45 protein-coding genes, 1 pseudogene and 1 riboswitch are annotated in these 45,045 nt (G+C 77.0%); of the genes and pseudogenes, 23 read left to right on the top strand and 23 right to left on the bottom strand.

Translation table 11 applies throughout. The features are described from left to right. The first annotated feature begins 93 nt into the window (after positions 1-93). Positions 94-1,314 carry a cupin domain-containing protein gene (locus tag ACI8AC_RS19175; RefSeq protein ID WP_456899429.1) on the top strand — a complete coding sequence of 407 codons (1,221 nt, stop codon included), beginning with the start codon at positions 94-96 and terminating at the stop codon, positions 1,312-1,314. After that, complete coding sequence (locus ACI8AC_RS19170; protein WP_456899428.1) at positions 1,311-2,258, top strand: sucrase ferredoxin; 948 nt, start codon at positions 1,311-1,313, stop codon at positions 2,256-2,258. The genes ACI8AC_RS19175 and ACI8AC_RS19170 overlap by 4 nt, the downstream gene beginning before the upstream one ends. A 37-nt stretch (positions 2,259-2,295) precedes the next feature. Here the strand turns inward: ACI8AC_RS19170 and ACI8AC_RS19165 are convergent, their stop codons facing one another. The 7 genes from ACI8AC_RS19165 to ACI8AC_RS19135 all read right to left on the bottom strand — a co-directional run bounded on the left by ACI8AC_RS19165 (position 2,296) and on the right by ACI8AC_RS19135 (position 10,244). Beyond that, positions 2,296-3,465 carry an alkaline phosphatase family protein gene (locus ACI8AC_RS19165; protein ID WP_456899427.1) on the bottom strand — a complete coding sequence of 390 codons (1,170 nt, stop codon included), beginning with the start codon at positions 3,463-3,465 and terminating at the stop codon, positions 2,296-2,298. Then, positions 3,462-4,202, bottom strand: coding sequence for a class I SAM-dependent methyltransferase (locus ACI8AC_RS19160; protein ID WP_456899426.1), 741 nt, complete (start codon positions 4,200-4,202; stop codon positions 3,462-3,464). Before ACI8AC_RS19160 ends, ACI8AC_RS19165 begins: the two co-directional genes overlap by 4 nt. Before the next feature lie 166 nt (positions 4,203-4,368). Then, positions 4,369-4,854, bottom strand: a complete 486-nt coding sequence (locus ACI8AC_RS19155; protein WP_456899425.1) for a VOC family protein — start codon at positions 4,852-4,854, stop codon at positions 4,369-4,371. A 152-nt stretch (positions 4,855-5,006) separates the two neighbouring features. After that, positions 5,007-5,546 carry a DinB family protein gene (locus ACI8AC_RS19150; RefSeq protein WP_456899424.1) on the bottom strand — a complete coding sequence of 180 codons (540 nt, stop codon included), beginning with the start codon at positions 5,544-5,546 and terminating at the stop codon, positions 5,007-5,009. 101 nt (positions 5,547-5,647) lie between these two features. After that, positions 5,648-9,442 (bottom strand): DNA polymerase III subunit alpha, encoded by a 3,795-nt coding sequence (locus ACI8AC_RS19145; RefSeq protein WP_456899423.1) that lies wholly within the window; start codon positions 9,440-9,442, stop codon positions 5,648-5,650. Continuing rightward, complete coding sequence (locus ACI8AC_RS19140) at positions 9,439-9,924, bottom strand: SAV_6107 family HEPN domain-containing protein (RefSeq protein WP_117376246.1); 486 nt, start codon at positions 9,922-9,924, stop codon at positions 9,439-9,441. Before ACI8AC_RS19140 ends, ACI8AC_RS19145 begins: the two co-directional genes overlap by 4 nt. Continuing rightward, complete coding sequence (locus tag ACI8AC_RS19135) at positions 9,924-10,244, bottom strand: DUF6504 family protein (protein ID WP_117376245.1); 321 nt, start codon at positions 10,242-10,244, stop codon at positions 9,924-9,926. Before ACI8AC_RS19135 ends, ACI8AC_RS19140 begins: the two co-directional genes overlap by 1 nt. Before the next feature lie 477 nt (positions 10,245-10,721). Here ACI8AC_RS19135 and ACI8AC_RS19130 point away from each other — a divergent pair, with 477 nt between their 5' ends. The 6 genes from ACI8AC_RS19130 to ACI8AC_RS19105 are packed head-to-tail and all read left to right on the top strand — an operon-like array spanning position 10,722 to position 16,113. Then, complete coding sequence (locus ACI8AC_RS19130; protein ID WP_456899422.1) at positions 10,722-11,267, top strand: YbaK/EbsC family protein; 546 nt, start codon at positions 10,722-10,724, stop codon at positions 11,265-11,267. Next, the gene (locus ACI8AC_RS19125) at positions 11,264-11,851 is read left to right on the top strand and encodes a GNAT family N-acetyltransferase (protein WP_456899421.1); all 588 of its coding nucleotides are present in this window, start codon (positions 11,264-11,266) and stop codon (positions 11,849-11,851) included. The genes ACI8AC_RS19130 and ACI8AC_RS19125 overlap by 4 nt, the downstream gene beginning before the upstream one ends. Further along, complete coding sequence (locus tag ACI8AC_RS19120; protein ID WP_456899420.1) at positions 11,848-13,518, top strand: phytoene desaturase family protein; 1,671 nt, start codon at positions 11,848-11,850, stop codon at positions 13,516-13,518. The genes ACI8AC_RS19125 and ACI8AC_RS19120 overlap by 4 nt, the downstream gene beginning before the upstream one ends. After that, positions 13,515-14,315, top strand: coding sequence for a carotenoid biosynthesis protein (locus ACI8AC_RS19115; RefSeq protein ID WP_456899419.1), 801 nt, complete (start codon positions 13,515-13,517; stop codon positions 14,313-14,315). Before ACI8AC_RS19120 ends, ACI8AC_RS19115 begins: the two co-directional genes overlap by 4 nt. Then, positions 14,312-15,466 (top strand): glycosyltransferase, encoded by a 1,155-nt coding sequence (locus ACI8AC_RS19110; RefSeq protein ID WP_456899418.1) that lies wholly within the window; start codon positions 14,312-14,314, stop codon positions 15,464-15,466. Before ACI8AC_RS19115 ends, ACI8AC_RS19110 begins: the two co-directional genes overlap by 4 nt. After that, a complete protein-coding gene (locus ACI8AC_RS19105) occupies positions 15,463-16,113 on the top strand; it encodes a flavin reductase family protein (protein ID WP_456899417.1) in 651 nt (216 codons plus the stop codon). Before ACI8AC_RS19110 ends, ACI8AC_RS19105 begins: the two co-directional genes overlap by 4 nt. Before the next feature lie 11 nt (positions 16,114-16,124). Here ACI8AC_RS19105 and ACI8AC_RS19100 read toward each other — a convergent pair whose 3' ends face one another. Both ACI8AC_RS19100 and ACI8AC_RS19095 read right to left on the bottom strand, forming a co-directional pair. Then, positions 16,125-17,102 (bottom strand): carbohydrate kinase family protein, encoded by a 978-nt coding sequence (locus tag ACI8AC_RS19100; RefSeq protein WP_456899416.1) that lies wholly within the window; start codon positions 17,100-17,102, stop codon positions 16,125-16,127. 114 nt (positions 17,103-17,216) lie between these two features. Continuing rightward, complete coding sequence (locus ACI8AC_RS19095; protein ID WP_456899415.1) at positions 17,217-17,879, bottom strand: CDP-alcohol phosphatidyltransferase family protein; 663 nt, start codon at positions 17,877-17,879, stop codon at positions 17,217-17,219. 58 nt (positions 17,880-17,937) lie between these two features. On the opposite strand from ACI8AC_RS19095, the gene ACI8AC_RS19090 reads away from it, so the two are divergent. Both ACI8AC_RS19090 and ACI8AC_RS19085 read left to right on the top strand, forming a co-directional pair. Continuing rightward, entirely contained in the window at positions 17,938-18,513 is a 576-nt protein-coding gene (locus ACI8AC_RS19090) for a lipase family alpha/beta hydrolase (RefSeq protein WP_456899414.1), read from the top strand. Positions 18,514-18,579: 66 nt separating this feature from the next. Continuing rightward, the gene (locus tag ACI8AC_RS19085) at positions 18,580-18,723 is read left to right on the top strand and encodes a hypothetical protein (protein WP_456899413.1); all 144 of its coding nucleotides are present in this window, start codon (positions 18,580-18,582) and stop codon (positions 18,721-18,723) included. A gap of 49 nt (positions 18,724-18,772) precedes the next feature. Here ACI8AC_RS19085 and ACI8AC_RS19080 read toward each other — a convergent pair whose 3' ends face one another. Then, a complete protein-coding gene (locus tag ACI8AC_RS19080) occupies positions 18,773-20,263 on the bottom strand; it encodes a carboxylesterase/lipase family protein (protein ID WP_456899412.1) in 1,491 nt (496 codons plus the stop codon). Positions 20,264-20,439: 176 nt separating this feature from the next. Here ACI8AC_RS19080 and ACI8AC_RS19075 point away from each other — a divergent pair, with 176 nt between their 5' ends. Beyond that, positions 20,440-21,102 (top strand): hypothetical protein, encoded by a 663-nt coding sequence (locus ACI8AC_RS19075; protein WP_456899411.1) that lies wholly within the window; start codon positions 20,440-20,442, stop codon positions 21,100-21,102. Here the strand turns inward: ACI8AC_RS19075 and metF are convergent. Then, positions 21,092-22,027, bottom strand: coding sequence for a methylenetetrahydrofolate reductase [NAD(P)H] (gene metF, locus ACI8AC_RS19070; RefSeq protein ID WP_456899410.1), 936 nt, complete (start codon positions 22,025-22,027; stop codon positions 21,092-21,094). The genes ACI8AC_RS19075 and metF overlap by 11 nt on opposite strands. A 104-nt stretch (positions 22,028-22,131) precedes the next feature. On the opposite strand from metF, the gene ACI8AC_RS19065 reads away from it, so the two are divergent. Genes ACI8AC_RS19065 through ACI8AC_RS19055 form a run of 3 tightly spaced genes read left to right on the top strand, consistent with a single transcriptional unit; the run spans position 22,132 to position 25,810 of the window. Then, positions 22,132-23,325, top strand: a complete 1,194-nt coding sequence (locus tag ACI8AC_RS19065) for a polyprenyl synthetase family protein (RefSeq protein ID WP_456899409.1) — start codon at positions 22,132-22,134, stop codon at positions 23,323-23,325. Continuing rightward, the gene (crtI, locus tag ACI8AC_RS19060) at positions 23,325-24,860 is read left to right on the top strand and encodes a phytoene desaturase family protein (protein WP_456899408.1); all 1,536 of its coding nucleotides are present in this window, start codon (positions 23,325-23,327) and stop codon (positions 24,858-24,860) included. Before ACI8AC_RS19065 ends, crtI begins: the two co-directional genes overlap by 1 nt. After that, the gene (locus ACI8AC_RS19055) at positions 24,857-25,810 is read left to right on the top strand and encodes a phytoene/squalene synthase family protein (protein WP_456899407.1); all 954 of its coding nucleotides are present in this window, start codon (positions 24,857-24,859) and stop codon (positions 25,808-25,810) included. The genes crtI and ACI8AC_RS19055 overlap by 4 nt, the downstream gene beginning before the upstream one ends. Here the strand turns inward: ACI8AC_RS19055 and ACI8AC_RS19050 are convergent. The 3 genes and pseudogenes from ACI8AC_RS19050 to ACI8AC_RS19040 form a co-directional block, all read right to left on the bottom strand. Further along, positions 25,807-25,956, bottom strand: a pseudogene (locus ACI8AC_RS19050) (lycopene cyclase domain-containing protein); the annotation flags it as partial. The gene ACI8AC_RS19055 and the pseudogene ACI8AC_RS19050 overlap by 4 nt on opposite strands. A 56-nt stretch (positions 25,957-26,012) precedes the next feature. Next, positions 26,013-26,363, bottom strand: coding sequence for a lycopene cyclase domain-containing protein (locus ACI8AC_RS19045; RefSeq protein ID WP_456899406.1), 351 nt, complete (start codon positions 26,361-26,363; stop codon positions 26,013-26,015). Positions 26,364-26,433: 70 nt separating this feature from the next. Then, entirely contained in the window at positions 26,434-26,757 is a 324-nt protein-coding gene (locus ACI8AC_RS19040; protein ID WP_456899405.1) for an Rv2175c family DNA-binding protein, read from the bottom strand. A gap of 62 nt (positions 26,758-26,819) precedes the next feature. Next, positions 26,820-26,905, top strand: a riboswitch (ZMP/ZTP riboswitch). A 29-nt stretch (positions 26,906-26,934) separates the two neighbouring features. On the opposite strand from ACI8AC_RS19040, the gene ACI8AC_RS19035 reads away from it, so the two are divergent. The 5 genes from ACI8AC_RS19035 (at position 26,935) to bfr (ending at position 32,358) form a co-directional block, all read left to right on the top strand. Next, a complete protein-coding gene (locus ACI8AC_RS19035) occupies positions 26,935-28,398 on the top strand; it encodes a glycine hydroxymethyltransferase (RefSeq protein WP_456899404.1) in 1,464 nt (487 codons plus the stop codon). A 191-nt stretch (positions 28,399-28,589) separates the two neighbouring features. Beyond that, positions 28,590-30,590: a Stk1 family PASTA domain-containing Ser/Thr kinase gene (gene pknB / locus ACI8AC_RS19030; RefSeq protein ID WP_456899403.1), complete on the top strand. Its 2,001-nt coding sequence runs from the start codon at positions 28,590-28,592 to the stop codon at positions 30,588-30,590. Between the two features lie 4 nt (positions 30,591-30,594). After that, positions 30,595-31,497, top strand: coding sequence for a deoxyribonuclease IV (locus tag ACI8AC_RS19025; RefSeq protein WP_456899402.1), 903 nt, complete (start codon positions 30,595-30,597; stop codon positions 31,495-31,497). Positions 31,498-31,572: 75 nt separating this feature from the next. Further along, positions 31,573-31,770: a (2Fe-2S)-binding protein gene (locus ACI8AC_RS19020; RefSeq protein WP_456899401.1), complete on the top strand. Its 198-nt coding sequence runs from the start codon at positions 31,573-31,575 to the stop codon at positions 31,768-31,770. 90 nt (positions 31,771-31,860) lie between these two features. Continuing rightward, on the top strand, positions 31,861-32,358 hold the full coding sequence (bfr, locus tag ACI8AC_RS19015; protein WP_456899400.1) for a bacterioferritin: 498 nt from the start codon (positions 31,861-31,863) through the stop codon (positions 32,356-32,358). A gap of 87 nt (positions 32,359-32,445) precedes the next feature. Here bfr and ACI8AC_RS19010 read toward each other — a convergent pair whose 3' ends face one another. The 3 genes from ACI8AC_RS19010 to ACI8AC_RS19000 are packed head-to-tail and all read right to left on the bottom strand — an operon-like array spanning position 32,446 to position 35,855. Next, the gene (locus tag ACI8AC_RS19010; protein ID WP_456899399.1) at positions 32,446-33,471 is read right to left on the bottom strand and encodes a threonine aldolase family protein; all 1,026 of its coding nucleotides are present in this window, start codon (positions 33,469-33,471) and stop codon (positions 32,446-32,448) included. Further along, entirely contained in the window at positions 33,464-34,801 is a 1,338-nt protein-coding gene (locus tag ACI8AC_RS19005) for a class II 3-deoxy-7-phosphoheptulonate synthase (RefSeq protein ID WP_456899398.1), read from the bottom strand. The genes ACI8AC_RS19010 and ACI8AC_RS19005 overlap by 8 nt, the downstream gene beginning before the upstream one ends. 28 nt (positions 34,802-34,829) lie before the next feature. Next, the gene (locus ACI8AC_RS19000; protein WP_456899397.1) at positions 34,830-35,855 is read right to left on the bottom strand and encodes a 6-phosphofructokinase; all 1,026 of its coding nucleotides are present in this window, start codon (positions 35,853-35,855) and stop codon (positions 34,830-34,832) included. Positions 35,856-35,941: 86 nt separating this feature from the next. Between ACI8AC_RS19000 and ACI8AC_RS18995 the strand changes: the two genes are divergently transcribed. Continuing rightward, complete coding sequence (locus ACI8AC_RS18995; protein ID WP_456899396.1) at positions 35,942-36,823, top strand: NmrA family NAD(P)-binding protein; 882 nt, start codon at positions 35,942-35,944, stop codon at positions 36,821-36,823. Positions 36,824-36,865: 42 nt separating this feature from the next. On the opposite strand, the gene ACI8AC_RS18990 is transcribed toward ACI8AC_RS18995, so the two are convergent. The 6 genes from ACI8AC_RS18990 to ACI8AC_RS18965 all read right to left on the bottom strand — a co-directional run bounded on the left by ACI8AC_RS18990 (position 36,866) and on the right by ACI8AC_RS18965 (position 42,063). Further along, complete coding sequence (locus ACI8AC_RS18990) at positions 36,866-37,471, bottom strand: hypothetical protein (protein ID WP_456899395.1); 606 nt, start codon at positions 37,469-37,471, stop codon at positions 36,866-36,868. A gap of 133 nt (positions 37,472-37,604) precedes the next feature. Next, positions 37,605-38,024, bottom strand: coding sequence for an STAS domain-containing protein (locus ACI8AC_RS18985; protein ID WP_456899394.1), 420 nt, complete (start codon positions 38,022-38,024; stop codon positions 37,605-37,607). Between the two features lie 101 nt (positions 38,025-38,125). Further along, positions 38,126-39,343 carry a PucR family transcriptional regulator gene (locus tag ACI8AC_RS18980; RefSeq protein ID WP_456899393.1) on the bottom strand — a complete coding sequence of 406 codons (1,218 nt, stop codon included), beginning with the start codon at positions 39,341-39,343 and terminating at the stop codon, positions 38,126-38,128. Positions 39,344-39,427: 84 nt separating this feature from the next. Continuing rightward, positions 39,428-39,913: a polyadenylate-specific 3'-exoribonuclease AS gene (locus ACI8AC_RS18975; protein WP_456899392.1), complete on the bottom strand. Its 486-nt coding sequence runs from the start codon at positions 39,911-39,913 to the stop codon at positions 39,428-39,430. A 23-nt stretch (positions 39,914-39,936) separates the two neighbouring features. Further along, on the bottom strand, positions 39,937-41,232 hold the full coding sequence (locus ACI8AC_RS18970; protein ID WP_456899391.1) for a cation:proton antiporter: 1,296 nt from the start codon (positions 41,230-41,232) through the stop codon (positions 39,937-39,939). A 66-nt stretch (positions 41,233-41,298) separates the two neighbouring features. Beyond that, complete coding sequence (locus ACI8AC_RS18965; RefSeq protein WP_456899390.1) at positions 41,299-42,063, bottom strand: lysophospholipid acyltransferase family protein; 765 nt, start codon at positions 42,061-42,063, stop codon at positions 41,299-41,301. 121 nt (positions 42,064-42,184) lie between these two features. On the opposite strand from ACI8AC_RS18965, the gene ACI8AC_RS18960 reads away from it, so the two are divergent. The 3 genes from ACI8AC_RS18960 to ACI8AC_RS18950 are packed head-to-tail and all read left to right on the top strand — an operon-like array spanning position 42,185 to position 44,951. Continuing rightward, positions 42,185-42,970: an alpha/beta hydrolase gene (locus tag ACI8AC_RS18960; protein WP_456899389.1), complete on the top strand. Its 786-nt coding sequence runs from the start codon at positions 42,185-42,187 to the stop codon at positions 42,968-42,970. Next, entirely contained in the window at positions 42,967-43,650 is a 684-nt protein-coding gene (locus tag ACI8AC_RS18955) for a hypothetical protein (RefSeq protein WP_456899388.1), read from the top strand. Before ACI8AC_RS18960 ends, ACI8AC_RS18955 begins: the two co-directional genes overlap by 4 nt. 53 nt (positions 43,651-43,703) lie before the next feature. Continuing rightward, positions 43,704-44,951: an ornithine cyclodeaminase, nickel-pincer nucleotide-dependent gene (locus ACI8AC_RS18950; RefSeq protein ID WP_456899387.1), complete on the top strand. Its 1,248-nt coding sequence runs from the start codon at positions 43,704-43,706 to the stop codon at positions 44,949-44,951. Positions 44,952-45,045 lie beyond the last annotated feature (94 nt).

The following is a 45,045-nucleotide window of genomic DNA, read 5'->3' as shown; positions in this document are numbered from 1 at the left end:
CGGCGCGGGGGGGGCCGCCGCGGCGGCGGTCGGTGCCAGCGCCCCGCCCCCCCCCCCCCCCGGGGGGGGCCGCGCCCCCCCCCCCCCCCGCCCCTGCGTCGGTGCACCGCCCTGGACCCGGAGGTCTTCGCCGCGCAGTACTGGGGTCGCCGTCCCCTGCTGGTCCGCGCCGAGGAGACCGGCGGGTCCTTCGCCGACCTGCTCGACCTGGCCGCCGTCGACGAGCTGCTGTCCCGCCGCGGCCTGCGCACGCCGTTCCTGCGCATCGCGAAGGACGGCGCGGTGGTCGACACCAAGCGCTTCACCACCTCCGGCGGTGCGGGCGCCGAGGTCGCCGACCAGGTGTCCTCCGACGCGGTGCTGCGCCTGTTCGCCGAGGGCAGCACCGTCGTCCTGCAGGGGCTGCACCGCCTCTGGCCGCCGCTGATCGAGTTCGCCGACCAGCTGGCCGCCGACCTCGGGCACCCGACGCAGGTCAACGCCTACGTCACGCCGCCGTCCTCGCGAGGCTTCTCCCCGCACTACGACGTCCACGACGTCTTCGTCCTGCAGGTCGCCGGCGAGAAGCACTGGCGGATCCACGAGCCGGTGCTCGCCGACCCGCTGCGCACCCAGCCGTGGAACGAGCGGGCGGCCGACGTGGCCGCCGCGGCGGAGCGGGCGCCGGTGATCGACGCGGTGCTGCGGCCGGGTGACGCCCTCTACCTGCCCCGCGGCTACCTGCACTCGGCCGAGGCGCTCGGGCGGATCAGCGCCCACCTCACCGTCGGGGTGCACGCGGTGACCCGGTTCGCGGCCGCCGAGTCGGCCCTGGACCTCGTGCGCGCGCTGGCCGCCGACGACCCCGAGCTGCGCCGGTCCCTGCCCCTGGGCGTGGACCTGTCGGACCCGGCCGGGGTGCGCGAGGAGCTCGGCGCCGTCCTCACCGGGCTGCGCGACCGGCTGGCGCGGGTGGACCCCGACGAGGTCGCCGACCGGCTGCGGGCCCGCACCTGGGCCCAGGTGCGCCCGGAGCCGGTCGCCCCGCTGGCGCAGGCGACGGCCGCGGCGGCCCTCGGCCCGGGAACGGTGCTGCGGGTGCGGCGGCGGCTGCGGACGGCGCTGCGGGAGGCCGCCGGGGACCGGGTGACGCTGCTGTTCGGGCGCCGGTCGCTGGAGCTGCCGGCCGGCACCCGCCCGGCGCTGGCCGAGCTGCTGGCCGCCGGCGAGCTCAAGGTCGGCGACCTGCCGGGCCTGGACGCCGAGGACCAGCTGACCCTCGCCCGGCGGCTGGTGACCGAGTCGGTCGTGACCGTGCCGGACGCCACCGCGTGACCGACCCGGACTTCTGCCGGCCGGCCCGGGTCCCGGGCCGGCCGGCCGGCCGCCTGGACGCCGACCGGTGCTCGGTGCGCGCCCTCGCCCGCGGGGACTCCGGGGTGGGCACGGCCTCCCCCGCCCAGCGCTGGCTCCTGATCGAGCAGCCGGGCCCGTGGGGGGTCGACGCGCTCGCGCAGTCCCGGTTCGACCCGTCGGTGGCCCCCCGGCTGGCCCACCGGGCGCGCGAGGAGGGCGTCCGCGTGCTGCTGGTGCGCCGGCCCGGCGACCGGCTGGCCGACACCGGCCGGCGGTGGGCCTACGCCGACGGCCGGCCCGGGCGCGAGGGTCTGTGGTGGTCGGTGCGCGAGGACGACGCCGAGATCGTCGACGCGCCGTGGGACGGGTCGGCCGGCCGGCCGGCCGGGGGTCCGACCTACCTGGTGTGCGCGCACGGCGGGCACGACGCCTGCTGCGCGGTGCGGGGCAGGCCGCTGGCGCAGGCGATGCCCGCCGACGACGTCTGGGAGTGCAGCCACCTCGGCGGGTGCCGCTTCGCGGCCAACGTGCTCGTGCTGCCGCACGGCTTCTACTACGGCCAGGTGCCCGGGGACGGTGCCCCGCTGGTGGCCGCGCACGCCGCCGGCGAGGTCGCGCCGTCCTGGTTGCGCGGCCGGTCGGGTACCGCCCCGCCGGTGCAGGCCGCCCAGCAGGCGGCGCGCGCGGAGCTCGGCCTGCTCGGCGTCGACGACCTGCCGGCGCGCGAGGTGCGCCGGCTGACCCCGGCCGGGGCCGAGGAGGAGCGCTGGGTGGTCACGCTCGCCGGCCCGCACGGCGACGTGGTGGTCGAGGTGGCGAGCCGGCCCGGGCCCGAGGCGGCCCGGCTGACCTGCCGGGCCACGCACGACGCGCACCCCCGCCTGTGGTCGGCCCGGCTCACCGCCGGCCGCCCGGTCGGCTGAGGCGCCCGGTCGGCTGAGGCGCCCGGTCCGCTGAGGCTCAGCCCAGGGCGCGGCCGCGGGCGGTGAGCAGCGGGATCGCCAGCTCGGTCGCCGTGAGGGAGCCGTGGTAGGCGACCAGCCGGCTGGGGCCGGGCTCGCGCTCGGTGGCGGTGAGGGCCCAGGTCCCGCGGGCGAGGGCGACGACGTCGCCGATCCGGTCGGCCAGCGCGTCGTCCACCCGGCCGAAGACGCCGCTGGCGACGGCCTCCTCCCGGCCCACGACCCACGCCCGGTCGCCCAGCACCTGCCGCCAGCGGGCCAGCAGCTCCCCGGCGGCGCCCGGGACGGCGTGCACGTAGCGCGCCCGCGGCTCCCCCGCGAGCAGCCGCACGCCCTCGGTCAGCTCCGGGGTGGCGTCCAGGTCGAGGCGGGTCGTGGCCGGGATGTCGAGCATGCCGTGGTCGGCGGTGACCAGGAGGGCGGCGTCGGCGGGCAGGCCGTCGACCACCTGCTGCACGAGCCGGTCGACGAGGGCGAGCTGGGCCCGCCAGCTCGGCGAGTCGACGCCGCGGACGTGGCCGGTGAGGTCGAGCTCGGCGGTGTAGCCGTAGACGAGGGTGCGCGGGGCGGCGGCGAGGGCCTGGAGCACCAGCGCGCCGAGGTCCCCCGCGCCGACCGTGCCGGCGTAGCGCGCCCCCCGGTAGGCGGCGGCGGTGAGACCGGAGCCGGCGAAGGCGTAGGGCGCGACCGCGGTGACCTCCACGCCGGCGGCGGCGACCTGCTCGAACACGCTGCGCCGGGGCTGCCAGGTGCGCGGGTCGGGGTCGTCGGCCCACTGGATGTGGTTGAGGGTGCGCTCCTCCCCCGGCACGGCCGTGACGAAGCCCAGCACCCCGTGGCTGCCGGGCGGCAGGCCGGTGCCGAGGGTGGTGAGGCTGACCGGGGTGGTGCTCGGGCAGGGGGCGGCGAGGTCACCGGCGGGGGTGGCCAGCGCGGCCAGCGTCGGGGCGAGGTCGGGGTGCGCGCGCACGAGGTCGGCGCCGAGGCCGTCGACGAGCAGAACGGCGACCCTGCGGGCGCCGGCCAGCACGGCGGCCAGCCCGAGCGGGTCGGCGGGCAGGCCGTCGCGCTCGACCGGCACGCCGAGGGTGGCGGCCGCCGAGGGCAGGACGTCGGCCAGCGTCCCGGCGCCGTAGGCGGGGACGGCCAGGTCGGCCGGGAGGGTCACGGGCGGGTGGCGAGGACGTGCAGCCCGCCGGCGACGTCCCGGTAGGGCGAGCTGCCGGCGAGGGTGAGCTCGAGCCGCCGGACCGCGGCTGGGTCGGCGTCGGCGGCCGCGTCGGCGCCGACGATGTCGAGCAGGTCGGCGACGACGGAGACCCCGCGCCAGGAGCCGGGGGTCAGCCCGGCGCCGCTGACCAGGTCCAGCAGGTCCGCGGGGGTGAATCGGCGGCGCGACCGGGTGCCGCCGGGGCCCGGGCCCTCGAACAGGGCCAGGGCGTCGGTCGGGTGGCCGCCCACGGCGCGGGCCAGCACCGCCCCGGCCCGGTTGGCGACCGCGACGCTGGCGGTGCCGCCTGCCGTCAGGCTGCGGGCGATCTCGCCAAGGGTGGTCGCGGGGTCGTCGACCACCTCGAGGACGGAGTGGCACAGCGCCAGGTCGAAGCCGCCGGCGTCCGGGACCACCTCGTGCAGCAGGTCGCCGTCCCCCTGGACGCCGTGCACCCGTTCCCCGACGCCGGCGGTGCCGGCGCGCCGGGCGAGGGTGGCGAGCGCGTCGGCGCTGGGGTCGACGACGGTGACGTCGTGCCCCAGGCGGGCCAGCGGGACGGCGAAGACCCCGCTGCCGCCACCGACGTCGAGCACCCGCAGGGCGCCGCCCGTGCCGACGAGGGGGTCGAGGGCGGCCCAGACGGCGGCGGCGCGGGTGGGCAGCTGCTCGGAGGCGGGGGCGGACGGCGGCACCCGTCGAGCCTAGTGGCGGACGCCGCCGTGCACCGGACGCCGCCGTGCACCGGGCACCGCCGTGCACCGGGCACCGCCTCCACCGGGCACCGCCGGCCACCGGGCACCGCCGGCCACGGGGCACCGCCGGCCAGCGGGCACCGCCGTCCGTGGGGTGTCGTGCGGGTCAGACGGGGACGGAGTCGGCGGCGCGGCGGATGGCGGCGACGTCGATCCGGCGCATCTGCAGCATCGCCTGCGTGGCCCGCTGGGCGCGGCCGGGGTCGGGGTCGTTGAGCAGGGCCATCATCTCGCGGGGGACGACCTGCCAGGAGACGCCGAACCTGTCCTTGAGCCAGCCGCACTGGCTCTCCTCGCCGCCCTCGGTGAGCCGGGTCCAGTAGTGGTCGGCCTCCTCCTGGTCGTCGCACATGATCTGGAAGGAGACCGCCTCGGTGAAGGAGAACTGCGGACCACCGTTGAGGGCGGTGTACTCCTGGCCGTCGAGGGTGAAGGAGACCGTCAGGACGTCGCCCTCCTTCATCGGCGGTGGCATGTCGGGTCCGTAGCGCGTGACCTCGCCGATGCTCGAGTTGGGGAAGATCGAGGTGTAGTGCCGGGCGGCCTGCTCGGCCTGGCCGTCGAACCACAGGCACGGGATCTGCTTCGGCATGGTGGGTGCTCCTCCCTGGGTGTGCGGGTGCGTTCCCGGTGTGGACCGCGGGGAGCCGCAGGACTCATCGGCGCCGGTGGGGTCCGGTCGCGGTCGGCCGGGGGAGGCGGCGGTCCGCTCACCTGCTGCGTGCGGCGGGCCCGGCCCCGGGCTCACTCGCCGGTGAGGCCGTCCACCGCCTCGCGGAGCAGGTCGGCGTGGCCGTTGTGCCGCGCGTACTCCTCGATCATGTGGCAGAGGATCCAGCGCAGGCCGGGTGCGCTGCCGTCGGGCCACGTGCGCCGGGCGAGGCGGTCGAGGCCCCCGTCGGCCAGGGCCTGGCCGACGAGCGCGCGGGACCGCTCGACGGTCCCCCGCCAGGTCGCCAGCAGCTGCTCCGGGGTGTCGTCCGCGGTCAGCCGGAAGTCCCAGTCGGGGTCGGCGTCCCAGTCGACGGCGTCCCACGGGGCGTGGCGGGGCCGGCCGTGCAGCCAGCAGGAGAACCAGCCGTCCTCGGTGACCGCGAGGTGCTTGAGGAGGCTGCCGAGGGTGAGCGGCGAGACCCCGACGGTCACCCGCATACCGGCCGCATCGACCCCGCTGCACTTCCACGCCAGGGTGGCGCGCTGGTGGTCGAGGAAGCCCAGCAGGGTCTGGGCCTCGTCCCCGGTCAGCGGCGGCTCGGGCCGCCCCTGCTCGTCCACCGTGGTCATGCGGGTGGACGCTACCGCCGCCCCCGCCCGGCACGGGTCGGCCGGGACCGGCGACCCGGGTGGGGCCGGTGACCCGTGCACGACCGGCGCCCCGGGCGGGTTCAGTGGCCGGAGCTGCCCGGGCTGGAGTGCCAAAGCTTGCGCGGTGCGGTGGCGGCGCGCCGGGCGGCCGTGGCGGCGTCGTCCCCGGCCGGCCGGATGTCGGCGTAGGGCGACATCCGGAACCCGGTCGGGTGCACGAGCACCGGTTTGACCACCACCGGCCGGGACCCGCGCGAGGCCGCGGCCCCGCTGATCGCCTCCTCGGTGTACCCGCCGGGCGCGGCCATGTGCTCGGCGACCGCCTCCGTCCCGCCGGTCTCCCACGCCTCGTGCAGCGCCGGCAGCTCCCAGGCGCCCGTGGCCCGCAACGACACCCCGCGCGGACCCGTCCGGCGCAGCACCCCCCGGATGACCAGCAGCCACCCGTGGAACACCGTCGCGGCGTAGGGCCCCTGCGCGTCCTCGAAGAACGTCGCGTCGGCGCAGCCGGTGCCGTCGTCCAGGGTCACGAAGACCACCCGACGCCCGGACCGGATCGGCGGGGTCTGCGTGGCCACCTTGACCCCGGCCACCAGCACCTCCGCCCCGCTGCGGCAGCCGAGCAGCTCCCCCGCCGGCACCGCGCCCACCGCGGCGAGGAACGGCCGGTAGAAGTCCACGACGTGCCGGCTGGCGTCCAGGCCGAGCACCTCCAGCTCGGCGCGCACCAGCTCGGCGTCGGTGAACTCGGGCAACCCGCTCCCCTCGGCCCACTCCAGGCCGGGCTCCCCGGCCGCTCCCGCCTCCTCGGGCGCGTCCGCACCCGCATCGAGGCCCATGAGGTCGAGGCTGAGCTGCCCGTGCGAGCTCGCCCGCGCGCCGCTGCGGCTCCACCGGTCGAGCTCGCCGATCTGCAGCAGGAGGTCGCGGCGGGTGACCTCGCGGCGGGAGCGGGTGGGCCGCCCGGTCTCGCGGTCGCGCACGCCGAAGCCGTAGAGGGAGTCGAAGCCGCCGGCCAGCACCAGCCGCTCGACCACCGGCCGGGACACCGACGCCCGGTGCCAGAAGTCGGTGAGCGACCGGTAGGGCCGGCCGGCCACGATCCGGGCCACCTCCTCCTCGGAGATGCCCTTCACGTCGGCCAGCGACAGCCGGATGCCGTACCGCGAGGGGTCGGGCATCGACGCCGGCATCCAGGACGGCCGCGCCCGGCCGGGGACACCCTCGGGGTCGTGGGTGTCCCCGGGGTCGTCGGCGTCCGCCAGCCGCTCCACCCGGTAGGCGCCGGTGGAGGCGTTGACGTCCAGGCCCAGCACCCGCACGCCGAAGTTGCGTGCGTCGTCGAGGATCAGCCGCTTGGGGTACATGCCGGGGTCGTGGGTCAGCACCCCGGCGAGGAAGGCCGCGGTGTGGTGGGCCTTGAGCCAGGCCGACTGGTAGGTGGGCAGGGCGAACGCCGCGGCGTGCGCCTTGCAGAAGCCGAAGGACCCGAAGGCGACCAGCACCTCCCAGACCTGCTCGGCCACCTCCGGCGGGTAGCCCTCGGCCAGCACCCGGGGCATGAACCAGGCGCGTACCTCGGGGTGGGCGTCCTTCTCCCCCAGCGCCCGGCGCACCTCGTCGGCCTCGGCCAGGCTGCAGCCGGTCATCCGCGCGACGATCTGCAGCACCTGCTCGTGGAAGACCACCACCCCGGCGGTCTGCTCGAGGCAGAACGCGAGGTCGGGGTGCGGGTAGACCGGCTCCCGCCAGCCGTTCCGGGCCATGAGGAACGGGGTGACCATGTCGCTCTTCACCGGCCCGGGCCGGAACAGCGAGATGTCGATGACGATGTCCTCGAACGACTCCGGCCCGAACTTGCCGACCAGCTCCCGCTGCCCTGGGGACTCGATCTGGAACATGCCCAGCGTGCGGGTGCTCCGGATGAGCTCGAACGTCGTCGGGTCGTCGCGCGGCACCGCGTCGATGTCCACGATCTGCCCGTCGACCCGGGCCACCTCGTCGAGCGCGTGCGCGATCGCCGACTGCATCCGGATGCCGAGCAGGTCGAGCTTGAGCAGCCCGAGCTCCTCGACGTCGTCCTTGTCGAACTGGCTCATCGGGTAGCCGAGGAAGCTGTTCTCCACCGGGGTGCGGTCGAGCAGCGTGGCGTCGGAGAGCAGCACGCCGCACGGGTGCAGGGCGATGTGCCGGGGCAGCCCGTCGAGCCGGGCCACCAGGTCGAACAGCAGGTCGAGGTCGCCGGTGCCGCCGCCGCGGCGCGACCCGAGCCGGCTGGCCCGCAGCTCCGGGAGGTCCTTGAGCGCGGCGTGCACCTGGCCGGCCCGGATGTGCGGGAAGGCCTTGGCGACCGCGTCGATCTCGGCCGGCGGCAGCCCGAGCGCGGCTCCGACGTCGCGGATGGCGTGCCGCACCCGGTAGGTGTCCATCATCGAGATGCAGCTGACCCGGTGGGCACCGAAGCGCTCGATGACCGCGTCGTAGACCTCCATCCGGCGGGCGGACTCCACGTCGATGTCGACGTCGGGCAGCTGGTGGCGCAGCGGGGAGAGGAAGCGCTCCATCAGCAGCCCGTACCGGATGGGGTCGACGTCGGAGATGCCCAGCAGGTAGGTGACCAGGCTGCCGGCACCGGACCCCCGGGCCGCGGCGCGGACCCGCAGGCCCTTGATCAGGTCCACCACGTCGGCGACGGTGAGGAAGTAGGACGGGTACCCGAGGGCCTCGATGACCGAGAGCTCCTCCTCCAGCCGCACCCGCACCCGTTCGGTCGGCACCATCCCGCGCCGGCCGAGACCGGCCTCGCAGCGGGCCCGCAGGACCTGCGACGGGTCCATCCCCCGCTCGGCGGGGCCGGTGACCACGTCGAGCTCGGGGTAGCGCACGGTGCCGATGCCGAGGTCGGCCCGCACGTCGACGGCGCACTGCTCGGCCAGCCGGGCGGTGCGCTCCAGCAGCCGCAGGACGGCGTCCCGGTCGGGGCCGACGACGTCCTCGGCGACCTCGGCCATCTCCTTGCCCGACTTCAGGTAACCCTCGGCGGTGCGCCGGTCGACGTGCCGCAGGTCGAGCGGGACGAGCCGGCGGGCGGCGTCCAGGACGTCGGCGGTGGGGGCGTCGAGGGCGTCGACGTACCGGACGGCGTTGGTGAGCACCGCGGGCACGCCCTGCTCGGACGCGAAGCGCAGCACGGCCTGCGCCCGGGCCCGGTCGCCCCGGCCCCGGTGGTGCACCAGCTCGAGCACCAGGGACCCCGGCCCGAAGGCCGCCCGCCAGGCGGCCAGCCGCTCGGCGGCCACGTCGGCCCGGCCGGCGGCCAGCGCCCGGCCGACCGGGGACCCCGGGCCGAGCAGGGCGACCAGCCCAGGGGCGTGCTCGGCGGCCAGGGCCAGCGAGCTGACCGGCTCCCCCCGCGTGCCACGCAGGTGCGTCGCGCTGGTGAGGCGGCACAGCGAGCGCCAGCCCGCGCCGTCACGGGCCAGGAAGGTGACCCGGGGCAGGCGCGGGTCGACGCTGCTGCCACCGCGCACCGGCACCCGCCGGCGGCCGGGCGTGCCGGCGGGTGCGCCCGGCCGGCGGGAGCGGGCCAGCCCGGGGGCGTGCTCCTCCCCCAGCAGCGGGGCCAGGGCCGGCGGCACCGTGCCGTCCACCCCCGGGAGCACGGCGAGGTCCACCCCGAACAGCGGCCGGACGTCGGCCGCCCGGCAGGCCAGGGCGAACTTCACCGCGCCGTAGAGCCCGTCGCGGTCGGTGAGCGCCAGCGCCCGCATGCCGTGCTCGGCCGCCCGGGCGACCAGGTCGGCCGGGTGGTTCGCCCCGTACTGCATGGAGTAGCCCGAGGCGACGTGGAGGTGGACGAAGGGGTCGCCGCTCACCTCTGCTTCCGGTGCTCGGTGCCACCGACCACCCGCGGGCGGGCGAGCCGGGGGGACTCGGGCAGGGGCGTGCGCCCCAGGTGCTCCTCGACCACGGCGAGGAAGGCGCGCACGTCGCGGACCAGGTCGTCGGCCTCCCGCTCGGTCACCGCACGGGAGAGACCGGCCTCGGCCGCGGCCCGCTTGGCCGCCCCGGCGGCGAAGAAGGTGGCCCACTCCCCCAGCTCGGGCGCGACCTGGCCCAGCAGGACCCAGGCGCTGCGCGGACGGCGCCGCCCCGACTCCGGTCGGGTGCGGGCCGCCAGCACCGCGGCGGCCGCGCGCAGCGCCCCCAGGTGCGCGGTGGCGTACCGCTCGCGCGCGTCGGTGCTCGCCGCTGCCTCGGCCAGCGCCCGGGTGGCCTGGTCGAGCAACTGCGCGGCCGCCGCGGGCAGCGGCGGGGGCAGGGGCAGCTGATCGGCCATGACGCGGACCGCCCCCATCAGTCGTGCACCCGCACGAGCGACCACCGGTTGCCCCACGAGTCCCAGCTCAGGTCGTAGACCCCGGCGAAGCTCATCCGCGAACGCCCGGCCCGGACCGCCTCCACCCGCCAGACCTCCCGGGTGGCCACCAGCTCCGCGGAGGCGCCGCCCGCCTCCCCCTGCCGCCACCACGGCGCGGTCTCCACCCACGAGTCGAGCAGCTCGCCGACCTCGTAGCGCGACTGCCCGCGCCAGAACTGCACCGGCCCGAGCGGCCCGCGCTCGACCTGCACCTCCTCGCCGACCCGACCGCCGACCCCGCCCAGCACCCGGCTCATGACAGACTCCCCACCGCTCGCGACCACCCGGCCGACCCCGACCCGCCGCACCCGGTGGGGAAGATCCGGGTACGGCGGGGGGCTGGCCACTGCTCGAACAGGTGTTCGAACGAGTCGAGTACACCCGACCCCGCCGACGGCGTCAAGCCGGACGCGCCTGCGCGGGATCTCCCCGTCTGCGGCGGACGGTACGGCCGGGGTCCGACATCTCGACCGGAGCCGCGACGCCCCGTCCAGCGGGACGCACCGGCACGGCACCCACGGCGCCGATCGACGCCCGGCCGGCTCGGCTCGGCTCGTGCGGGCCGCGGAGAACCGGCAGGCCCCCGAACGTGACGGCCTCGGGTCCACGAGGTCGTGGGTGCGCGGCCACGGCCGGCACCGCCAGGCCTCCGACCCACCGGCAGCACACCGGCGGTGGACGGGGTCGCGCCCCGGGACGCGGCGCCGCTCCGGCCCCGATGGGAGGATCAGCCCATGAGCCGGCCCGACCACCCCCGGGTGGCAGCGATCGCCCGACTCCTCGCCGAGGCCGGTGCGACCGGCGAGGTGGTGGAACTCCCCGGCAGCGCCCGCACCGCGGCCGCCGCCGCCGAACAGCTCGGCGTGCCGGTCGGGGCCATCGCCAACAGCCTGGTCTTCGACGTGGCCGGCGCCCCCCTGCTCGTCCTGACCAGCGGCGCGCACCGGGTCGACGTCGGCACCGTCGCCGCGCTGCTCGGTGTCCCGGGCCTGGCGCCGGGCACCCCGGAGTTCGTCCGGCAGCACACCGGCCAGCCGATCGGCGGGGTCGCGCCCGTCGGCCACCCGGAGCCGATCGGCACGCTCGTCGACGTCGAGCTGGCCCGCCACGAGCGGGTCTGGGCCGCGGCCGGGCACCCGCGCGCGGTCTTCCCCACCACCTACGACGAGCTGCTCCGGCTCACCGGCGGCACGGCCGCCGAGGTCGGTCCCGGCCCCGTCGACCCCGCAGCGGTCCGCCCCGCAGCGGTCGACCCGGCACCGGACGCGGTGGCCCGGTGACCGGTACGACGCCCGCAGCGCGGATCACCGAGCTGCCCGCCCGCTGGCTGCGCGAGCACATGCACGAGGCCCTGGCCATCTACGGCGAGGCCATGGGCTACACGCCGTCGGTGGTCGCGGGCCGGTACGGGTACGCCGTCCAGCACACCGAGCGGCCGGGGTTCCGGGCCGTGGGTGCCTTCGTCCCCACCCCGGACGGCGACCGGCTGGTCGGCTTCGGCTACGGCTACCTGGTGGCGCCCGGCCAGTGGTGGCACGACCAGGTGCGGGCGGCCCTCGACCGGCGGACGGCGAAGCGCTGGCTGCCCGGCGCCTTCGAGGTCTGCGAGCTGCACGTGCACCCCGACCACCAGAGCCGCGGCCTGGGCCGCCGGCTGCTGCACGCGCTGCTGGCCGACCTGCCCTACCCGGCGGCCCTGCTCTCCACCCCGGACAACGACACCAAGGCCTTCCGGCTGTACCACGCCGACGGCTTCGTCGACCTGGCCCGCAACCACCACTTCCCCGGCGACGTCCGCCCCTTCGCCATCCTCGGCGCCCGCCTCCCGCTGCCTGCCCCGTCGCCGCGGCCCGACCCCCGGTGAGGCCACCCTCCCCCGCCGCTGTCGACGCCACCGTCGACGCCACCGTCGACGCCGTCGTCGTCGGCTCCGGGCACAACGGGCTGGTCGCCGCCTGCTACCTGGCCCGCGCCGGCCTCCGGGTGGAGGTGCTCGAGCGCGACGAGGTGCTCGGCGGGGCGGTCTCCACCGTCGAGCGCTGGCCCGGTGTGCGGGTCGACCGCGGGTCGAGCGCGCACGTCGTCATCCGGCAGAGCGGGATCGTCGAGGAGCTCGACCTCGCCGCGCACGGGCTCCGCTACGTCGACTGCGACCCGTGGGGGTTCGCCCCCGCCCCCTCCCCGGGAGACCCCGGGCCCGACGGCCGCCCGCTGGTCCTCTCGGTCGACCTGGACGCCACCTGCGCCTCCATCGCGACCGCGTGCGGGCCCGCCGACGCGGCCGCCTACCGGGAGTTCGTCGCGGTGTGGGGCCCGCGCGCCCGTGCCGTCGTCACCTCCTTCCGCAACCGACCCACCGCCGGCGGCCTGGCCCGCGCCTTCTGGCCGCTGGGCGCGCCGGCGGACGGCCGGCCGCGCACCGCCGGCGGCGACCTCGCCGCGGACTTCCTCGGCTCCGGGGACGCCCTCCTGGACCGCTGGTTCACCAGCGAGCGGCTCAAGGCGGCCCTGTCCTGGTTCGGCGCGCAGTCCGGCCCCCCGATGTCCGAACCGGGCACCGCGGCGATGGTCGGCTGGGTGGCGCTGCTGCACGACGTCCCGCCCGGCCACCCGGTCGGCGGCTCCGGCGGGCTGACCGCCGCGCTGCGCCGGCGCCTGGAGTCCGACGGCGGCCGCGTCGTCCTGGGGGACGGCGCGGCCCGGCTGCTGGTCCAGGACGGCCGGGTGACCGGCGTCGAGACGGTGTCGGGACGCCGGGTCGCGGCCCCGGTGGTGGTCGCCGCCTGCCACGTGCTGGCCACCCGCGACCTGGCCGGCGAGCACGCGCCCCCGGCGCTGGCCGGTGCCGCGCCGCCGCTGGGCAACGGGTTCGGCCTGGTGGTGCGGGCGCTGACCGACGCACCGCCGGCCTACCCCGGGGTCGACCCGGCGCTGGCGCAGGGCGGGCTGCAGCTGCTGTGCACCGACCGGGCGCAGCTGGCCGCGGCCCACGGCGACTGGCTGGCCGGCCGGCTGCCGCGCGAGCCGGTCGCGCTCGCGATGTGCTTCTCCGCGACCGACGGCACCCTCGCGCCCGGAGGACAGCACGTGGTCACCGTGTGGGGGCAGTGGTACCCGTACGCCCTCGCCGGCGGCGGCGACTGGGACGCCCTCGCCGAGACCGAGGCGCAGCGGCTCCTCGAGGCCGTCGACCGGTACGCCCCCGGCTTCTCCGCCTCGGTCCGGCAGCGCTACGTGCAGACCCCGCTGCTGCTCGAACGCGAGCTGTCCCTGCTGCGGGGCAACGTGATGCACGTGGAGATGGGGCTGGCCAGCATGTTCAGCCTGCGGCCGACCCCGGCCCTCGCCGGTTACCGGGTGCCGGGCCTCGGCGGGCTCTACCTCGCCGGCGCCTCGACGCACCCCGGCGGCGGGGTGTCGGGCAACTCGGGGCGGACGGCGGCCGGCCTGGTGCTCGCCGACCGCGGTCGGCTGGCCCGCGGCCGTGCCCTCGTGTCGGCGGCGGTCGGCCGCGTCCGGGGCCGGCGGTGACCGACCTCCAGGCACCCCCCGCCCGGCGGGCGCTCGCGCTGCCGTGGGCCCTGGCCGCGCTGGTGGTGCTGACCGCCATCGCCTACCCCCTGGCGGACGGCGGCACCCGGACGGCGATCAGCTGGGTCATCGTGCTGCTCGGCGCGGCGCTGTCGGTGGCCCACGCGACGGTCAGCCGGGACGCCCGCACCGGCGCGGTCGTCCTCGGCCTGGTGGCCGCGACCGCGGTCGTGTTCGAGTCGGTCGGGCTGGCCACCGGGTTCCCCTACGGCGAGTACTCCTACAGCGGCGACCTCGGCCCCACGCTGCTCGGCGTCCCGTTCCTGGTGCCGCTGGCCTGGCTCATGATGGCCTGGCCGAGCTGGCTGCTGGCCGCCCGGCTCACCCGCGACGCCCGCCCGGGGCGGCGGCGCGCGGCCCGGGTCGCCGTGGCGGCCGCGGTTTTCGCCGGCTGGGACGTCGTGCTCGACCCGCAGCTGGTCCAGGCCGGCTTCTGGACCTGGGCCCACCCCGAGCCCGGGCTGCCCGGCATCGACACCGTGCCGCTGACCAACCTGGGCGGCTGGCTGCTGGCGGGCGCGGTGCTCATGTCCCTGCTCGACCTCCTGGTCGCCGGCCGCCCGGTCCGCGCCGGCGACGGCCCGCCGCTGCTCGTGCTGGCCTGGATGACCCTCGGCGGGGCGCTGGCGCACGCCGGCTGGCTGGACCTCCCCGGCTCGGCGGCGTGGGGGGTGGTCCTCGCCGTCCCGGTGCTCGTCGCGCTGGCCGTCCAGCAGCGCCGGGCCGGGCGGCGGTGAGCGGGCGGCCGGTCCGCGTGCTGGCCGGCCTGGCGGTGGCCGGGGCCGTGCACGCGGCGGTCAACGCCGCCCTCGTCCGCCGGCCGCCGGCCCAGCCCCCGCCGGTCCGCCGTCCGGTGACGGTCGTGCTCCCGGTCCGGGACGAGGAGGCCCAGGTCGGCGGCTGCCTGGCCGCGGTGCTCGCCCAGTGCGGCGTGCCGGACCTGCGCGTGGTGGTCGTCGACGACGGCTCCACCGACCGCACCGCCGACGTGGTGCGGTCGGTGGGCGACGACCGGGTCCGCCTGGTGCGCGCCGGCCCGCTGCCGGCCGGCTGGCTGGGCAAGCCGCACGCCTGCGCGGTCGGTGCCGCGCAGGCCGGCAGGGGCGACGGGGCCGCGCCCGACGGCGGGGTCCTGGTCTTCGTCGACGCCGACGTCCGCCTGGAGCCCGACGCGGTGGCCGGCGCCGTCGCCGTCCTGGAGGCGCACGGGCTGGACCTCGTCTCGCCCTGGCCCCGGCCGGTGACCGGTGGCACCGCGGAGCGGCTCGTGCAGCCGCTGGGCCCCTGGCTGTGGGTGACGACGCTGCCGGTGCGGCTGGCCGAGCGGTCGCCCCGGCCCTCGCTGACCGCGGCCAACGGGCAGTTCCTCGTGCTCTCGCGGGCGGCCTACGAGCGGGCCGGTGGGCACGCCGCCGTCCGGGGCGAGGTGATCGAGGACGTCGCCCTCGCCCGCGCCGTCAAGCGCGCCGGCGGCCGCGCGGTGCCGGTCGACGGGTCCCGGTTGGCCTCCTGCCGGATGTACGACGGCTGGCCGGCGCTGCGCGCCGGCTACGCGAAGTCGCTCTGGGCGTCGGTGGGCGGTTCGCCGGTGGCCAGCGCGGCGACCGCGGCGGCGCTGACGGCGGTCTGGGTGCTGCCCCCGCTGGCGGCGCTGCGTGGCTCGCGGGCCGGCCTGGTGGGCTACGCGGCCGGGGTGGCCGGGCGGGCGGTGTCGGCGGCCGCGACCGGGAGCCGGGTGTGGCCGGACGTCCTGGCCCACCCGGTCTCGCTGCTGGCCTTCGACGTGCTCGTCGCCGCGTCGGTGCGGGGCCGCCGGCGCGGCACGCTGAGCTGGCGCGGCCGCCCGGTGGGCACGCCGATCCCGGCGCGGGAGACGATGACCCGGTGACCAGCGGAACCACCCGAGTGCAGTTCGACCCGGCGGAGATGGACAGCGGCGCCTTCTACCGGGTGCTCAACTCCGTCGTCGTCCCCCGACCCATCGCCTGGGTGTGCAGCCGGTCGGCCGAGGGCCGGGTGAACCTGGCCCCGCACTCCTTCTACACGGTGGCCTGCGTGTCGCCGCCGGTCGTGCAGTTCACCTCGGTCGGCCGCAAGGACACCCTGACCAACGTGGAGCAGACCGGCGAGTTCACCGTCAGCCTGACCCCCGAGCCGCTGTTCGAGCAGGTCAACGCCACCGCCACCGACTTCCCGCACGGGGTCAGCGAGGCCGAGGAGTGCGGCGTCGCGCTGGAGCCGTCCGAGCGCGTGGGCGTGCCCCGGGTGGCCGGCTCGCCGGTGACGCTGGAGTGCCGCCTGCACTCGACGCTGCGGCTCGGGGACAGCACGGTCGTCTTCGGCCGGGTGGAGCTGGTCAGCGTGTGGGAGGAGGCCGTGCACGACGGCCGGCCGCGGATCGACCGGCTGCGCCCGCTGGCCCGGCTCGGCGGCAACGAGTGGTCCACCATCGGCGAGGTCAAGGAGATCCGCCGCATCCCGCACCGCCGGTGGGCCGAGGACCCCTCGATCGGCGAACGGCTGCGCGAGAGCTGACCCCGCGTCCCTCAAGCGGGGAGGAAGGGCGCGACCTCGTCGGCGGCCTCGGTGCCGAACGCGTCGGCGAAGCGGGCGAGGAACGGCTCCCGGTGCAGGCTGTACTCCTGGGTGCCGACGACCTCCACGGCCTCGGTGGCCACCGCCGAGCCCAGCTGCGTGGCCCGCTCCAGGGAGAGCCCCCAGGTGCGCCCGGCGATGAACCCGGCGCGCAGCGCGTCCCCGCCCCCGGTGGGCTCCACCGGCTTGGTCTCGGGCACGGCCTTGACCAGGATGTCCTCGGCGCCGGCCTGGCGCACCCGGGCCCCCTCGGCCGCGCGGGTGGTGACCCAGGTGCCCACCCGGGCGAGCACCTCCTCGTCGCTCCACCCGGTCTTCTGCCGGAGCAGCGCCGCCTCGTACTCGTTGGTGAACAGCACGTCCGCGCCGTCCACGAGCGAGCGGATCATCTCCCCGTCGGCCCAGGCCAGCTGCTGGCTCGGGTCCGCGGCGAAGGGGTAGCCCCGCTCCCTGCACTCCTCGGTGTGCCGGACCATCGCGACCGGGTCGTTGGGTCCGACGACCACCAGGTCCAGCCCACCCACCCGCCGGACCACCGGCGCCAGCTCGATCGAGGAGGCCTCCGACATCGCGCCCGAGTAGAACGACGCGATCTGGTTGTTCACCGCGTCGGTGGTGCAGACGAACCGGGCCGTGTGCTTGAGCTCCGACCAGTGCACGCTGCGGGTGTCGACGCCGTGCCGGTTGAGCCAGGCCTCGTAGTCGGCGAAGTCGCTGCCGACGGCGCCCACCAGCACCGGCCGCAGGCCGAGCAGCCCGAGCCCGTAGGCCATGTTGGCGCCGGCGCCGCCCCGGTGCTGCACGAGGTCGTCGACGAGGAAGGACAGGGACACGTTCTCCAGCTGGCCCTCGACGAACTGCTCGGTGAACTTGCCGGGGAACGTCATCAGGTGGTCGGTCGCGATGGAACCGGTGACGGCGACGGGCACGGGGCGCTCCTCGGGTGGGCGGTCGGTGGCACGTCCTGCGGGGTCGGTCCGGTGAACGCGAGGTGACGGGCAAAGCGTAGGGCCCGCGCGCCCGCCGCGCCGCCCGGCCCGGGGTCAGTCGCCGAGGGCCCGGCGCAGCGCGAACCCCAGCTGGACCAGCGCGACCGCGCCCAGCAGCGTCCCCACCGCGGCGCCGGCGGTCACCACGGGGGCGACCAGGCCGGCGTCCGCGAGGCCGACCACCCCGGCCCCGCCGAGGGTGAACCCGGCCATGGCCACCCGGGTCGGCCGCTCCCAGACCGAGATCACGCCGGTCTCGCGCACCCCCGCCGCCCCGGCGCGGGCCCGCAGGTACTCGGGCAGCCAGCACAGCGCGCCGAACGCGGCGGCCAGCCAGCCCGGCGCGCCGGCGGCCCACAGGGCGGCGGCGAAGGCGGCCTCGCTGACCCGGTCGACGGTCGAGTCGAGCACGTAGCCGCGCCGCGACGCCCGGCCGCCGGCGATGGCGAGGACGCCGTCGAGCGAGTCGAGCACGGCCGACAGCCCCACGAGGAGACCGGCCGGCACCAGCCACGAGCCCCCGGCGGCGGCGGGGACGACGGCGGCCACGGCCACCGCCAGCCCGAGCGCGGTGGCGACCACCGGAGGCGTCCCGGCGACCGGCCGCGCCAGCGCGTAGGACATCGACAGCCAGCCGCGCACCAGCCGGCTGCCGTCGGCGCCGGCCCCGCCGTGCCACCGCGACCACTCGGCGAGGTACTCCTCACGGCTGAGCACGGCGGGTCCCCATGCCGGGCAGTCCACCAGGCCGGCCCGCGTCGGGGACAGTGGGGCGGTGCCCGTCGCCCGCCGAGCCCGCACCACCGCCCTCCTCACCGCCCTCCTCACCTCCGTCGTCCTCGTGTCCGGCGGCTGCTCCGGCACCGGCGGCGGGACGGCGGCCGACCCGGTGCGCGAGCCCGGCCCGGTGCTGCTCGTCCCCGGCTACGGGGGGTCCACCGCCGCGCTGAAGCCGCTGGCCGACCGCCTGGGCGCCGAGGGCCGGGACACCACCGTGGTGGCGCTGCCGGGGGACGGCACCGGCGACCTGGCCGCCTCGGCCGCGGCGCTGGCCACCGCCGTCGACGCGGCGCTGGAGCGCACCGGGGCCGCGGCCGCCGACGTCGTCGGCTACTCGGCCGGCGGGGTGGTGGCCCGGCTGTGGGTCGCCGGCGGCGGTGCGGACGTCGCCCGCCGGGTGGTCACCCTCGGCTCGCCGCACCACGGGACGACGCTGGCCGACCTGGCCGCCACCCTGGCCCCGGAGCGCTGCCCGGAGGCCTGCCGGCAGCTGGGCACCGCCAGCCCGGTCCTGGCCGGGCTCAACGCCGGCGACGAGACCCCCGCGGGCCCGGACTGGGTGTCGATCTAGACCACCGGTGACGAGACGGTCAGCCCGCCGGAGTCCGCCCGGCTCGAGGGCGCGCTGGACCTGCCGGTGCAGTCGGTGTGCGGCGACGCCCGCGTGGGCCACACCGACCTGCCCCGCGACCGGCTGGTGCAGGCCATGGTCGTCGCCCAGCTCGGCGCCGGGGACCCCGTCGCCCTCGGCCCGGACGACTGCGCCCGGCTGACCGGCTGACCCGACCGCGCGCCGCCGGGCCGCACCGGCGCGGGACCGGGCACCGCCCCTACCGGACGCCCTCCCACAGCTCCCGCTGCTGCGGCCGCGGGTCGGCGACGACCCCGCCGGGGAGGCCGAACACCTGCACCGGCCGCTGGGCCGTGTCGTACGGCGGCCAGCCCGGGTCGCCGTCCCGCACGAACGCCACCCAGGCGGCGTGCATGGCGTCGGCGAGGTCCTGCGGCGCCGCGGGCCCCGCCATGGGTTCGACGCCCTCGGCGCCCAGGGTGTCGAAGGCGAAGGCGATCTCCAGCGCGTGGCAGGCCCCGAGCCGGCCGCCGAGCTGCGGGCTCGGCCAGGCGAACTCGTAGACGAAGGTCCGCCCGCGGCCCTCCGCCCGCGCCTCGGCCAGCCGCACCGCCGGGATCCGGAAGAACCAGTCCGTGGCGACCCGGACCAGCAGGTCGCCGGGCGAGGCCGTGGGCGCGTCGGCGCGGTAGGCGGCGAGGGCGGCCTCGGCAGGCACCCCGTAGCCGGCGAGCGCCATCCGCAGCGCCTGCTCGGTGACCAGGTCGGCCACCCCGTTGGGGACGAGGAAGAGCGTGTGCTCGTCGGTGTTGCTCCCCACCAGCACGTCGACGTCCGCCCCGGCCCCGGCCGCGACCGCGGTGATCGGCAGGGCGGGGAGCACCTCGCCGTCGACGACCGGCTCGAAGACCATCCCGTTGAGGGTGATCTCGCCCCACCGCGCCGGGTCCGGGACGGTGGCCGCCTCCACGGACAGCGCCCGCTGCGCGGCCACCAGCTCGTCCACCGGCACCCCGGCCAGCGCCTCCCGGGTCGGCGGCACGCCCAGCCGCTCGGCGAGGTACCCGGCCACCCGGCGGGCGGTGGCCGGGGACAGCGCGTGGTGCCCGGCGCCGCTCTGGGCCACCGCCCGGCGGAAGAGCCCGGCCGCCCGCGGCATCGACAGCAGCGACGTCACGCTCATCGCGCCCGCGGACTCGCCGGCGATCGTGACCCGGTCCGGGTCCCCGCCGAAGGCCGCGATGTTGTCCCGGACCCACTCCAGCGCGGCGACCTGGTCCAGCAGCCCGCGGTTGGCCGGCCCGTCGTCGTCGAAGTGCAGGAAACCGTCGACGCCCAGCCGGTAGTTCACGGTCACGAGCACGACGCCGTCGCGCGCGAACGCCGTCCCGTCGTACACCGGCACCGCACCCGAGCCGTTGACGAACGCCCCGCCGTGGATCCAGACCATGACCGGCAGGCCGCCGGCCGACGGGTCCGGGGTCCAGACGTTGAGGTTGAGCACGTCCTCGCCCGGGATCACCGGCTCGGGCAGCAGCGCGTCCACGGGCACCGGGTACGGGGGCTTCGGCACGGTGGGGCCGTACCGCGTGCAGTCCCGGACCCCCTCCCAGCGGGGCGCCGGGGCGGGCGCGGCGAAGCGCAGGTCGCCGAACGGCGACGCGGCGTAGGGGATGCCCTTGAAGGCGACGACGGGACCGCTGGGGGCGCCGCGGACGACCCCGGACGTGGTGAGCACCTCGAGCTGCATGCCGGAGGTCTACCCGACCGGCGCCGGTGCCGCCGCCCGGGCGCCGCGTCGGCGGGAGGGGGTGGCCGGCCCCGCGCCGCGGTCGGGGGTCACGCACCCGCGCGCCGAGGCCGTACCAGCGGGCCCGCGCCCGGGCCGGTGCATGGCGCACCGGCGGCCGCGGGTAGCCCCGGGCCATGGCGCCCCCGATCAGCGACGCGGTCGTCGTCGACGTCCTCCGCCGCGTCGACCGGCTGACCACCCCTCTCGTGCGCCGGCTCGGCCGGCCCCCGGCGCTGCCCCGGGCCGAGCGCGACCGGTGGTGGGGCCACCGCGTCCCCCGGGTCCTCGCCGTGACCGGCGCCGCCCCGCGACTGATCGGCAAGCTCGCCGACCTGCTGCCGTTGCAGAACGCCTTCGGCGCCGCGGCGCAGTCGCTGGTCGTCGGCGGGGTGGCCGGCGAGCACGCCGTGGAGGACCCCGCCGAGCGGGTCGCCCTGCTCGCCCGCGTGCTGCTGGCCCGCGACCTCCCGGCCGACCGGGTCCGCCCGCTGCTCGCCCGCGAGAAGGGGGTCTACGCCGAGGAGGCGCTGGGCCCGCGGGACCGGCGCGCCGGGGTGCGGGGCAACCTGCGCACCCTCTGGCGGGTGGCCCGCCTGCTCGCCCGCATCGACGACGCGCTCGACGCCCGCCCCAAGGGGAAGCTGCGGCACCGGGCGCTGTCCAACCTGCCGGTCGTCGGCGTCCTGGGCGGGTACGCCGCGGAGCGGCAGGCGCTGGTCCGGGCCGCCGCGGCGGCCGCGGCGGCGCTGGAGGACCCGCGGGCGCCGGGCAGCCCCGCGGTGCAGCTCAGGAGGTGACGGGGACGGCGGCGAGGTCGGCACCCCGGGCCGCCGGGCCGGCCGTGAGGTTGGCGTGGACCTCGCGCGTCGCCGTCGACCGGTTCATGGTGATGAAGTGGATGCCGGGCACCCCCTCGGCCAGCAGCGTCCGGCACAGCTCGGTGGCCACCTCCACGCCGTAGGCGCGCACCGCGGCCTTGTCCTCGGGGCGGTCGCCGTCGAGCTCGGCGAACCGGGCCGCCAGGGGCTCCGGGAAGGCCTGGCCGGACAGCTGCACGATGCGGGCGATCTGCCGCGCGTTGGTGACCGGCATGACCCCGGCGATCACCGGGACGTCGCAGCCGCGCCCGGTGACCCGGTCGCGCAGCCGCAGGTAGTCCTCGGCCCGGAAGAACATCTGCGTGATCGCGAAGTCGGCCCCGGCCCGGCACTTGCGCACGAACATCTCGACGTCGGTCTCGAAGTCGGGCGAGCGCGGGTGGCGCTCGGGGAAGGCCGCCACCCCGACGGAGAAGTCGCCCATGGCGCGGATCAGCTCGACCAGCTCGGCGGCGTACCGCAGCCCCTGCGGGTGCGGCACCCACTCGGCCTGCGGGTCGGCGCCCGGCGGGTCGCCGCGCAGCGCGAGCAGGTTGCGGACCCCTGCCGCGGCCAGCCGGCTGACCACGTGCCGCAGCTCGGCGACGCTGTGGTCGACCGCCGTGAGGTGCGCCAGCGGGGTCATCGTCGTCTCGGTGGCGATCCGCTCGGTCACCGAGACGGTGCCCTCCCGGGTCGAGCCGCCGGCGCCGTAGGTGACCGACACGAACGACGGCTGCAGCCGCTCGAGCTGCCGCAGCGCGGTCCACAGCTGCTCGGCGCCCTCGGGCGTCTTCGGCGGGAAGAACTCGAACGACCACGTGGGCCGGCCCTCGGCGAGCAGGTCCCGCACCGTCCGCGTCACGGGTCCCGAGAATACGGAGCCGCCCGCCGCGCGGGTGCATCCGTCCCCGGCTCCCCGGGCGAAGGGAGCGCGTGAACCGCGCACCGTCCGGACCAGGAGGGCCCGTGACCCTGATCGACCACCCCCAGCCGGTCGTGCCCCACCGATCGGTCTCGGGCGATACTCGGACGGTGACGACCGGGGAGCAGCAGCTCGCGCCGAGGCCTCTGCCCCCGGCTCGGCCCGAGGACGCCGCCGAGCTCGCCCGGGTCCGGGCGGCGGTGTCGGACGCGCTGGAGGAGTTCCTCGGCCGCCAGCGCGAGACCCTGGCGGCGATGGACCCGTCGCTCACCCCGGTCATCGACGAGCTGTGCGCCCTGGCCGACGGCGGCAAGCGGCTGCGCCCCCTGTTCGCCTACTGGGGCTGGCGCGGCCTCGCCGGCGAGGGTCCCGGCGAGGACGACGCCGCCGTCCTGCGGGCCGTCGCCGCGCTGGAGTTCGTGCACGCCAGCGCCCTGGTCCACGACGACGTCATGGACGGCGCAGTGACCCGCCGGGGCCGCGCCGCCACGCACGTCGGCTTCGCCCGGCTGCACGGGGACTCCGCGCTGGCCGGGGACGGGGCGGCCTTCGGGGTGGGCGCCGCGATCCTCGTCGGCGACCTCGCCCTGGTCTGGTCCGACGAGCTGCTGCGGCGCTCGGGCATCTCCCCCGCCGCCCTGACCCGCGCCCGGACGGTGTGGGACACGATGCGCACCGAGGTGACCGCCGGCCAGTACCTCGACCTGCTGCGGGCCGCCGGCGGGCTGCCCGGTGCCCAGGGCGCGCTGACCGTGGCCCGCTACAAGAGCGCCGGCTACACCGTGCAGCGGCCGCTGCAGCTGGGGGCGGCCATCGCCGGCGCCGGGGCGCGCGCCGCCGAGGTCTACACGGCGATCGGGCTGCCGCTCGGCGAGGCGTTCCAGCTGCGCGACGACGTCCTCGGGGTGTTCGGCGACCCCTCGGTGACCGGCAAGTCCGCCGACGACGACCTGCGCGAGGGCAAGCGGACGCTGCTCATCGCCCTGGCCGAGGAGGCGGCCGACGCCGCCGGCCGCCGGCTGCTGGCCGACCTCCTGGGCAACGCCGAGGCCGGGCCCGAGGAGTTCGAGGCGCTCCGGCGGCTGATCGAGGCCACGGGCGCCCGGGCCCGGGTCGAGCAGCGGATCACCGAGCGCACCGCCCTGGCCCGCGGCGGCATCGCCGACGCCCCCGTCACCGAGCCCGCCCGCGCCGCCCTCGACGCGCTGGCCGTGGCCGCGACCAGCCGCACCGCCTGATGGTCCGCACCGTCCCCGGGCCCACCGACCGGGTCGTCGTCGTCGGCGCCGGGCTCGCCGGGCTGGCCACCGCACTGCGCCTGCGCGGCGCCGGGCGCGAGGTCACCGTCGTCGAGCGCGGGCCCGGGCCGGGCGGCCGGGCCGGCCGGGTGGAGGACCGCGGCTACGCCCTCGACACCGGGCCCTCGGTGTTCACCGGCCCCGAGGTGCTCGCCGACACCCTGGCCGCGGTGGGCGAGCACCTCCCCGACCGCCTGGAGCTCCTGCCGCTGGGGACCAGCTACCGGGCGCAGTTCGCCGACGGCTCGCACCTGGACGTGCACGCCGACCCCGACGCCTTCGCCGCCGAGGTGGAGGCGCTGTGCGGGCCGGCCGAGGCCGCCGGGCTGCGCCGCTACCTCGCCGACCTCGCCGACCTCTACCGGTTGCAGCGCGACACGTTCATCGACCGCAACCTCGACACCCCGCTGGACCTGCTCGGCCCGGAGCTCGTGCGGCTGGTCCGCCGGGGCGGCTTCGGCCGGCTGTCGCGGCACGTCGAGCGGGCCTTCACCGACGACCGGCTGCGCCGGCTGTTCAGCTTCCAGGCCCTCTACGCCGGGGTCAGCCCGTTCCGGGCGATCGCCGCGTACGCGGTCATCGCCCAGCTCGACATCGGCGCCGGCGTGCACCACCCGGTGGGCGGCATCGCCGCGGTGCCCCGGGCGCTCGCGGCCGCGGCGGCCGACGCCGGCGTCACGCTGCGCTACGACTGCGGCGTGCAGGCGCTGGAGACGCGCGGGTCGCGGGTCACCGCCGTCCGCACCGAGGACGGCGGGCGGCTGCCGGCCGACGCGGTCGTCGTCACCGTGGACGCGCCGCACCGGCTGGTGCCCGGGCTGCGCGGGCCCCGCCGGCCGGTCTACTCCCCCTCCTGCGTGGCCCTGCACGTCGGCGTGCGGGCCGAGCTGCCCGGGCAGGCGCACCACACCATCACCTTCGGCGCGGCCTGGCGCGAGGTCTTCGACGAGCTGACGCGGCTGGGCCGGCCCATGACCGACCCGAGCCTGCTGGTGAGCATGCCGTCGGCCACGGACCGGTCCCTCGCCCCCGAGGGCGGGCAGGTGCTGAGCATCGTCGCGCCGACCCCCAACCTGGACCGGCGCAGCGGCGGCAACCCCGACCTGGACTGGACGGCGCTGGCCCCCCGCTACCGCGACGAGGTGCTCGCGGTGCTGGAGGCGCGGGGCTGGACCGGGATCACCGGCGCGATCGAGGTGGAGCGCATGGACACACCGCTGACGTGGGCCGCGCAGGGCATGGCGGCCGGGACGCCGTTCGCCCTGGCGCACACCTTCGGCCAGACCGGGCCGTTCCGCCCGCCGACGCTGCCGCGCTCGGGCCCGGAGAACGTCGTGCTCGCCGGCTCGTCGGTGCAGCCGGGGGTCGGCGTCCCGATGGTGCTGATCAGCGGCCGGCTGGCCGCCGAGCGCATCACCGGCCCGGTGCAGCGCGCCGGCGCGGCCGCCCCGGCCCGGCTGGAGGGGGCCCGGTGACGCTCACCGGTCGCCCCCCGACGACCGCCGAGCAGCAGGCCCGGCTCGACGCGTCCTACCGGCACTGCGCCCGCATCGCCGCCGCGCACGGCAAGAGCTACCACCTCGCCACCCGGCTGCTCACCCGCGACCGCCGCCCGGCGGTGCACGCGCTCTACGCCGCCGCCCGGACCGCCGACGACCTCGTCGACCACCCCGGGCCCGACCCCGCGGGCGACCTGGCCGACTGGTCCCGGGCCGCCCTGGCCGAACTGGAGGCCGGCTGGTCCGACGACCCGGTGCGCCTGGCCCTGGTGCACACCTACCGCCGGTACGCCATCCCCGTCGAGCACCTCGTCGACTTCCTCGCCGCGATGACCAGCGACCTGGAGGTGACCGGCTACGCCGACATGGCCGCCCTCGACCGCTACATGTGGGGCTCGGCGGCGGTCATCGGCCTGCAGGTCCTCCCGGTGCTCGGCACCGCCCCCGGCGTGGCCCGGGAGGAGGCCGCGCCGCACGCGATCGCCCTGGGCGAGGCCTTCCAGCTCACCAACTTCCTCCGCGACGTCGCCGAGGACGTCGACCGCGGCCGGGTCTACCTGCCCGCCGACGTGATGGCCGCGCACGGCGTGACCCGGGAGCAGCTCGAGGCCAGGCGCCACGACGCCCGCTTCCGGGAGCTCATGCGCGAGATGGTGGCCATCGTGCGCCGCCGCTACGACGACGCGGCCCCGGGGACGCCGATGCTGGCGCCGGAGTCCCGGGACTGCGTGCGGGCGGCCACCGCCCTCTACGGCGGCATCCTCACCGAGATCGAGCGGGCCGACTACCGGGTGCTCGACCGCCGGGTGCGGGTGCCCAAGCCGCGCCGCCTGGCGGTGTTCGCGCGCCGGTTGACCGCCGCCCAGCTGGCCAGGGTCAGGGTGACCAGGGCGAAGCCGAACAGCAGGTCCTCGACCGGCGCGTAGGCGATCCGCGGCCCCCAGATCGTGCCCGGGTCGTAGGTCACCACGTCCAGGCCGGTGAGCACGCCGTTCATCAGCAGCTGGAAGGACACGATGATCGCGTAGGCCACCCAGAACACCGGCCGGGTGACCATGCGGGTGCGGAGCACGGCGAGGTCCACCACCAGGACGGCGACCACGGCGGCCACCGCCAGCGCGCTGTAGCTCACCGGCCGACCTCGGCTTCCTCGGCGGGGTAGCCGGCGTCCCAACCGGTCACCTTGCGCACCGCCTCCAGCGCCAGCACCGCGCACAGCGGCACGACGAGGAAGAAGAGCACCTCCTCCAGCGGGATCCCGCCCGGCAGCCGGACGCCGAGGGTGCGGGTGTCGGAGTAGTCCCAGTGCCCCTCGGCGATGGCGTACAGCACCCACACGACGAAGACCACCAGCTCCGGGACCAGCGCCAGCAGCAGCCGGCGCCAGCGGGCGTACACGCGCACCCGGAGGACCAGCTCCAGCGGCGCGGTGACCAGCAGGCAGCCGGCCAGCAGCGCCAGGTAGGTCAGGGAGCCCATGCCGCCCCCCGGTGGAGTGCCGGGGACCCGTTCTCCGCGCCCCGGCACGCCACCAGGTCAGGGCGGCGCATCAGAAGGCCAGGGCCTGGGCCCGGCGGGTCACCTCGGTGTGCCGGTCGCCGCGCAACGCCTCGACCGGGGTGCCGGGCAGCGACTCGTCGGCCCGGAACAGCCAGTCGAAGACCTCCTCGTCGGCGTACCCGCCGTCCCGCAGCACGGTGATCAGCCCGGGCAGGTGCTTGAGGACGGCGCCGTCCCGGAAGAAGTCGGCGGGGATGCGGCTGCCCCCGCTGCCCGGGACGGCGAGGACCTTGCGCTCGCGCAGCAGCTGGCGGACCCGGTTCGGCGAGACCCCCAAGAGCGCGGCGACCTCCGCGGGGGTGAGCGTCTCCATGGGGACGAGCCTAGGTCGGAGGGATCAGGTCCGGCTGCCCGCCGTGCCGCGGCTACCATTCCCGGCGGGGCCGTGACTGGCGCATGGAGGTGGGACCGACCACCGGGGAGCGGCTCGCACCACCCCGCCGGGCGCCTGGGCACCCCTCCCGAGTCGACCCTGCGCTGGAGTGCTCCCATGACCGACGTGACCGTGCCCCCCACCCCCACCGCGGCCGCCGCCAGCGCCGCCTACGCGAGCGCCCTGGAGGTCATCGGCGCGGTGGAGCCGCGGGTGGCCGAGGCCATCGGCGCCGAGCTCGCCGACCAGCGCGCCTCGCTCAAGCTGATCGCCAGCGAGAACTACGCCAGCCCCGCGGTGCTGCTCACCATGGGCAACTGGTTCAGCGACAAGTACGCCGAGGGCACCGTCGGGCACCGCTTCTACGCAGGCTGCCAGAACGTCGACACCGTGGAGGCGCTGGCCGCCGAGCACGCCCGCGAGCTCTTCGGCGCCCCCTACGCCTACGTGCAGCCGCACTCGGGCATCGACGCCAACCTCGTCGCCTTCTGGGCGGTGCTCGCCCAGCGGGTCGAGGCCCCCGCGCTGGCCGAGGCCGGGGTGCGGCACGTCAACGACCTCACCGACGCCGACTGGTCCCGGCTGCGCCACGCCCTCGGCGACCAGCGGATGCTCGGCATGTCCCTGGACGCCGGCGGCCACCTGACCCACGGCTTCCGCCCCAACATCAGCGGCAAGATGTTCGAGCAGTCCTCCTACGGGACCGACCCGGAGACCGGGCTGCTCGACTACGACGCCGTCCGCGCGCGGGCCCGGGAGTTCCGGCCGCTGATCCTCATGGCCGGCTACTCGGCCTACCCGCGCCGGGTGGACTTCGCCCGGATGCGCGAGATCGCCGACGAGGTCGGCGCCACCCTGGTCGTCGACATGGCCCACTTCGCCGGGCTGGTCGCGGGCAAGGTGTTCACCGGCGACCACGACCCCGTGCCGCACGCCCACGTCGTCACCACCACCACGCACAAGTCGCTGCGCGGGCCGCGCGGGGGCATGGTGCTGGCCCAGCCGGGGTACGCCGAGGCGGTCGACCGCGGCTGCCCGATGGTGCTCGGCGGCCCCCTGCCGCACGTCATGGCCGCCAAGGCCGTCGCGCTCGCGGAGGCCCGCCGTCCCGACTTCGCCGGCTACGCGCAGGCCGTGGCCGACAACGCGCAGGCGCTCGCCGAGGGGCTGACCCGCCGGGGCGCCCGGCTGGTCACCGGCGGCACCGACAACCACCTGGTGCTCGTCGACGTGTCCGGCTTCGGGCTGACCGGCCGGCAGGCGGAGTCGGCGCTGCTGGACGCCGGCATCGTGACCAACCGCAACGCCGTGCCGGCCGACCCCAACGGGGCCTGGTACACCTCCGGCGTCCGGCTGGGCACCCCCGCGCTGACCACCCGCGGGTTCGGCGCGGCCGAGTTCGACCGCACCGCCGAGCTCATCGTCGACGTCCTCGGCGCGACCCGGCCGACGGCCACCCGCGACGGCAGCCCGTCGAAGGCCCGGTACGCCATCGCCGACGGCGTCGCCGACCGGACCCGCACCGCGGCCGACGAGCTGCTCGCCGCCCACCCGCTCTACCCGGGCCTCGACCTGGCCTGAGCCCGGCCCGTCGAGATCGCGCGATCTCGCACGGCCCAGCACCGCACCGGTGCGAGTTCGCGCGATCTGGCACACCCCGACCCGCTCGACGGGGGTGTGCCCCGTGCCGGGTGTGACGGGTGAACCGCCACACCCGGCCGCGCCCGCGTGTACCGGCCGTGACCGGCGGCGACGCTCCTACACTCGGCCGCGTGGACACCGCCGTGACCGACCCCGTGGTCGGCCTCGTTCTCGAGGGGCGCTACCACCTCCAGGAACGGCTGGCCCGGGGCGGGATGTCCACCGTCTACGCGGCCCAGGACCTGCGCCTGCACCGCACCGTCGCGGTCAAGGTCATGGCCGAGCACCTGGCCCACGACCCGACCTTCGTCGACCGGTTCACCCGGGAGGCGCGGGCCGCCGCCATGCTCGGCCACCCCAACGTCGTCTCGGTCAGCGACCAGGGCAGCGACCAGGGGCTGGTGTTCCTCGTCATGGAGCTGGTCCGGGGGCGGACCCTCCGCGACCTGCTCCAGGCGCGCGGCCGGCTGACGGTGGCCGAGGCCTTCGCCGTCCTCGAGCCGGTGCTGGCCGGGCTGACCGCCGCGCACCGCGCCGGCATCGTGCACCGCGACATCAAGCCCGAGAACGTGCTCATCGGGGTCGACGGCGTGGTCAAGGTCGCCGACTTCGGGCTGGCCCGTGCCCTGACCGGCACCGGCCAGACCAGCCACACCGGCGGGGTGCTCATCGGCACCGTCGCCTACCTCTCCCCCGAGCAGCTCGAGCGCGGCAAGGCCGACGCGCGCAGCGACGTGTACGCCGCCGGGGTCGTCCTCTACGAGATGCTCACCGGCCACCCGCCCTACGGCGGGGACACCCCGCTGGCGGTGGCCTACCAGCACGTCCACCACGACATGCCGCCGCCCTCGGCGGAGGTGCCCGGCATCCCGTGGCAGGTCGACGAGCTGGTGACCCGCACGACCCGCCGGGAGCCCGCCGTCCGCCCGCTGGACGCCGGCGCGTTCCTCGCCGACCTCGAGGACGTCCGCAGCGACCTCGGCGTCGAGCGCATGCCGGTGCCCACCGGCCGCAGCAACGCCGGCCCGGGGACCCTGCGGCCGACCAACCGGCCCACCCGCCCCCGGCCGCGGCACCCCAGCGACCCCGGCGAGCCGCGCACCCAGGTGCTCGGCCCCGGCGGCAGCCGGCCGGGCCGCGGCTCCCGCACGAGCACGCTGCCCGGCATGGGCGCCGGCCCGACCACCGACGTCGGCGGGCGCCGGCCGGGCCCGCCGGAGCGCCCGCGACCCGGCGTCCCCCAGGCGGTGCGCCGCCGCCGCGCCCGGCTGGCCGTGGCGGTCGTGCTCCTCATGCTCGTGACGATCGGTGCCGTGGGCTGGTGGCTGGGCTCCGGCCGCTGGACGACGGTGCCCTCGCTGGCCGGCCGCGAGCAGGCGGTCGCGCTGGACCTGCTCCAGGAGGCCGGCCTCGACCCGGTCGTGGCCGAGGAGCGGTTCAGCGAGGACGTCCCGGCGGGCGTGGTCATCTCCGCCGACCCCGACGGGGGCGAGGCGATCCGCGGCACCGACGTCGAGCTGGTGGTGTCGCGGGGCCAGGAGCGCTTCGAGGTGCGCACCGGCCTCGTCGGCCTGCCGCTGGACGAGGTCCGCGCCGAGCTCGAGGACGTGCCCGTCGTCCGCACCGAGGTCCAGGACTACAGCGACGACGTGCCCGTCGGCCACGTCTCCGGGTTCGAGCCGGAGGCCGGCACGCCCCTGCAGCGGGGCCAGGACCTCACCGTCTACGTGAGCCGCGGGCCCGCGCCGGTCGCCGTCCCGGCGCTGGTCGGCCTCTCCCCGGACGAGGCCGCCGCGAACCTCGAGGCGCTGGGCTTCCGCGTCGCCCGGGACGAGGGCCGCAGCGCCGACGTCGACACCGGCGAGGTCATGGCCGTCACCCCGGTGACCGGCGAGAAGGCCCCCTACGGGAGCACCGTGACGATCACCGTCTCCGCCGGGGTGCCGCAGGTGACCGTGCCGGACGTGTCCGACCGCAGCCAGGAGGAGGCCGTCGCCATCCTGGAGCAGGCCGGCCTGGTCCCCGAGTTCCAGACCTTCATCACCGGCGACCGCGTCTACCGCCAGCGTCCCGCGGCCGGCGAGGTCGTCGACCAGGGCACGACCGTCAACCTCTTGTTGAGCTTCGGGTAGGTCCATGCACCCCCCGCCGATCGGCGCGCACATCCAGATCAGGGGCGGCCTGGCCACCGGCGGCCTGGCCTACACCGACGCGGTCGGCGCCCGGGCGGTCCAGGTCTTCGTCGGCAACCCCCGCGGCTGGCGGCTGACCGCCGGCGACCCCCGCCAGGACGCCCGCTTCGTCGAGGGCTGCGCCGAGCGCGGCGTCCCGTCGTTCATCCACACGCCGTTCCTGGTCAACGTCGGGTCCCCGTCGGAGGCGACCGTCGAGCGGTCGGTCGCCACCGTCGCGCACAACCTGGCCCGCGGCGCCGAGCTCGGCTGCCGCGGCGTGGTGGTGCACGCCGGCTCGGCGGTCGGCGAGGACCGCTACGACGACGCCCTCCGCCAGCTGCACGAGCGGCTGCTGCCGGTGCTCGAGGCCGCGCCGGAGGACGGGCCGCGGCTGCTCGTCGAGCCGACCGCCGGCGGCGGGTGCTCCCTGGCCGCCACGGTCGAGGACCTCGGCCCCTACCTCGCCGCCCTGGAGCACCACCCGCTGGTCGGCGTCTGCTTCGACACCTGCCACGCCTGGGCGGCCGGGCACGACCTGTCCGTTCCGGGCGGGATGACCGCGACCCTCGACGCGCTGGAGGCCGCGGTCGGCCCCGGGCGGCTGGGCCTGGTGCACGCCAACGACTCGCTCGACGGCTGCGGCTCCCGGCGCGACCGGCACACCACCATCGGGGCCGGCACCATCGGCGGCGGGGCCCACGGCCTCGGGCCGTTCGCCGAGCTGCTCGCCCACCGCACGACGGCCGGCGTCGCGGTGGTCGTGGAGACGCCGAGCGAGAAGGACGGCGTCCCGTGGGCCGGGCACGCCGCCGACATCGCGCTGCTGGGCTCCCTGCTGCCGTCCACGGCGGAGGACGCCGCCTGACCTGGCCGGTTGGCAGCCAGGTCAGGCTGGGCTAACTTAGGCGTGCCTTGCCTGCACCACCCGGGAGCGCCGAGCGTGTACGTGTGCATCTGCTTCGCCGTCAGCGAGCACGAACTGGCCGCAGCCATCGCCGACGGGGCCCGGACCGAGGAGGAGGTCGGCGACGCCTGCGCGGCCGGCACCGGCTGCGGCAGCTGCCTGGACCGCATCTGCGACCGGCTGCGCGCCACCGACCCGCTGCACGGGCTGCAACTCCGGGAGCCCGCCGCGTGAGGTCGGGTCCCCTCGGCGAGGCCGACCCGGCCCGGTCCCCGCGCGGCGCTCCCGCTAGCCTCGGCCGCAGCCGAGCCGAGGAGAGACCCCATGCAGGGTGACGCGCGGGTGATCGAGCTGCTCAACGAGCAGCTGACCAGCGAGCTGACCGCCATCAACCAGTACTTCCTGCACGCCAAGATGCAGGAGAACTGGGGGTACAACAGGCTCGCGGCGTACACGCGCAAGGAGTCCATCGAGGAGATGACCCACGCGGAGCGGCTCACCGACCGCATCCTCTTCCTCGAGGGCCTGCCCAACTACCAGAAGCTGCTGCCGCTGCGGATCGGCCAGACGGTCCGCGAGCAGTTCGAGTCCGACATGGCCATCGAGGTGGAGGTCCTCGCCCGGCTGCGCGAGGCGATCCCGTACTGCGAGTCGGTGGGCGACCGGGTCAGCAAGAACCTCTTCGAGTCCATCCTCGAGGACGAGGAGCACCACATCGACTACCTCGAGACCCAGTTGCACCTGCTCGACACCCTCGGCGAGCAGCTGTACCTCGCCGGCCAGGTCGAGCACCCCACCACCGGGGCCGGCGACACCGAGTAGACCGACCCCGCAGGCCCCTGGCCCCGTGCCGACAGCGGGGCCCGGGCCCGGTCGCAGCCCGGCTGCCGGCCCGTCCGCGTGCGCGGGTCAGCGGTCGAGCAGCTCCGCGAGAACCTGCGCCGCGCGCTCGACCCCGGCACGGTCCACGTCGAGGTTGGTGACCAGCCGCAGCCGGGTCGGGGCCACCTGGCTGACCAGCACGCCGCGGGCCTTGGCGGCCTCGGCCACCACGGGCGCGTTGACGCCGTCGATGCGCACGATGTTGGTCTCCACGCCCGCCGGGTCCACGCCGAGCCGCTCGGCGAGCAGCCGCGCGTGCGCGTGGTCCTCGGCCAGCCGCCCCAGGTGGTGGTCGAGGGCGTGGAGCCCCGCGGCGGCCAGCACCCCGGCCTGCCGCATGCCGCCGCCGAGCCGCTTGCGCCAGAGCCGGGCGACCGCGATGCGCTCGGCCGAGGCGACCAGCACCGAGCCGACCGGCGCACCGAGCCCCTTCGACAGGCACACCGACGCGGTGTCGGCCAGCCGCCCGTAGGCGGCCAGGTCGACCCCGGAAGCGACCGAGGCGTTCCAGATCCGCGCGCCGTCGAGGTGCACCGCCACACCGGCGCCCCGCGACCACTCCCACAGCCGCTGCAGCTCGCCCAGCGGCTGCACCAGCCCACCGCCCCGGTTGTGGGTGTTCTCGACCGCGACCGCGGCGGTGGCGGTCAGGTGCCAGTCACCGTGCGGGCGGACCTGCGCGACCAGCGCGTCGACGTCGAGCCGGCCGGTGCCGGACACGACGGTGCGGGTGGAGATGCCGAAGACCGCGGCCGCGGCGCCCATCTCGTAGGTGACCACGTGCGCGTCGGCGTCGCAGAGCACCTCCTGGCCGGGCTCGCAGACCAGGCGCATGCCGATCTGGTTGCCCATGGTCCCCGACGGCACGAACAGCGCCGCCTCGTGACCCATGAGGTCGGCGACCCGCTCCTCCAGCGCCCGGATCGACGGGTCCTCGCCGTAGACGTCGTCCCCCACGCAGGCCTCCGCCATCGCCCGGCGCATGCCGGGGGTGGGGCGGGTGACGGTGTCGGAGCGGAGGTCCACCGGGCCGGGGCCGGTGGGCTCAGCCACGCAGCATCTCGGCGACCAGGAAGGCCAGCTCCAGCGACTGCCCGGTGTTCAGCCGCGGGTCGCAGGCGGTCTCGTAGCGGCTGTTGAGGTCCTCGTCGCTGATCTCCATGGCCCCGCCGAGGCACTCGGTGACGTCCTCGCCGGTGAGCTCGACGTGGATGCCGCCGGGCCAGGTGCCCAGGGCCCGGTGGACGTCGAAGAAGCCGAGGACCTCGTCGACGATCCGGTCGAAGTGCCGGGTCTTGTAGCCGGTGGGCGACTCGTGGGTGTTGCCGTGCATCGGGTCGCACTGCCAGACGACCTGGTGTCCGCTGGCGGTGACCTTCTCCACGATCGCCGGCAGCACGTCGCGGATCTTCCCGTTGCCCATCCGGCTGATGAGGGTCAGCCGGCCGGGCACCCCGTCGGGGTCGAGCCGCTCGACGAGCTCGACGGCCTGCTCCGGCGTCGTCGTCGGGCCGATCTTGACGCCGATCGGGTTGGCGATGCGGGACATGAACTCCACGTGCGCGCCGTCGAGCTGCCGCGTGCGCTCGCCGATCCAGACGAAGTGCGCCGAGGAGGCGAAGGCCCGGCCGGCGTCGACGCGCAGCAGCGCCCGCTCGTAGTCGAGCACGAGCGCCTCGTGCGAGTTGTACAGCTCCACCCCGCGCAGGGCGGTGTCATCCACGCCGCAGGCCTTCATGAAGGCCAGCGCCCGGTCGATCTCCCGGGCGATCACCTCGTACCGCACGCCGGCCGGGGAGTTGGCGACGAAGTCCTTGTTCCAGTCGTGCACGGCGTGCAGGTCGGCCAGCCCGCCGCGGGCGTAGGCGCGGATCATGTTCATGGCCGCCGCGGCGTTGGCGTAGGCGCGGACCAGCCGGTTGGGGTCGGGGATCCGCTTCTCCAGCACCGGCTCGATCGAGTTCACCATGTCGCCGCGGTAGGACGGCAGGCCGAGGGCGTCGGTGTCCGACGAGCGGGGCTTGGCGTACTGCCCGGCCACCCGGCCGACCTTCACCACCGGCACGCTCGCGCCGTAGGTGAGGACGACGGCCATCTGCAGCAGCGTCCGCGTGGTGCTCTGCAGGTGCGCGTCGGTGTTCTCGTCGAAGGTCTCGGCGCAGTCGCCGCCCTGGAGCAGGAACGCCTTGCCCTGCGCCACCTGGGCCAGCCGGGTGCGCAGCTCGTCCACCTCGCTGGCGGCGACGATGGGCGGCACCGACGACAGCGTGGACAGCACGGTGTCGAGCGCGGCGCGGTCGGGCCACTGCGGCTGCTGGGCGGCGGGCAGGTCCCGCCACCGGTCCAGGCCGTCGACCAGCTGGGCGGGATCGCTGAGGCTCACGTCTGCCAAGGGTACGGCGGGCCCCCGGTCAGCCGAAGAAGACCTCCACCTCCGCGTACCGGTCCACGGGGACCAGCTTCAGCCGGGCGGTGGCCGCCGACAGCGGCACCCGCACGATGTCGGTGCCCCGCAGGGCGACCATGACCCCCGACTCGCCGTCGTGCACGGCGTCGATGGCGGCGAGGCCGAAGCGGGTGGCCAGCACCCGGTCGAAGTGCGAGGGCGTGCCGCCGCGCTGCAGGTGCCCGAGGACCACGGCGCGGGCCTCCCGCCCGGTGCGCTGCTCGATGAGGGAGGCCAGCCCGATCCCGATCCCGCCGAGCCGGACGTGCCCGAAGGCGTCCGTCTCCCCGGTCTGCATCGCCAGCTCCCCGCCCTTCGGGGCGGCACCCTCCGACACCACGACGATCGGCGAGAACCCCGACTCGAACCGGTGCTGGCAGTGCGTCACGACGGCGTCGACGTCGAAGGGCTGCTCGGGGATGAGCACGACGTTGGCCCCGCCGGCCATCCCGGCGTGCAGGGCGATCCACCCGGCGTGCCGGCCCATCACCTCGACGACGAGGGTGCGGTGGTGGCTGTCGCCGGTGGTGTGCAGCCGGTCGATGGCCTCCATGGCCACGCCGACGGCGGTGTCGAAGCCGAAGGTGTAGTCGGTGGCGTCGAGGTCGTTGTCGATCGTCTTGGGCACGCCGACGACCCGGACGCCGGCCTCGGCCAGCCGGGTGGCCACCCCGAGGGTGTCCTCGCCGCCGATGGGGACCAGCGCCTCGATCCCCAGCCGCTCCAGGGTGGCCAGCACCCGGTCGGCACCCCCCTCGATGGCGTAGGGGTTGGTGCGCGAGGTGCCGAGGATCGTGCCGCCGCGCGGGAGGATGCCGCGGACCGCCGCGAGGTCGAGGTCGTGCGTGTCGGCCTCCAGCACCCCGCGCCAGCCGTCCCGGAAGCCGACCACCTCGTCGCCGTGGTGGGTGACGCCCTTGCGGACCACCGCGCGGATCACCGCGTTGAGCCCGGGGCAGTCGCCGCCGCCGGTCAGGATGCCGATGCGCATGTACGTCCTCCGGGAAGGTCCGTGGCCCGAGAGCGGTTGGCTGCGGTCATGATGCCGCAGGTCCAGGTCGTACCCGTAGGACACGCGTGATCGCCGTCACCGGGAGCACGGGTGCGCTCGGGGGGCGGGTCGCCCGTCACCTCGCCGCCGCTGCCCCGGCACCGGCCCTGCGCCTGGTCGTCCGCGACCCCACCCGGGCCCCGGTGCTGCCCGGTGCCGAGGTGGTGCCGGTGCCGGGCGGCTACGCCGACGGCCCGGGGATGACCGCGGCGCTGGCCGGCGTGCACACGCTCTACCTGGTCTCGGCCGCCGAGGCGGAGGACCGGCTGCAGCAGCACCTGACCGCCGTCCGGGCCGCCGCGGACGCCGGCGTGCAGTGCGTCGTCTACACCTCCTTCCTCGGGGCCGCGCCGGACGCGGTCTTCACCCTGGCCCGCCAGCACGCCGCCACCGAGGCGGCGCTGGCGGCCACCGGGGTGCGGACGACCGTCCTGCGGCACGGCATGTACGCCGACTTCGTGCCCTTCTTCGCCACCCGGGAGGACGGCCGGGCGGTCATCGCCGCCCCCGGCGGGCAGGGGCGGGCGAGCTTCGTCTCCCGTGACGACCTGGCCGAGGTCGGCGCGGCGGCGCTGCTCGACGACTCCCCCGCCCTGGACGGCGCCGTCCTCGCGGTGACCGGCCCGCAGGCGCTGACGCTGGCCGAGGCCGCCGCCGTCCTCGCCGAGGTCACCGGGCTGCCGGCCGCGTACCGCGAGCAGACGGTCGAGGAGGCCTGGGCCACCCGCCGCCCCTCCGGGCACCCGGACTGGGAGGTCGAGGGGTGGGTGAGCAGCTACCTGGCGATCGCCGCGGGCGAGCTGGCCGAGGTCACCGACGTGGTGCCCCGGCTGACCGGGCACCCGGCGCGGACCCTCGCCGAGCACCTGCGCGCCCACCCCGAGGACTGGGCCGCCCTGCGCGGCTGACGGCGGGCCCCCGCCGCCCGCGCCGGGCGCGACCGGCCGGGCTCACCCGGCCGCGTCGGCACGGGTGTGCGGCCCCGGCGGGTCGCCGCCGGCCCGCAGCCAGGCCGCGACGCCCTCCGGGTCCCGGCGGGTCAGCTCGTCGAGCACCGCCGCGCGCCGGCGCACCGCCCGCGCGCGGTCGCGGGGCGAGGACCACCGGTCGAGCACCGCACCGGCGGCCTCCCACACGGCCACCAGCTGCGGGGTGGGCAGCGAGGGGAGGACGTCGTCCGCCGGCCCGTCGTCGTCCGCCGCGACCACGAACTCGAGCGCGGCGGCGGACCCGAGGACGAGCACCAGGACGACCAGCACGCCCCCGCCCGGCGCCAGCTGGTGCGTGCCGGCCGCGAACGGCAGCGCCAGCACCCCGACGGCACCGGCGAGCGCCGCGGCCCGCCGGGTGCGCGGCCGCACCGGGCCGACGGGCTCGGCGGTGAGGACGACCCCGGCGGCGAACAGGCCGAGCAGCGGTCCCAGGCCGAGGACCGTCCAGGTCGGGAGGAGCAGCGCACCGAGCAGGGACACCGGGACGGCGACCAGCGGGACCACGCGCCTCCCGGCCCGGGCCAGGGGTCGGCACCAGGCGGGCAGTCCGGTCGGGTCCCCCACGGTCACCTCCTCCCCCCGGTCCGGCGCCTCCCGGCGGGCCTGCCCGCTGCGCTGCCGCGCCGGCGGGTGCGCACCCGGGCCGCGACCGGCACGGCCGGCCGGGCGTCGCCTGCCAGGCTGCGGCAGCGACCGCTCACCCCGCCCGGGACGACCCGCCGGGCCGGCGCGACGGCACCGGCGGCACGCCGCGGCACGGACGGGCACCCATCAGCGCGAGCAGCCGCCGCACCGCCGGGGAGGCGGCGACGAGGACGACACCCGGGCGCAGCAGCGGCGCCAGCCCGTGGCTGTCGGCGAACGGGACCGCCCGCAGGTCGACCGCCACCGGGCCGCCCCCGACCGCCGCCAGGTACTCGAGGACGGCGGTCACCAGCCGCTCCCCGGTGGCGTCCAGGTCCCCGCGGACGACCACGACCGGCCCGGCGGGCCCGGTGCGGATCTCCGCGCTCAGCCCCTCCGACCACGGATCCCCGCCGTCCTGCGCCGGGAACCGGTGCCGGGCGGTGCGCCGTTCGGGCGCGGGAGGTGCGACCGGGTGCGAGAGGGCACGCATGCACCGGATGCTCGTCGGCAACCGGCCCGCGCGCCCAGGTGCGGCCGGGGACGTCTCCTGGTCCCGGCACCTGCCGGGTCCCGGCAGGGAACGGGCGGCGGTCACGCCCCGGGCAGGGGCGTGCGCGGCCAGTCCAGCAGCCGCGCCCCGGTGACCGCGACCTGCAGGGGGAGGTCGGCGGCAGGATCGCCCGGGCGGTGGCCGGTGAGCTCGCGCACCCGCTCCAGGCGGTAGGTGACCGCCCGCACCGACAGGTGCAGCCGCCGGGCGGTCTCGGCGGAGTTGCGCCCGGCGGCGAACCAGGTCTCCAGGGTGCGCAGCAGCGGGACCGGCCCGCCCCGTGCCGCGGTCAGCGGGCCCAGCACGGTGCCCACGAGGTCGGCGATCGCGTCCTCGTCGCGCAGCAGGACCCGGTAGACCAGCAGGTCGCGGGCGTGCGTGACGCGCTGCGGCAGGTCCAGCCGCGCCGCGACGTCGAGGGCCTCCAGCGCCTCCAGGTAGGAGCGGGCGACGCCCTGCGGGCCGGGGTGGGCGCGACCGACCCCGGCCCGCCAGGTGACCTGGCGGGTGAGCCGGGCCACGGCCGGACCGGCCCGCGCGGCCAGCTCCTCCGCCGCGGCCGCGTGCGCGGCGGGACCGGCCGCGGGCGGGACGGCGAGCACGACGGCCAGCCGGCCCTCCTTGACCGCGACCAGCGTCCCGCGGTGCGCCGCACGGGCCCGCAGGTCGTCCTCGAGCAGGGCGGCCACGGGCATGCCGGAGTCCGCGGCCCGGTCGGTGGCGGCCAGCAGCACCAGGTGGGTGCCGGCCAGCGAGAGGCCGAAGTGCTCGGCGCGCTCGACCAGCGACCCGACGTCCGAGCCGCCGCCGAGGAGGTCCTCGACGAACTCGCGGCGGAACGCCTCCTCGCGGCGCACCACCTGCCGCTGCGCCTCGCCGTGCCCCCCGGCCAGCGCGGCCAGCGCGGTGTCCGCCGCCTGCCACACCGCCTCGCCCAGGGCGACCAGCTCCGCCGTGCGGACCGGCCGGCCGCGGCCGGCGGCGACCAGCTCCGGCAGCCACGGCCACAGCCGCCGGGAGGCGGACATGTAGAGGTCCACGAGCACCGGCAGCCCGACGCCCGCGGCCGCGGCCTCCCCGCCGGCCCGCCGGCAGGCCTCCTCGTCCTCGGCGCTGAGCCGGCCGCCGGTGCGGGCCACGGCGACCAGCGCGACCAGGTAGCCCTCCAGCAGCCCCGCAGGCAGGGCGTGCTCCCGGGCGACGGCCTCGGCGATGCGGGCGGTGACGGACCCGGTCGCGTCGGCGGGTAGCGCGTCCACGCGGCGCACTCTGCCGCTCCCCCGGCAGCGCCGCCACGCCCGCCGGCGTCGTCACGTGATCGCAACGGGGCCGTCGGACCCCGGTCAGCCGCCGGCGGCCTCCATGGCCCGCCAGCGGGCCAGGTTGTACCGGGCGTCGACCAGCGCGTCGTGGCTGCCGGCCGGTTTGGGCGGCAGGGACGGCCGACCCCGGTCGTCCCAGCGCTGCCGGAGCTCTCGGGTGAACCGCGGCACCGCCCGGGGCAGCGCGGTCATGGGCCCCCACAGCTGGCACAGGGCGACGTGGTCGTAGGCGCCGAACCAGGCCCACAGCTCCACCTCCTCGCCCGGGCCGGTGAGGAAGGCGAGCAGGTCCTCGCGGATCCGCCTGCGGCTGCGCCACGCCCGGTCGGCCGGGGGCGGCAGCTGGTCGAGCACGTTGCGCCGCACCCACGGGATCGCCCGCCGCTCGTCGAACTCGGTGCTGACCGCGTAGAACTCCCGCCCGGCCTCGTCGACGACCCCGATGGACACCAGGTCGATCGTGGTGCCGTCCTCGATGAACTCGGTGTCGTAGAAGTACCGCCGCACGGCGCCCACCGTAGGTGGGCCCCTCAGGTGGCCGTGACCGGAGCCGCGGCCTCCGTCCCGTGCAGCCGGCGGGCGGCCTGCGCGCGGTGGCGGTCCAGCCAGCCCATCACCGGCGCGGCCGCCGCCCCGTGCAGCACGATCGACCCGACGACGACCAGCACCGTCACCCGCCAGAGCTGCCCGCCCCCGGGGATGTCGGCCTCGGACAGCCCGTAGGCCAGGTAGTACAGGGAGCCCACGCCGCGGATGCCGAAGGCGGCGATGACCAGCCGCTCCCGGCGCCCGGTGCCGCTCCCGGCCAGGCCCAGCCACCCGGCCAGCGGTCGCACCACGAGCAGGAAGGCCGCCGCGAGCGCCACCTCGGCCCAGCCGAGGCCGGCGAGCACCCCCCGGGCGACCGCGCCGCCGACCAGCAGCAGGACGACGACGGTGAGCACCCGCTCCAGCTGCTCGACGTGGGCGTGCAGGACCCGGTGCCGCCCGTGCCGTCGCTCGGCGGCCCGCACCGTGCAGGCGCACACGAAGACCGCGATGAACCCGTAGCCCTCGACGAGCTCGGCCACGCCGTAGGCCAGGAGCACACCGGTGAGGGCGACGAAGCCCTCGGCGCGCTCGGCCAGGCGGGCCTGTTCGGCCGGCCGGGAGAAGAACATCGCCCGCAGCACCCAGCCCACGGCCACACCCGCCGCCACGCCCGCGGCGATCCGCCACAGCAGGTCGAGGGCCACCCACTCGCCGAGCCAGCCGGAGGGGGCCAGGCCGGCGGCGGCGATCGCCACGGCGGCGTAGGTGAACGGGAACGCCAGGCCGTCGTTGAGCCCGGCCTCGGAGGTCAGCGCGAACCGGGTCTCGTCCTCGTCCTGCTCGCCGTCCCCCGGCTCGCCGACCTGGACCTCGGTGGCCAGCACGGGGTCGGTGGGCGCGAGTGCGGCGGCGAGCAGCACGGCGGCCGCCGCGCCGAGCCCCAGCAGCCAGCTCCCGAGCAGTCCCACGGCCAGCACCGACAGCGGCATGGTGACCGCCAGCAGCCGCCAGGTCGTCCCCCACCGGCGCAGCCCGACCGGCCGGTCCAGCGCCAGACCGGCGCCCATCAGGGAGACGATGACGACCAGCTCGGTCAGGTGCACCGCCACGGTCTCGTGCCGCAGCGGGTCGGGTGTCGGCAGCCCGTCGGCCAGCGCGAACGCCACGACGCCGATGCCCACGAACACCATGGGCATCGAGACCGGCGCCCGGGAGAGCACGCGCGGGAGGACGGCGGCCAGCAGCGCCGCGACCCCCGCGGCCGCGTAGACCAGGCCGGTCGGGTCCAGGCTCACCGGGGAGGACGACGGGGTCGACGGAACACGGTCCGATCGTGGGTCACCGACCCCGTCCCCGCAGGGTCAGCCCGCCAGGGACTCCGGTGCGCGCTCGGCGGACTCCTCGGCCGGCGGCATCATCCGCAGCAGCACCTCCGCCGCGCTGGCCCCGGTGGCGTCCATCGACTTCTTCACCCGGGCGCCGTAGACGTCGACGTACTCCTGCGCGGACAGGGTCATGATCTCGTACATGATCTCGTCGGTGATCGACCGCTCGACGAAGCGGTCACCGGCCAGGCCCTCGTAGCGGCTGAAGTCCAGCGGCTGCCCGAACCGCACGCACACCCGCGGCAGCCTCCGGCCGACCAGCGGCAGGGAGCGCGGCTCGTAGACCATCGCCACCGGGACGACGGGCACCCCGGTCTCGAGCGCCATGCGCGCCACGCCGGTCTTGCCGCGGAACAGCCGGCCGTCGGGCGAGCGCGTGCCCTCGGGGTAGATGCCGAGCAGCCGGCCCTCGCGCAGGAGGCGCAGCCCGGTGCGGATCGCGTTCTCCGCGGCCGAGGCGCTGGAGCGGTCGATGGGGACCTGGCCCGCGCCGGCGAAGAAGGCCCGCTGCAGGAACCCCTTCACGCCGCGACCGGTGAAGTACTCGGACTTGGCGAGGAAGGTCACCCGCCGGCGCAGCGCCAGCGGCATGAACACCCAGTCCGCGGCCGAGAGGTGGTTGCTGGCCAGGATCGCCGCCCCCGTGCGGGGGACGTGCGACGTGCCTTCGGCCCGCGGCCGGAGCACGAGCTTCACGACCGGGCCGATGGCCACGAACTTGAGGAACCAGTAGAACAACACGCCTCCCTCGGGGGCTGCCAGACTAAGGAGCCCGGCGGCAGGACGACAATCGAGCCCGTCCCGTCCGCCGGACCAGCCGTGACGTACCCGCCGGGCCCGGCCCGGACGCCGAGGAGGACCCGTGCCCGACCCCGAGGTGCAGCCCGGCGCCGAGCCCTTCTCCCACCCCGGCGGCCCGGCCGGCGAGGGCACCGGCGTGCTCCTGGTGCACGGCTTCACCGGCTCCCCGTTCAGCATGCGGCCCTGGGGCGAGCACCTGGCCGCCGAGGGCTTCGCCGTCCGCGCCCCGCTGCTACCGGGCCACGGCACCCGGTGGCAGGACTGCAACCTCAGCACCGAGGAGGACTGGGTGCAGGCGGTCTCCGCCGCCCTGGACGAGCTGGCCGGGGAGTGCGACCGCGTCGTGGTGGCCGGGCTGTCCATGGGCGGCACGCTGGCGCTCCGGCTGGCCCAGCTGCGCCCCGACGACGTCCACGGCCTGGTCCTGGTCAACCCGTCGCTGCTCACCGAGCGGCTCGACGCCAAGCTGCTGCCGCTGCTGGCCCGGGTCACGCCGAGCTGGCGGGCCATCGCCGACGACATCAAGAAGCCGGGGGTCACCGAGCGGGCCTACGGCCGGCTGCCCACCCGCGCCGTCCTGGGGCTGCGTCGGCTGTGGACGGCGACCCGCGCCGGGCTGGGCTCGGTGACCGCGCCGCTGCTGGTGTTCCGCAGCGTCACCGACCACGTGGTCGAGCCGGCGTCGGTCCGGGTGCTGCTCGCCGAGGTGGGCAGCACCGACGTCACCGAGGTCCTCCTGGAGGACAGCTACCACGTGGCCACCCTGGACAACGACGCACCGCGCATCCAGGCCGGCTCCGTGGAGTGGATCCGCGCCCGCACGCCCGCCCGCGAGGCCGGCGCGTGAGCGGGCCGCGCCGCGGCCGGGGACGGCGCGACAACGGCCTGGACGCCGCGCTGTGGTCCCCGCTGCGCGACGTCGACCCGCGGGTCGGGGAGCACCTGCTCGACGTCCTGCGCGAGGCCGGTATCGCCGCCTACCTGGAGCCCTCGGCCGACGTGGAGCCCTACACCCGCACGGTGTCGCTGCCGAGCCCGCCGACCGACCGGCTGTTCGTCGACCGGGCCCGGGTCGGCGAGGGCCGCGCCCTGGTCGACCAGCACGCCGACGAGCACGTCCCCGAGCGCACCCGGGCGCCGCGCGCGTCCCGGCCCGACGTCGACGAGGACGCCGAGTGGGCGCGCATCGTCGCCGCCTTCGAGGCCGAGCACGGCCGGACGGTGGGCGGCGAGGCCGACGCCCCGGCCCCGGTCCCGGCCGAGCCCGACCTGCTCGACCTCCCCGAGGAGCACTACGAGCCGCCGCCGCCCCCGCCGGTCCCGGCCCCCTCCCCCGCCTCCCTCTACGCGGTGCTGCTCGTGGCCGCCGGCGCCGTCCTCGTCTTCGCACCGCGGCTGGTGGGGCTGTCCGGGGACACCGGCCTCGTGCTCGGGGTGGCCGCGGTCGCCGGCGGTGCCTGGCTGCTGCTCTCCCGGATGCGCGAGCGCTCGCTGGACGACGACGGGGACGACGGCGCGGTCGTCTGACGGCCCGCGCGGGCGGGGCGGAGGGCCGGGGTCCTGCCGCTAACCTGCGGCGGGTGGAGCCCACGCAGACCCCCACACCGCACGCCACGACGGTCGCCCTGACCGGGCACCTCATGGACACCGGCGCCCTGGCCCGGGTCCTCGACGACGTGCTCGAGTACGGCGGGGACTACCGCATCGAGCAGCTGGACCTCGGTCGCCAGCACGAGGACGAGTCCCGCGCGCTGGTGCGGGTCAGCGCCGCCGACGCCGACCTGCTCGACCGCATCGTCATGCGGCTGCAGACCCACGGCGCCAACGCCGTCGACCCGGGGACGGCGACCCTGCGGCCGGCGCCCGCCGACGGCGTGTTCCCCGACGACTTCTACTCCACGACCAACCTGGACACCTCCGTGCGGCTCGACCGCGAGTGGCTGCCGGTCGACCGCGCCGAGATGGACTGCGGGCTGGTCGTGTCCGAGGAGGGCGGCCGGCCGGTGGTGCGCACCGTCCCGGTGAGCGACGTCCGCGCCGGCGAGCAGGTGGTCTGCGGGTCGCACGGCGTGCGGGTCGAGCTGCCGCCCGCGGTCGCCCGCGGGGACGAGGAGGCCTTCGGCTTCATGTCCTCGGTGGCCTCGAGCGAGAAGCCGCAGGTGGTGCTGGTGCGCCAGATCGCCGAGCGGATGCGGGAGGTCAAGGCGGCCGGGCAGAAGGTGCTGTGGGTCGGCGGGCCGGCCGTCGTCCACACCGGCGCGGCGCCGGCGATGGTGCGGCTGGTCGAGGCCGGTTACGTCGACGTCCTCTTCGCCGGCAACGCGCTGGCCACCCACGACATCGAGTCGGCGCTGTTCGGCACGTCGCTGGGCGTCGACCTGGCCAAGGGCTCGGGCGTGCCGCACGGGCACGAGCACCACATCCGGGCGATCAACACGATCCGGCGGGCCGGGTCGATCGCGGGGGCCGTGTCCTCCGGCGTCCTCACCGGCGGGGTCATGCACGCGATGGTGCGGGCCGGCAAGCCGTTCGTGCTGGTCGGGTCGGTGCGCGACGACGGCCCGCTGCCCGACGTGCACACCGACGTCCTCGAGGGTCAGCGGGCGATGCGGGCCCAGCTGCCGGGGGTCGGCTTCTGCATCATGGTCGCCACGATGCTGCACGCGATCGCGACGGGGAACATCCTCCCGGCGTCGGTGCCGCTGGTCTGCGTGGACATCAACCCGGCGACGGTGACCAAGCTGGCCGACCGCGGCAGCGCCCAGGCCATCGGCATCGTCACCGACATCGGCCTGTTCCTCGAGCAGCTGGCCCGCGAGCTGACCTGAGCGGAGGGGGGGGGGGGGGGGGGGGGGGGGGGGCGGGGCGCGGGCCCGCCCCCCCCCCCCCCCCCCGGCGGCCGGCCGGGGCGCCTGGCCGCGC

The sequence above is a fragment of the Geodermatophilus sp. SYSU D00758 genome (genome assembly GCF_054049955.1).
This window is presented reverse-complemented; position numbering and strand designations above follow the sequence as displayed.

Bases quoted from the DNA above. Each gene is read 5' to 3' on its own strand.
- ACI8AC_RS19155 (WP_456899425.1), bottom strand. From the start codon at position 4,854: ATGCCGAAGCAGATCCCGTGCCTGTGGTTCGACGGCCAGGCCGAGCAG.
- ACI8AC_RS19150 (WP_456899424.1), bottom strand. From the start codon at position 5,546: ATGACCACGGTGGACGAGCAGGGGCGGCCCGAGCCGCCGCTGACCGGG.
- ACI8AC_RS19140 (WP_117376246.1), bottom strand. From the start codon at position 9,924: ATGGGGGCGGTCCGCGTCATGGCCGATCAGCTGCCCCTGCCCCCGCCG.
- ACI8AC_RS19135 (WP_117376245.1), bottom strand. From the start codon at position 10,244: ATGAGCCGGGTGCTGGGCGGGGTCGGCGGTCGGGTCGGCGAGGAGGTG.
- ACI8AC_RS19130 (WP_456899422.1), top strand. From the start codon at position 10,722: ATGAGCCGGCCCGACCACCCCCGGGTGGCAGCGATCGCCCGACTCCTC.
- ACI8AC_RS19080 (WP_456899412.1), bottom strand. From the start codon at position 20,263: ATGCAGCTCGAGGTGCTCACCACGTCCGGGGTCGTCCGCGGCGCCCCC.
- ACI8AC_RS19075 (WP_456899411.1), top strand. From the start codon at position 20,440: ATGGCGCCCCCGATCAGCGACGCGGTCGTCGTCGACGTCCTCCGCCGC.
- crtI (WP_456899408.1), top strand. From the start codon at position 23,325: ATGGTCCGCACCGTCCCCGGGCCCACCGACCGGGTCGTCGTCGTCGGC.
- ACI8AC_RS19045 (WP_456899406.1), bottom strand. From the start codon at position 26,363: ATGGGCTCCCTGACCTACCTGGCGCTGCTGGCCGGCTGCCTGCTGGTC.
- ACI8AC_RS19040 (WP_456899405.1), bottom strand. From the start codon at position 26,757: ATGGAGACGCTCACCCCCGCGGAGGTCGCCGCGCTCTTGGGGGTCTCG.
- ACI8AC_RS19035 (WP_456899404.1), top strand. From the start codon at position 26,935: ATGACCGACGTGACCGTGCCCCCCACCCCCACCGCGGCCGCCGCCAGC.
- ACI8AC_RS19025 (WP_456899402.1), top strand. From the start codon at position 30,595: ATGCACCCCCCGCCGATCGGCGCGCACATCCAGATCAGGGGCGGCCTG.
- bfr (WP_456899400.1), top strand. From the start codon at position 31,861: ATGCAGGGTGACGCGCGGGTGATCGAGCTGCTCAACGAGCAGCTGACC.
- ACI8AC_RS19000 (WP_456899397.1), bottom strand. From the start codon at position 35,855: ATGCGCATCGGCATCCTGACCGGCGGCGGCGACTGCCCCGGGCTCAAC.
- ACI8AC_RS18985 (WP_456899394.1), bottom strand. From the start codon at position 38,024: ATGCGTGCCCTCTCGCACCCGGTCGCACCTCCCGCGCCCGAACGGCGC.